The following is a 57,671-nucleotide window of genomic DNA, read 5'->3' as shown; positions in this document are numbered from 1 at the left end:
TACAGGGATGCCAAAAGAAATGAGAGAGGGCTTCGAAATTGGGGTAGTTTGTACCGTTCCCGCGAAGGAAGTTGAAAAAGCTTATAACGGTGAAACCTATGTTACAGAGGTCATACATGACTCTATACATGGTTCCTACTTATCAGTTGGCGCACCCATCAAAGATGACAATGGGAAAATTATTGGGTTTTTAGGTATTGATATTAGCGCAGATACTTTAAATGGTATTAAAGGTAAAGTCATTGAAGACAATCTATTTATTTTTATCTTTAATGGAGTCTTTATTTTAATTGTCATTGGTTCTTTTTTATTTTTACAGAGATGGTATCAAAAGGAAGTAGCGAAAGAAGTTGGTGCTACTGAAGACACATATCAAGCAGAAATCAAAGCATTGATTACGTCGGTGTCATCATTACGTCATGATTTTACGAATCATATTCAAGTATTACACGGTCTTCTTCAATTAGAAAAGACTGAGCAAGCCAAACAATATTTGTCTTCACTATCCAAAGAGGTTCAAGCAATTAAATCATTAAAGTTAAATATTGATCATCCAGGTTTATCCATATTATTGCAAACGAAAAAGTTAACGGCACAGAATCATAACATCGATATGGATTTTACTATCTCTCAAGATGACTTTAATAAGATTAAAACGACAGATTTAATCAAGATTCTATCGAACTTAATTGATAATGCCATAGATGCTGCAGTAGAGTTACCGGAGGGACAACGTAAAATAATGATTTGCTGTCGAGCAGATGAAGCACAATATGAATTTAAAATTACCAATACAGGTCCAAATATTGCTCATCCTGACCAAATATTTAAACAAGGTTTCTCAACGAAAAAACTTGAGAATGGTAGACTAAGAGGACAAGGATTATTTATAGTTAAAGAAATTGTTTCAAAATATAATGGTCATATTTCGATCGATTCATCAACACATTTAGAAACGACTGCCATTGTTAATATACCAATAAAATAACAGGAAAAAAGCTTTCTACAAAACAATTGTGGGGAGCTTTTTTTAATATGTAGGACATACATTACAAAGTATAAAGTGATATGATGGAGGAGATGAAGAAAATGGAGAAGAGCCTCCTGGCATTAATGAAAAAGGGCGGGCTTATTTTGTATGGAAGGCATGGGGCAGCAACGGTTGGTGTAGATCAACCCTATGGTACATTTCATAGTTGTCAAAATCAGAGAAACTTATCAGAACAAGGGCGTAGGGAAGCTGTTTATTTTGGTCAAATGCTACGTTATTGGCAAATCCCTATCCTTTCTCCTATTGCAACAAGTCCATTTTGTCGAACAATTGAAACCGCTCGGCTGGCATTTCCAAATTACGATGTACAAATTGTGCCCTTTTTGTATGACATCTATAAGTTAGGTGGCGATCTTCCTAGCAGTGAGCAAACTAGAATATTAACAGCCCTTTCATCTATGCTGGAAATAATTCCGCCACAGGGCATGAACAGTGTAATCATTGGCCATAGCTTTCCTAGAGATGTGGGACTTGGCATCCTCCCCGATATGGGAACGGTAGTAATACGGCCAAAAGGTCCAGGTCAAGGATATGATATTGTGAAGAAATTAACTTTAGAAGATTTAGCAAAAATAGATTCCATTTGAGAAGAGGGACAATATGAAGATCAAAACAGTTTCACAGTGCACGTTAGAAGAAGTATTGAAAGCATGGAATAAAGGCTTTGAAGGATATTTTGTTGAAATCAACATGACGGCAGAAATGTTTTTGCATCGATTAGTTGGGGAGGGGCTGTCTCCAACGCATTCTATTGTTATTTTTGACCAGGATGAACCAATTGCAATCGTTCTAAACGGTTTCCGTATCGTCAATGGCAAGAAAACTGCTTGGAATGGTGGCACAGGTATTTCACCAGACTATCGTGGTAAAGGAGTTTCCCGTTTATTAATGGAAGAAGCCCTAGCTATCTACGAGCGAGAACAGGTGGAGATCGCTACGTTGGAAGCGATCAAAGAAAATAAGGTTGCCATTGCGTTATATGAGAAATATGGCTATGCTATTTCCAACCAATTGCTATTTTTAAGTGGGGAATATGAAGGGGAATTTGAACATACAGCTCGCATTCATATAGAAACTATTCGCCCTGAGCAACTACCCCATTTCCCGTTCTATCAGGAAGATGTGCCGTGGCAATGTAGCTGGCAGAGTGTGAAACAGGGAGAAGCCAAGATTTTTTATAACGACGATAATAAAGCACTGGGCTATATGCTATACAAAACCGTTTGGAATGATAGTGGTGAAGTGGAGCGAATACTACTCTACCAATTAGAGATACTTGAAGATCGACATCAAAATTTACTACCCAACTTTCTCGAAAGCGTCATAACATGTCCAGTCCAAATGACGGCTGTTAACTTTTTAGCTAATAATCCCGCAACTAGCTTTTTAATAAAGAATGGCCTAAAGGTGACGACAGAGCAGGTACAGATGAAAAAGCAATTTTAAGCAAACTATTGTAATAAAGAACCCGGAATAAAAAATGAAGAACATGTCTTTTATTGAAATAGCGAGCCTCCGGAAGTAATGGATGGCTCGCTCTTCTATTATTCTACTGTTACTGCTAGTTCTTTAACAATGAAAGAGGGAGAACCATGGCCACTTGGTAAGAAGTACAGATCTGAGCTAATGGCTTGTATATCTTTTAATAATGTGAAGAAATTACCTGCAATGGTCATTTGTTTGACTGGTGAGGCAATTTGACCATCTTGAATATGGAATCCTCTAGCTGCCACTGAAAAATCACCAGAAATACTATTTGTTCCTGAATGAAGTCCTGATAGATCCGTAATAAGCACACCTTCAGTTAAAGAGTGGATTAATGAGTCCTGTGTCTCTTGGCCGGGTGCAATATAAAAGTTTTGTGGGGCGACAGACAAAGTGTCCTTATAAGATTCTCTTTGTGCATGACCTGTTGACTCACAGCCGTCTTTTTTGGCTGTTTTTCGATTGTGCAAGAGTGTTTGTAATGTGCCATCGGTAATTATGGCTTGTTGTTTAGTGGCAACACCTTCACCATCAAAATTGCCTCCTGATAACGCTTCAGGATGATACGGTGCAGTGATGAGTGACAATATGTCAGAAGCCACTTGCTGTCCTTCTTTGCCTTTTAGCAATGACTGATTTTTTTGTGCCTTCTCAGCGGAGAAAATCGGCATAAAGGTACTTAGTAATTCCGCTGCGGCATCATGACGGAGAATGATGGGATATTTGCTTGAAGGGATGGATTGCTCACCTAAATGGGCGAGAGCCTCCTCAGCAGCAGCCTTGGCAATAGCATCTACATCAAGGGAATGAAAATCTCTTGTCATTTTCAAATAACTACCAGCTTTTAATTCGTCACCTTGCTTGACAACTGTGGACAGGAAGAGGACTAAGCCGTTTTCCTTATGTGATAAAGATAAATTTTTACTATTCGCTAAAGCACGTTCAGTTGAATAGTATTGAAGTATACAATAATCGAGCGTTATAATGCGGGGATCATACGCTCTGATTTTTTGCTCTATAGCCTTTAAACATTCAATCTTTTCTGGAATACTCACTGCTTCTAGTTCTTCATTAAAAAAAGAATGTTGAGCGTATTTCTCGCTACCCTCAAAAATAGAGAGATCTTCAGGCTCATCGAGTACATCCGCATTGGCTTTCACCTGATCAATTAAAAAAGCGATAGAATCATCATCTATTTTTTCTGTATATGCATAGCCCATCTTTCCATTATAGAGTCCTCGAAGACTGAGACCGCCATCGTCTGATGTTTCATAGCTATCCAATTCACCTTCATAAAGTGTGCACTGAAATGAAGTTTTCTGTTCATAATAGACTTCTGCTTCTGTTAATCCAGCTTCTACTGCTTGTTGTAAAAGATTTTTTTGGTATTGTGTAATGCTCATAGTTTATTCCCCCTTTGTTCCACCAACAGTTATTTCACTCACGCGAATCATCGGCTGACCAACATTGACAGGAAGGCTACCACTTAGTGATCCACACATGCCGGCTCCGTGCGCAAGATTATTGCCAACTCGATCAACTAGCTGCAATGTTTTAGCTCCATTGCCAATAAGGGTTGCCCCTCGCACAGGTCGTTCAATTTTGCCATCTTTGACGATATAAGCTTCCATTACCGCAAAATTATAATCACCAGTGGAAGGGGAAACTTGTCCACCACCCATAAATTTTGCATAAATTCCGTATTCTGTAGAAGCGATAATATCGGCTGGCGTAGATGTGCCAGGTGCGATAAAGGTATTCGTCATGCGTGATGTTGGATTAAATCGGTAGGATTGTCGGCGTGAAGAGCCTGTTGGCTGCGCATTCATGCGTCGAGCATTAAATTTATCAATTAGGTAGCCCTTTAAAATACCATTTTCAATTAAAACATTTCTCCTTGTTTTTTCTCCCTCATCATCAATATTAAGCGAACCCCATTCATTCGGAAGTGTGCCGTCATCAATATATGTAACAATTTCAGGAGCCACTCTTTCCCCAATACGATTCGCAAAGACAGAATTATTTTTAGCAACAGCTGTTGCTTCTAAGCCATGGCCACAAGCCTCATGGAAAATAACGCCACCGAATTCATTATCAATGATGACAGGGAATTTTCCGCTTGGACATTCATCTGCATGAAGCATCGTTACAGCAATACGTGCAGCTTCTCCTGCGTAATGATTAAGATCCAGTCTTTCAATAAATTCAAAGCCTGCATGGGCACCAGGACCATAGAAACCTGTTTGCACTTCAGTACCTTCTTCAGCAGTTGCTCGCATGCTCAGCCTACTATAAATACGTGTGTCCTCTACAAATTTACCTTCAGAATTAGCGATTAGTACGTTCTGCTGTTCGTCTAAATAACGGACAAATACTTGACTAATACGGGGGTCATAATTTCTAGCGATTGAATCTGCTTGTCGCATGATAGCGGTTTTCCTGCTGTGCTCCACAGTATTAGGCATACGCAGGATTTGATGAATAGGTGTCACCATCTCCTTATGAAGAGGGTGAATAGTACCTGACGCACCACCTTTGATAGCTAGTGCTGCTCGTTTGGCTGCTGCCAATAAGCCTTCCTCTGAAAAATCATTAGTGTAGGTATAGATACTTTGAAGGCCTGAAAAAATTCGAATGCCAATACCAAAATCACGTCCAGCAATACTTTGATCGATTTGTCCGCTTTGTAAAACGAATTCATTAGCATACTTATCTTCAATGAAGATTTCAGAAAAATCACCACCTGTAGCGAGAGCTGCTTCAAGCACATTTTCTATAATGGATTGTTTAATCATATAAATTCCTCCTTTTCTTGATTATACCAAATTTTTAAAAAGTTCTGTATTATTCTATATTTCTAGATTGGTGATATACAAATTTATGTATATTGCCAATAAAATTTTTTATGACATAATTTTTATGCAATTTCACCAAACTAATTTGCCAGGAGACAATGATTTTCAAAAGTATCGCGTAGCTAAATCCACCTTAGTGGTTGGGATTGTACCTCTGATATTGTGTGGAGATCGCTACGTTGGAAGCGATCAAAGAAAATAAGGTAGCCATTGCGTTATATGAGAAATATAGCTATGCTATTTCCAATCAATTGCTATATTTAAGTGGGAAATATGAAGGGAAATTTGAACATACAGCTAGCATTCATATAGAAACTACTCGCTCTGAGCAACTACCTCATTTCCCGTTCTATCAGGAAGATGTGCCGTGGCAATGTAGCTGGCAGAGTGTGAAACAGGGAGGAGCCAAGATTTTTTATAACGACGATAATAAAGCACTGGGCTATATGCTATACAAAACCGTTTGGAATGATAGTGGTGAAGTGGAGCGATTACTATTCTACCAATTAGAGATACTTGCCGATCGACATCAAAATTTACTACCCAGCTTTCTCGAAAGCATCACAACATGTCCAGTCCAAATGACGGCTGTTAACTTTTTAGCTAATAATCCAGCAACTAGCTTTTTAATAAAGAATGGCCTAAAGGTGACGACAGAGCAGGTACAGATGAAAAAGTAACTCTAAGCAAGGTAGTAAAGTATAATAAATCAATTACACTCTGCCTTGTGTGGACACAATAAAAAAGACTTCCATTGCACATAAAGCACATAGGAAGTCTCTTAAGAAAAAATTATGTGTCCTATTCAATAAGTTGAGAATTTAACGTAGCATCAATATTAATACTATCAGTATTTGCCTTGAGCTTCACTGAATTGGACGAGTTCGATAGTGTATAAGATCCATTTACTACAGTCAGTATTTTAGCAACATATTCTGTAGATGAGTTCAGTGGCGTACCAAATGCATCCAAGGCTATACTAAGCTCTTGACTAACATTAGATAGACCATTTGAATTAATTATAGTACTATTATTGAAACTTTGAATACTAGTAGCATCCTCTAGTTTGAAACCATCTGCAATATCTTTAGGTAACATAAATACTCTGTACTGTGTTACATTCTGTGCATTCTTGACATTGAAGCTAATTTTAATATCGGAATAGTTAATTTGTTCTCCATGAACACTTAGTGACACATTCTCCACTGCTATAGGTGCTGTACGCTCCACTAAAGTAATGGAAGGAGACGGGAATGATAGAGTATACATCTCCTTGGAATTTCCTGTACCAATTGACAATATAAACACACGGTATTCATCACCATTAGTTATAAGTCTTCCATCTATATCTCTACTTCCAGTCCCCAATCTCATACTATATTGACCTTTGATTAAATCTGTATAATTAGTAATTTTAACTGCTGTGTTCACATCAAAGCCGTTTGCCTTTGATGCAGGTACAACAAGAATACGATAAGAGCTTATATTTGATTCATCGGAAGGTTTCGTGAACGATACTTGTAAATCTCGACCATCTCCATAATCACTAATATCACTTACTGAAACATTGCTTACCGCTTGAACGGCTTTGCTCTTACTAAGTGTGATTGCCGATGAGGCAGGAGAAAGAGCATAGGCATTTGAAGAATTTCCGTTCGCAACAGTTAATACATAGACACGATAGCTAATTCCTTCCGTGATATAGTTACCTCGTACATCTCTAATCCCCTCCAATGTCCTAGCTGTTACTATACTTCCACCTTTACTCTCTGTGAAGTAATAAGGACTGCTATTAGCTTGTGTAAGGTTATAGTTGCTGTAATAAGCTGTTGGCACGACTAGAATGCGATAATGATTGACATTCGATTCATCTGATGGTTTGGTAAACGTTACCTGCAAATCACGGCCATCCCCTTTATCATCTATATCTGCAACAGTTAGATTGGTAACAGCCTGCACATTGTAGTTCTTGCTAAGAGTAATTGTAGATGTAGACGCTGATAGCGAATTGTTTCCTGTAGAATTTCCATTTGCTACTGACAGTACATAAACACGATAGTTAGTACCTTCTTTAATATAATTACCTCGCACATCACGAGCATTTTCTGATAAAACCTGCTCATACGTAGTTTTTCCAGATTTGTTGACAGTTACATAATTGTTGCTTGAAACACTATTGGCATCTGCGAGACTGAAATTATTGTAAGTCGCTGTAGGTACAACAAGAATGCGATAGTGATTAATATTTGACTCATCCATAGGTTTATTGAAGGAAATGGAAAGGTCACGACCATTGTTATAATCGCTAACATCGTTGGCAGTGAGATTTGAAACTGCACCAACATTGTTACTAAATAGCGTTATTGTATTGGAAGCTGAAGATAACACATTGTTTGCTTGGCTATTACCTATGGCCATAACGAATACTCGATAATTAACTCCATTCTGTAGAAGGGAACCATCAGTATCTCTTGCCCCTGTGGAAAGAACCTGACTAATATTATAACCTGTCTTGTTCACTTGCGTATAATAAGCGTTAGACAAACTGTTCGCCTTCGTCAATGTGAAATTCGAATAGTTGTCAGCTCTTACAACAAAAATTCTGTAAGAGTTAATAATGGACTCATCAGATACTTTATTGAAACTAACTCTTAAATCACGTCCATCTCCAAAGTCGCTAACATCATCGACTTGCGTAATAACAGGAGTAGACACTTTATTTGGATTAAGAGTTACTGAGGATGAAGCAGAAGACAACTTATTACTATCTAAATTCGTATTGCTTACAGACAGGACAAATGCTGTATAAGGTACACCGTTTTTAATATAATCACCGGAGATATCACGTGTCGAGGAAGATAGAGTTCTTGTCAACGTACTATCATTGCTTCCCGTTTTATCCACCGTTGTATAGTAGTAGTTTGATAAATTATTCGCGTTAGTAAGACTAAAGTTGTTTGCATCCTTGGTTTTTACGATAAACACACGATAATTGGAAATATTGTTGTCACTCTGCGGACGAGTAAAGCTAACCGAAACGTCACGTCCATCTCCGAAATCGTTAATATCACTAATCTTCACATTAGTTACCGCTGTAACAGCAGACAAGTTTGTTAGTGTAATCTTCGATGAAGAAGTAGATAATACGTTTGAATAAGAACCTTTTCCTTTAGTAAGTACATAAACCACATAGGGTTGATCATTTCTAATGTAATCTCCGTCTACATCTCTAGAATTCTGTGATAATGTTACGGTACGATTTGAAGCTGATGTCGATACCACCGTATAATTAGAAGAAGAGACTTTTAAAGCAGAAGACAAATTGAAACTTTTTGAAGCTTTCACAACCATAACTCGATAATGATCCACATATGACTCAGTGGACGATTTGGAGAAACTAACTTCAAGGTCTCGCCCATCTCCATTATCATTAACATCTCGAACAGACAAATTGCTTACTGGAGAAATACTAATATTACTTGGAGTATCAGATTTTATGATTACAATCTGCTCTTTTGAGTTCCAGTCTACATCCTGACCAAGTGCCTCACTAACAAAGCGGACTGGTACCATTGTTCTTCCTCTCAATATTTGTGCCGGTACATCAAGTCTAACTGTCTGGTCATTTATTGTAGCTACCTTCGATTTAATCTTTAGTTCTACCGTTGTATCTCCTTTAATACCTGTAACAGTTTGATTCTTTTGATCCCAATGCACTCTAGCGTCTAATGCCTCAAAGATTGCTCTAAGTGGCAGCATAACCCGCCCTTGAATCATTGCTGGAGGCTGGTCAGTCTTTAATTGGACCCCATCTACATAAATTGTAATGGCTTTAGATGCTTGTGCGGTCGCCGGTTGCAACAATAACGGTACAACAAGTATCGTTGCAAAGAGTAAAGTCAAGATTTTCTTCATAAATTCCACCTTTCCTCATGCCTTTTGTTTAATTTAGCATGAACATTACATCTAATTTAACGTATCAAAAGTACAAAAGTTTCATCCTTTTACCTACTAATGAAAATTTAACCAGTATGCATACATTTTAGCTGAGTTTACAACTCTCTTGCCTAGAAAGATGTGAGTTATGGAATCGCTTCTAGGGGAATTTTGGTAGTTTTTTTACTAGAATGAAGTGCAAAATAATCTTTATTAAATAGACTTCGCATTATGCTAAGAAGTAATATCTTTAACAGTTGTAACATAATTCCCTTCTTTAAGAGGCAAACTAATGGAAAGACAGAGGAAGGTGAAGAGATGCAGCAACCATATAATGCTGGTGATATAGTTTATATTTTTTATCGCAATCCACATATTCAGGATGTAGCGAATATACAGGAAGCGGCGGTAGTCAATCATCCAGAGCAACCAGAGGAGCTAGCTCTATTTTTATTCGAAACCTATTATCCGATCACGAATGATATGTTAATTTTTTCGAGTGAGATGGCAGCTGAACAAGCCTATCATCAGTATTTTCACTAGGAGGTGGACATGATAAAGCCTTTTACACCTCAGCTTGTCTATTTTGAACCCGATGCACTTCAGTATCCATTAGGGCAGGAGCTCAAAGAGAAGTTTGAGAAAATGGGGATTGAAATTCGCTATACGACGTCGCACAATCAAGTAAGAAATCTGCCAGGAGACAATGATTTTCAAAAGTATCGCGTAGCTAAATCCACCTTAGTGGTTGGGATTAGAAAGACGTTAAAGTTTGATACATCGAAGCCTTCAGCAGAATATGCCATTCCATTTGCAACAGGCTGTATGGGCCATTGTCATTATTGTTATTTACAAACGACAATGGGCAACAAACCTTATATTCGTACGTATGTAAATGTCGATGAAATTCTAGAGCAAGCTGATCATTACATGGCCGAAAGAGCTCCTGAAATCACACGCTTCGAGGCATCTTGTACCTCTGATATTGTAGGGATTGATCATTTAACACATACATTGAAACGTGCTATTGAGCATTTTGGGCAAAGCGAGCTTGGCCAATTGCGGTTTGTTACGAAATTCCATCATGTAGACCACCTATTGGATGCCAATCATAATGGCAAGACAAGGTTTCGTTTTAGCGTTAATGCAGATTATGTCATCAAACATTTTGAGCCAGGTACATCCCCACTTGCAAAGCGCATAGAGGCGGCAGGTAAAGTGGCAAGAGCTGGATATCCACTTGGATTTATTGTGGCCCCTATTTATCTCCATGAAGGGTGGCAGGAGGGATATTACCATATGTTTGAACGATTAGATGCAGAGCTACCTAAGGATGTACGCGATGATATCACATTTGAGTTTATTCAGCATCGCTTTACAAAGCCAGCTAAACGAGTAATTGAAAAAAATTACCCGATGACGAAGCTAGAACTCGACGAAACTGTGAGAAGGTATAAATGGGGCAAATATGGAATTGGCAAATATATTTATCAAAAAGAAGAAGAGGAAGATATTAAAGAACATTTATATGGCTATATGCAAAAGTTCTTTCCACAAGCGAAGCTAGAATATTTTACGTAACTATGAGAGAGAACAATATGTTTTCTCTCTATAGTAATAATTGTGCTATATATGGTTCAATAAAACGACGATCTGTTAAATTTTGTGGTAAATGGCTCAGTGAGAAATAGCGCATCGTCTCTGATTCATTGTAATCAATCACTAAATCACCGTGAACATTTCTTGTATAATAGACAGCTGTAACAGAATATAATTCATCTCCATTTGACACTTTAAGATAGCAATCAGGTCCAGAAAAAACACCCAGTAACTGTAAGTCTGAGATGATCAGACCTGTTTCTTCTAACACTTCTCTTTCGGCGGTATTTTCTAAGCTCTCACCCAATTCCATTAAGCCACCTGGAAGCCCCCAGCCGCCATCATATCTTTTTTGTAGTAACACTTCGTTTGCACTATTTAACATGATGACAACAGATCCAGGTAAAATAATCGGTTGATGTCCTACGTATTGTCTTAAAAATTTATAGTATTCCATGATAACATCCTTTTCTTTAATTGATTTTCCCTCTGTATGAATTAACCATAAAATGAAAAAATCCTGCTTATGTTCATATTTGTATAATCCAAAAAGCAATGGTAACGCTAATGAAAAAGGGGAGAAAATAGAGTGGATTCATTCCAAGTAAATTGTTGGTCAGAGCATGAAGAGCTAAAGGTTGTCATGCTTTGTGCACCTTCAATTGCAGATGTCTCAGATTTAACGATAGCGGAGCAGGTAGGTTGGAGTGATACGGTTAATCATAGTAAGGCACTCGAAAGTTTCATGGCACTAAAGATGATATTAGAAAACGCGGGGGTTAAAGTTATAGATTACGCAAAAGAACTTCCTATTGATCAGCAGTTATTAAGTGAACAGTTGATTAACCGTTATTTTGTACGTGATCTTGCGTGTGTTATCGGCAATCGAATAGTACCTGGTAATGCAGGAAGCTCACTAAGGCAACCAGAATATCCTCTTGCTCATGCACTTTTAGAAAAATGGTTTCCCCAACAATTGATGCCAATGTTGCAACCACTACATTCATTCGAGTGTGGAGATGTGTTGATTTTAAATAAGGATGCTGTACTTATTAATCTCGGTATGCGAACGACAATAGAGGCTATCGAAGGTATAATGGAAACTATTTTACATGAGGGATTTTCTGAAATCGCAGTCATTGATTTACCAAAAAGCAATGATACGCTTCATTTAGATATGAATTGTAATGTTGTGAACAAGAATTTGGTCATCGCTAAAAGTTTTGTTCGTTATTTTCCAGTACAGGTGTTGACAGCGCAAAGCAGACGTTTTGATATGGTGGAATCATTTTTAAAGCATCATGGTTTTGAAGTTTTCTGGCTAGACTCCTATAAGACAATCCCTGATATTAATTTTATTAACCTAAATCCTGAAACATTAGTGATTAGCAAACAGGCATCGAAACAGCAATTATTGGCACATCCACTACTAAAGAAAAAGAACTTGCTTGAGGTTGATGTCACAGAGCTTGAAAAAGGCGGTGGTGGAATTCGATGCATGACAATGCCATTGGTAAGAACGTAATGAAAGGCTGATAATAATGACATCAAAAACAAGTAAAGGTAGAATGTCTTGGTGGCAGCTTTCACTTCTCGGTATCGGCTGTACATTAGGAACAGGCTTTTTTCTTGGAACAAGTATGGCCATTCATAAAAGCGGACCAGCCGTGCTCATTCCTTTTTTATTAGCAGCCATTTGCACGTATATAGTTTATGATGCTCTTGTCAAAATGTCTGTGGAAAACCCTGATAAAGGCTCCTTTCGTACTTATGCCAAGCAAGCCTTTGGACGATGGGCAGGGTTCAGTAATGGCTGGGTATACTTGATGTCAGAGTTATTAATCATGGGAAGTCAGCTGATGGCGCTCGGAATTTTTACGAGGTTCTGGTTTCCAGCACTGCCACTCTGGATTTCTGCAGCGATTTATGCCGTACTAGGATTAGTCGTGATTCTAACAGGTATGAAGGGCTTTGAAAATTTCCAAAATATCTTCGGAGCTTTAAAAGCTGCTGCCATTATCATGTTTATTATCGTTGCCGTTATTATCATCATGAAAGGCACGCAAGCAGCAACTCTGGATTCATTACAAGCTAATTATGAATCCTTTTTTTCACAAGGAATGAAAGGAATATGGCTTGGACTGCTCTATGCCTTTTATGCCTATGGAGGAATTGAGGTAATGGGGTTAATGGTTATCGATTTAAAAAATCCGCAAGAGGCGCCGAAAGCAGGAAGAATTATGCTTGTTGTCATAACAATCATCTTTATCCTAGCTATTGCACTTGCATTGGCACTTGTATCATGGAAAGACTTTGCGATAGATGAAAGCCCTTTTATCACAGCACTTCATGGTTATCATATACCTTTTGTAGCAGATATTTTTAATGGTGTATTAATCATTGCTGGTTTTTCAACAATGGTCGCTTCGCTTTACGCGGTTATCACCATTCTTATAACACTGGCAGAGGATCATGATGCTCCAGATATTTTGGCGAAAAAAGGGAAAATGAAAGTGCCATTTCCCGCCTTTATTTTTTTAACGAGTGGTTTAGTCATCACGATTGTTATTGGCTTTCTGATGCCAGAAAAAATTTTTGAATATTTAATTACCGCAGCGGGTTTAATGCTAATCTACAACTGGCTCTTTATTTTAGTGACCTATAGGAAGCTCATGGCATTATCAAAGTGGGCCTATGTGAAAAATAATATAGGGATATTACTCATTATAGTGACGGTGTCTGGGACTTTAGGCGAAAAAACAAGCAGACTCGGTTTTTATGTGAGCCTGCTCTTTATTGTTCTAATTGGATTGGCGACCTGGTTCGTCGTGAAAAGGCAAAGGAATATTACGCAATGAACCATTTTCCTGTGACATCCGTAAAAAAGGGCATTTGGATGGACTTTGATTATCGTCACTTAAAAAATACTGCTTCCATTCATAGCTATCCTCTTGTCCATACCATTTTAAATCAGGATGTCCTGGAATTTGGTCATAGTCTACAATGCGTTGGCGGATGAGCTTTTTCATTTTTTGTCCAAATGCAGTAGAGTCGTTTATATCATTAAATATCCAGCGAGGTTGAATGGCCATTAACAAAGTAGAAAAATGACGGCTCTTCCGCAATTTATGTGCTGGTGTAGCACAAGAAATAAAATAGGGTTCCCCGTTAAAGCAAAACTCCCATTCATTATGGACTGGATCTGTCGGTATTTCTTCAGGCCAAGCTACCTCATCTATGTTGGTTAAATGGTTTAAGACTGACCAAAATAACTGTTGATAATCCTCCACCCTAAAGCTTTCTAGCATATCAAGAGGGGTATGAAAAAACACTGTAAGGGTTGTATATTTTCCACAAGATCGCGAGACTTTCGCGTATTCCTTTAAGCACTGTGCTAGCAAGTTAATCGATTGCTCCTCCCGTGAATCGCCAACAAAACTATAACGTAAATGATTAGATAAAAAGCCCATTCTGGCTGGTATACACGGAAACGTATTTGCTTCATCAGCAATCGTGGCAGCAAAGTCATTATAGGCAGACTGTTGCCATAATGGAAGTGCTTCAAAATGATCCTCAATCCACTTCCTATCAAACACTACACCTTCCACTTGAGACTCCTCCTTCTACTCACTTTTATACTATTAAAGAAAAAGCAAATGGGTTACGAATCTGTCGCAAGTATACGAGGTATTCTTTTGAGAGACTGATCAATCAATGCAAACACAAATGGACTTTATTTTTCAAACCGGAGTATGAGGCGGAATGGAGCTAATAAGGATCACCACGAGCCAGGAGATGAGCGGTATTGAGCCAATAAAGATCACCTTGAGCAAGAGTATGAGCGGAATTGAGTCAAAGGTGATCACCTTGAGCAAGAGTATGAGCGGAATTGAGTCAAAGGTGATCACCTCGAGCTAGGGTATGAGCGGCTTTGAGCAATAAGGATCACCTAGAGCAAGGATATGAGCGGAATGGAGCCAAGAATGATCACCTCGAGCAAGGGTATGAGCGGAATGGAGCCAATTATGATCACCTTGAGCAAGGATATGAGCGGTTTTGAACCAATAAGGATCACCTCGATCAAGAGTATGAGCGGAATGGAGCCAATTATGATCACCTTGAGCCAGGATATGAGCGGAATGGAGCCAAGAATGATCACCACGAGCCAGGGTATGAGCGGAATTGAGTCAAAGGTGATCACCTCGAGCTAGGGTATGAGCGGAATGGAGCCAATAAAGATCACCTTGAGCCAGGATATGAGCGGAATGAAGCCAATTATGATCACCACGAGCCAGGATATGAGCGGCTTTGAGCCAATTATGCTCACCACGAGCAAGAGTATGAGCGGTATTGAGCCAAGAATGATCACCACGAGCAAGAGTATGAGTGGTTTTGAACCAATAAGGATCACCTCGAGCAAGAGTATGAGCGGAATGGAGCCAATTATGATCACTTCGAACAAGGATATGAGCGGTTTTGAGCCAAGAATGATCACCTCGATCAAGAGTATGAGCGGGATAGAGTCAAAGGTGATCACCTCGAGCAAGAGTATGAGCGAAATGGAGCCAATAAAGATCACTTTGAGCCAGGATATGAGCGGAATGGAGCCAATTATGATCACCACAAGCCAGGGTATGAGCGGTATTGAGCCAATAAGGATCACCTCGATCAAGAGTATGAGCGGAATGGAGCCAATAATGATCACCTCGAGCAAGAGTATGAGCATAATGGAGCTAAGAATACTCACCACGAGCAAGAGTATGAGCGGTATGGAATCAAGAATAATCACCACAAGCAAAGGTATGAGCAATAATGCAACATCAACTACCTAAAAAGAACCAGCCTGCTATTGTAGGAAGCAGCTAGCGGCGTGGTCTTAAACTTTCTGTTGAAAAACCTTTTGCTCTAGGATGGTTAGGGCATGTTGGATTTCCTTTAGATCCTGTGGAGAAGCATGTTGAATAAGCTGGGAAAAGCGTTCCTCTATACAGGCGAAGGCCTCTTCCATCATTTTTTCACCTTCATTGGACAAGCGAACATATTGCTTTCTTCGGTCTCCGGTGTCGTTAAATTTTTCAATTAGCTGTCGTTCTTGTAATTTTCGTAGTTCACGACTCGTATTTGGTAAGGACATGTGTTGGCAGTCACTAATTTCGGTTGGTGTGACAGGCTGGCTTACTTTAATATATTCAAGAATTTTATATTGTAGCGGTGTGATATTTGCATCCGTAACATTTTGTGTAAGATCGTGTGTTACTTGATGGATAGTGGCAGTAAACGATACAAATTGATGAAATAAAGAGCTTTTATTCATTGGGATCACCTCTACTGTCAAGATACCAAATAACTTATCTCAAAACAATTATCATTTGACAACTAAAAAGAGCTCGATTATTATTTTGTTATCAAATGATAAGTAATGAGGTGCACGAAATGAAAACACTAATTGTCTATACATACCCAAATCATAAAAGTTTAAATTATGCTTTTCTACAGGAAGTAATTAAGGGGTGTCGTGAGAATCCTGCCATCGAGGAGTTACAGATACTAGATTTATATGAAGAAGACTTCGATCCACGTTTAATGTTCCATGAGCACAAACGACGACGTGATATGTATCAGGATCCGAAGATGGAAAAATATCGCCAACAGCTTTCTTGGGCAGATCAACTAGTTTTTGTTTACCCGATTTGGTGGGGGAGGCCACCAGCTATGCTGTTAGGCTATATTGATCAATTATTTGCAGCGAACTTTGCTTATCGCGATACAAAGGGGTTATTTCCAGAAGGGCTCTTAAAAGGGAAGTCTGTTGTCTGTGTGTCTACAATGAAGGGGCCAACCAATTATCCATTTTTATGGTTGAATAACGCACATAAAATTTTGATGAAGCGTGCATTGTTTAAGTTTGTTGGGATGAAAAAAGTGAAGTTTTTTGAGTTTGGTAACATGGAAAGTAAGAAGGGGAAGCAACAGCAAAAATTGAATAAAGTATATCAATATTTTAGAAAAGTAGCTTACTAAAAAATAACTCGTGCAGAACGGTGTTAATCGTTTGCACGAGCTGAAATACTGACGATCGGTATTGTAATTAAAAATCTTGTCCATTCGGCTAGCTTGCTTTCCACAGTAATCGTTCCATTGTGCATATCAATAATTTTTTTAACAATCGCTAACCCTAATCCACTGCCACCATTTTTGGCTGTTCGGGATTGGTCAGCCTTATAAAATCTTTCAAAGATATGCATTTGTTGTTCCTCCGTTAGGCCAATGCCAGTGTCTTGAACAATTACGGTGATTCTATCTGAGTCCAACCTCATGGACAATGAGATGGTACCTTTATTGGGGGTAAATTTGATGCTATTAGTCAGCAAATTCATCCATACTTGGTTCATTAAATCCTCATCAGCTGTGATGCAAATGTTGTCAAGGTGGAGATCAAAGTCGAGCTCTTTTTCTAGCCAATTCGGTTCTAATGCGAGAACAACATTGCGCAATTGTTTATCTAATCGATATTGTTTAGGCTCAAAAGGATGATGCTGGGATTCTAATGATGTTAGTTTAAGTAAATTCTCACTAATTTTCGATAAACGATAACTTTCTAATTCGATAATGTCTAAATAATGTTGGCGTTTTTCCTCAGGCAGATTGATATTTTTTAGTGCCTTTGCAAAGCCATTAATAGACGTTAAAGGTGACTGTATCTCATGTGAAACGTTGGAAATGAACTCTTGACGCATTCTTTCGAGTTCGCCTAATTCAACGGCCATATGATTGATGCCATGAATTAATTGCCCAAATTGGTCTTCCTCATCTGCTTTCAAATCTAATTTGACATCAAAGTCACCTTTTGCCATGCGACTTAATGCATCTACAATCGTATCCCAATAGTTACGTTGTCGATTTAGCCCGATTAAAAAGATAATAGCGGCTGAACAGGCAAAGAGAACAAATACACCAATTACTGTTCCTAACTGTAGCCAAAATCCTTGGGGCTCTGCACCCAATCGACTATAAAGCCATGTGGTTGCATGATAGGCAAGCAAAGCAAATACAGTATTTGCAATGAGAAACAGGCAAAGGACCATGATCAACTTTAAAAAGAATCTTCGTTTTCTCATGTGGCTAGTTCCAAGCGGTAACCAAGGCCACGAATAGTGCGAATGACAAAGCCGCTAACTTCCTGTGGAAAACGCTCGCGTATTCTTTTAATATGGACATCGACTGTTCGTTCATCACCCTCATAATCAAAGCCCCAAATTTCTTCGATTAATTGTTCACGTGAAAAGGTTTTACCAACATAGCTTGCTAGTGTGAATAATAGCTCGAACTCCTTTAAACGAAGTAGAATAGTCTCCCCGTCCAATTCCACTTCATGCGTACTGCGATTCAATTTAACGTTACCAGCTTCTACAACCTGTGAGAGGGAAATGCGGTATCTTTTTAAAATGGACTTGACCCGCACGATGAGCTCGACTGGTTCAAATGGCTTCACTAGATAATCATCTGTTCCTAAATGAAAGCCCTTGACCTTTTGGGAGGTTTCTCCTTTAGCTGTTAGCATAAGGATAGGGAGATCCGTATCGAATGAACGTATTTCCTCACATAATGCCCAGCCATCCATGTTTGGCATCATAATATCCATCACAACCATATCCACTTTTTCAGCGGCTAATTTGGACAGTGCATCTACACCGTCCGTAGCCTCTATAACCTCAAGACCTTCATTTTGAAGAAATACTTTTACTAATTCTCGAATATGTGCATCATCATCCACCACTAATAGTTTTGTCATTTCAACAAACCCCTTTATTCATTCTCTTTAATACGTAATTGCTGCATGGCAAATTCACGATACATAGCATGTGTTTCAAAGAGCGTTTCGTGTGTACCACAGCCTGTAATATGTCCTTTTTCAATAAATAATATTTGATCGGCGTCTACCACGGTAGATAAACGGTGTGCAATTACTAATGTTGTGCGACCTTGCATTAAGTTGTCTAAAGCTTTTTGTACATAAATTTCTGACTTACTATCTAGACTTGATGTTGCTTCATCCAACATTAATATTTGGGGATTGCGTAGTAACGCCCTTGCAATCGAGATACGCTGACGTTGCCCTCCCGATAGCTTAATGCCTCGTTCTCCTACTTCTGTGTCAAACTTATCTGGCAGCTCATTAATAAATTGATCCGCATAGGCCATTTTAGCGACTCTTTCTAGCTCATCATCTGGGACGTCTCGCTCTATACCATAGCAAATATTTTCTCGAATCGTACCTGAGAGCAGAGCACTTTCCTGTGCCACATAGCCAATTTGACTGCGCCATGAATGGAGAGAGAAAGTTTCAATGGGGGTATCTCCTAGTGTGATGCTACCATTAGTTGGCTGATAATATCGCTCTAACAACGAGAAGGTTGTAGTTTTTCCGCCACCACTAGGCCCCACTATTGCTGTAACCTTGCCTGGTTCAATCGTGAAGTTAATATTGGATAAAATCGGTTCTTCAGCATAAGAGAAATCAACGTTTTTAACATAGATCGGTTGATTGATTTTTTCGACAGTTAAACCCTCATCAATATGTTCCTCTTCATGTTCCAGTAATGAACTAATTCGTTCTGTAGCCCCCATTGCTTTTTGTAGCTGAGTAAAGAACATTGTTAGTTGTGTCATTGGCATAATGATTTGGATTAAATATAAAATAAATGCCACCATATCACCAGCAGTCAGTTCCCCAGAGGAAACGCGAACACCACCATAGCCAATGATCGCTACTAGCACTGACATGAGAACGAATGAAATGAGCGGTGAAATCAGTGCATGAATTTTCGCTTCTTTTAAGCCGAATGTAAAAAGATTTGTAATGCCTTTTTTGCCACGCTCATATTCCACTTGCTCAGCATTCGAAGCCTTTACTAAACGAGTTTCAGGCAAAACTTGACTTAACACCGCTGTAAACTTCGCTGTTTCATCTTGCATACCTTTAGAAATCACAAACATCCGTTTACCTAGCAGCATTAAAATCAGCATTGCGAGTGGGACTGCAATTAGCATCACTAACGTCATTTTCCAATCTAAGATTAAGAGAATGATGATGGAACCAATAATCGAAATAACCCCAGATAAACAGTTTGCTAAATGTTCTGTAATGAGCTCTTTTACAACGGCTGTGTCATTCGTAACACGGCTTAATGTTTCACCTGTATCATGTTGATCATAGTAGGGTATGGGTAAATGTAAAAGCTTTCGCCATAACTGGTCTCGCAATCTAGCGACAACATGCTGACCAACACGATTTAAATAGTAGATGGATAATCCGCTAGCAATAGCTTGTGCGATAAAGGCAATACCGAGTACAATAATTTGCCAATAATCAAGTGATTCTAATGAAAAACCATCCACCAATTGTTTTGTAAAGAGTGGGACGATAAAGCCTACACCCGTCGTAGCTAAACTCATTACTAAAGCGATGACCAGTAACCAAATTGGGGGTTCGGCTCGTTTGATTAATTGGATAAAGCGTCGCCAATCTTTTTGATTTGTCTTGTCTTTTGATGTCTCTTGCAAAGAAATAAGCCTCCTTCAATGTATAAAACAACGTATTTCGTTTCTATGGCTTTACTATAGCATGCGTTTATGAACTGAATATGAAATGAAGCGTATCATATATCATATAAAAGAGAGGGTCTGCTATACGTGATGTTTAGGTTGATTCAAGTTAAAAAGGCGATGCACATATCGGGCATCACCTTGTACAATTAATCTGCGAATTCATCATGGTATAAAGACTTTCCAAGCAAACGATAAATTCTAAGGGCTAATTGGATTTGCAGCAGTTCCTCATAGCTTTTTAAATCTGTTTTTAGAATCTCTTTAATCTTTTCGATACGATAAATTAATGTGTTACGATGAACAAACATTTCCTTAGCTGTTTCACTAATATTCATATGATTAATAAAATAGTTTTCTAATGTAACGAGGTAGCTTGTCCCATGTAAAAGATCATGCTCAAAGACAGCTCCTAAGCTTTCTAAGAAAAAGTCCTTTAATTGCACCTCATTCATATTTGAATCTAAAAAATGATAAATTGAGTGATCGGCAAAATGGGCTACAGCTCCACGTTCCTCAAACCGTTGCATTAGTCGAAGTGCTTCATGAGCTTCTGCAAAGCTTTTATGAACAAAGCGAATATGTTTATATTCTTTGCCAATACCTACCAAAAAGGAAGTTTGGCTATTATGCTGTATTAATAATTGCAGAATAGTATCTGCGTATTGTTTTGTTTCATTAATCGTCCTGTCTTGCTTCGTATCCTGTTGTCCTATTAGTACGATGATTTGATTGTTTCGATAAAGACATGTAATTTCTCCATTGATGGTACTAGAGTGTTCGTAAATTAAAGTCACACATTTTTTTGCTATATTATCAGATTCGTATTTTCTTGAAATTAAATCAAGGTGTTCACTCAGGTTGTCATGACTGATCGAAATGACGATACAATAATATTTATAATTGATATTTAAGCCGTGTAGGTCACAGAGTGTTTGCAGCGTTTCACTGGATTTGATTTTACCCGTCAATAAATCATCAAAAAATTCCTGTTTAATTTTTAAACGCACACCCTCAATTTCCTTCTGTTTAATCCTTTCTAACGCAACAATCGTGGATGCTTGCTCCAAAACGATGAAATCAAACTCCGTCAAATCACGTACGGTTTGCCAAATTACAATATAGCCGTAAATGTAATTTGCAACTGCCACGGGTAGTATTCGGCATTTCACAGCCACATCTTCTAAATGATACATCCTTGTAATTGATTTTTGCATTTCGTTTAAATCTTTTGGAATTGTATCAATGAAATCCTTCGAAAACGTAGGCCGATTCTTCTTGAGGTTGATGCCATAGGCAAGTGGCACAGGATTCGAATCGAGATCTGTATAATGCAGTAAATTCCAGTCACTATCCAAAAAGATAATCGGGTTATTAATCGTTTCGGCTAACATGCAAGAGATGGATTCAATGCCTCCCCCTTCAAGTGCCACCTTAAACAACGTATTATGCATATCCAATGACTTCCTATTTAATAAATCATAGCCTCCTGAAGCCTTTTCATTGATGATCGAGATGACCTTGGACAAGGTGTAGTTATAAGGTAATTCTATTAAGGGCAAACCATATTGGTTGGCAATATCAATCATGTTTTGAGGCGTTTTTTGTAAATAGCGCCTCATTTTAATGACAAGGCCAGCACAATTTATTTTAGAAATTTCTTGGATAATTTTATTTTGTAATGCTTCATCGTCTTGAAATATATAACCAGTTGTTAATAATAATTCATTCGGTGTCAGCCAATCAAATGCATCGGGATTTTCAATAATGTTCACAAGTGCAATTTTATTATGAATCCCTTGTTCTCCGGCAACAATTTTAATTCCTTCGAGTGCCTTTGTTTCTAGAATATCTTTGATTGTTAGCAAATGATTTCACTCCTTTGCCATAATCTTATCACAAAACATTGTACACATTGCCTAAATCATCTACATTCTTTTTGGTTTTGCTAAACAATGATATATACGTTTTAAGAGAATAAAATAAAGCGTGTAAGACGGTAATGTGAAAAAAATAACATTGCTGCGGTTCATTTCCCTTTAGTTGAAATGAACAATAGGTCGGATTAATGGAGGTAAGAATGGTGGAAGATACAAATGTGGTGTCGGAATTTTTAGCTGCGGCTGAAACAGGGGATATTAACGCTTTGAAAGGTTATTTACAACAAGGTGTAGATATTAACTCTCGCAATAAGCGTAAACGTACGGCAATTTTAGTTGCTGCTATGAATGATCAATTAGAAACAGTAAAATTTCTAATTCAGGAAGGGGCAGATGTCGACCTTCAAGATCAAATTTGCTTAAATCCATTCTTATATGGATGTATTAACGGAAAGTTAGAGCTTGTGAAAATAATGCTTGAAGCAGACACAGATTTAGAACGTTTAACCCGCTTTGGTGGTGTAGGTGTTCACCCTGCAAGTGAGAAGGGATTTGTAGATGTGGTACGTGAACTTGTTACGACTACAGATATTAATGTCAACCATACGAATATTTGTGGTTGGACACCATTAATTGAAGCAATTCTTTTAAATGATGGTGGAGAGAAGCAACAGGAAATTGTTCGTTTATTAGTTGAACATGGTGCAGATACACAATTAGTAGATCAATATGGGGTGACACCGTTAGCGATGGCGAGAGAAAAAGGATTCACTGAAATTGAAAAGATTCTAATAGGAGCAGGGGCAAAATAGTAGTATTTCTAGGACATAAAGAGGTGTACATATGATACACGCAATATCTGGTGATGGCTATTTTCTTCAGCAAATAGGTGCATCGGGGTTTACGGGAACGGTTCATAGTGTTTTTACGCATGCATTGAATATTCAAAGCGAGGCTAATGGAGAAATTTTCACACTTGCTACGAAAGCAATGGATAATGCACCCAATACACTGATTATCGATCTCGATACTTTAGGCAACCTGCACATTCACCAACATGACAGAGTATCGGTTCAACATGACCAACTATTAATAGAAGATAAAGTACAAATAGCAATGCAGACCGCCACTCGTTGGCAATGTCAACTACCTATTTTCCCAACTGATCAAACCTGTTTAAAAACGAATGTAGTCACTGTAAAACAATTTATTAATTTACATGGCAAAAGTGGAGGAATGAAACGTAGTAATTCATCAATTAGTGAGTTTGAGGCTGAAACATCGAGGTTGCTTCAGCAACGTACAAGTTTACTCCGAGAGGAATTAATGAATCAGCGTTTTGATCATTTTCAGAGTTATGCAATTGATTTAGTAGGCTTGGGACCTGGGCTAACACCATCAGGTGATGATTTTTTAGTAGGCTTATTTGCCATCATTCACTTAGAAAATAGTCCTTGTAATATTTACAAGCGACTGTGTGAAAGCGCCATCAACATGATGAAGCCTTTGACCAATGCTATTAGCTATACAACATTGAAAAAGGCAGCAAATGGACAAGTAAGGGAATCCATCTGTTTACTCATTTATTCCATTTTATATGGAACGGAAGCGGATTCAATTCAGGCTCTTAGAAAGGTGCTTGCAATTGGCTCCTCATCGGGGACAGATATCGCCTTAGGGCTTATAAGTGGCTTAGAAGCCAATATAAAATTAGGAGGATAAAGATGAGTATTAAAGTCGTAATTAAGCGAAACACATATTTTGATTCAGTATCATTGATGTCACTATCAACAAAAGCGAATCAAATTGAAGGCGTTGAGCAAGCAATTATTGGTATGGGGACTGAAATGAACAAAGGAGTCATTCGCAACGTTGGTTTGATGACGTCAGAAGTAGAGGAAGCAACAGCTGGTGACTTAATGATTATTGTAAAAACTGCTAATGCGGAGCAAACGGAAAGCGCTTACTTAGCAGTAGAAGAATTGTTAACAAATAAAAACTCAGCACAAGCAAAAAGCGATATTAAATATGCAACGATTGATTCTGCCGTACAAGGTATCCCAGATGCAAACTTTGCCGTTATTTCGGTAAATGGTGCATTTGCTGTTCGTGAAGCTCGCAAAGCTCTTGAAAATAATCTGCATGTTATGTTATTCAGCGATAATGTGAGCGTAGAGGACGAAGTAGAATTAAAAACTTTAGCACATGAAAAAGGTTTATTAATGATGGGGCCAGACTGTGGAACAGCAATCATTGGGAATACAGGTCTTTGCTTTGCAAATGCTGTAAGAAAAGGCAGCATCGGTATTGTTGCAGCTTCAGGTACTGGTAGCCAAGAGGTAAGTGTGCGTATTCATGATTTCGGTGGTGGGATTACCCAACTTATCGGGACAGGTGGACGCGATTTAAGTAAAGAAGTAGGCGGTATTATGATGCTTGATGGTATCAAAGCTCTTGATGCTGATGAAGCAACAAAAGTAATTGTTCTTGTATCGAAGCCACCTGAAGCAAGTGTTGAGAAAAAGGTACTTGCGCAAATTAAAGAGTGCAGTAAACCTGTTGTTGTTTACTTTATTGGTGGTAATGAAGAGGCAGTTGTGGCTGCTGGTGGACAATTTGCAAAAACGTCTAAAGAAGCAGCATTAAAAGCTGTATTACTAGCAGGTATTGATGAAGCAAGCATTAACAAGCGTGCACTTAATCTTCCGTTAATTGAAGAGGTTCGCGCAAAATTATCACCAGAACAAAAATACATTCGTGGTTTATTCTGTGGCGGTACGTTATGTGATGAATCGATGTATCTGGCTATGGAGAAATTCTACAATGTTTATAGTAATATCCAAAAAAATCCGGACTTCTTATTAAAGGATATCAGTGTAAGTCAAGAGCATACATTCATTGACTTCGGTGATGATGACTTTACAAATGGTAAGCCACATCCAATGATCGATCCATCTTCTCGTATTGAGCGTTTCCTACAAGAAGCGAAAGATCCATCTGTTGGCGTTATCGTGATGGACTTCGTATTAGGCTTCGGCTCTCATGAAGATCCAGTGGGCGTTATGCTTCCTGCCATCATGGAAGCTAAGCAATTAGCTGAAAAAGAAGGTAGGCATCTAGAGATCATTGGGTATGTCCTTGGAACTGACTTAGATACACCAAACATAGATGAGCAAGTGAAAAAATTAGTCGATGCAGGTGTTACACATGCAAGCAGTAGTACAAATGCAGGATTACTTGCAAGAGAAATGGTTTTGAAAGGAGAAAATCATGAGTAAGATTAATGAACTTTTCACAAGTAAAATTAACGTTATTAACGTAGGTATTGAACTTTTTAAAGATGATATTTTAGCACAAAATGCAAGCGCAACACACCTAGAGTGGTCACCACCGGGTGGAGGTAAGCCAGAAATCATTGCAGCTCTTAACAAAATTGATAAAGCAGAACTAGCAGAGAAAATCGAAGCTGCAAACCGTCTTGCTGTTGAAAAAATTGTGAACTCCCAACCAGTGCTAATTGGTTTTGACCAAGCCATTAATGTAGTACCAGGGATGACGAAGAAAACAATTTTACACGCAGGCCCTCCTATTACTTGGGAAAAAATGAACGGACCAATGAAAGGTGCCGTAATGGGTGCTCTAATATTTGAAGGATTAGCAAAAGATCTAGAGGAAGCTGCAGCGGTTGCTGCATCGGGTGAAATCACGTTCTCACCATGTCACGAACATAACGCAGTTGGATCAATGGCTGGTGTAACTTCAGCTTCTATGTTTATGCACATCGTAGAAAATAAAGCTTATGGCAATATAGCCTATACAAACTTAAGTGAGCAAATGGCAAAAATCTTACGTATGGGTGCCAACGATGACAGCGTTGTCGAGCGATTAATTTGGATGCGCGATGTGTTAGGTCCAATTTTACGTGATGCGATGAAGCTGAATAAAGAAGGTATTGATCTTCGTTTAATGCTTGCACAAGCGCTTCATATGGGTGACGAGTGTCATAACCGTAACAATGCAGGCACGGCTTTATTAATTCAAGCATTAACACCTTTTATTTTAGAAACAGATTACCCTGTAGAACAAAAACGTGAAGTATTTGACTTTGTAGCAAGTAGTGATTACTTCTCAGGTCCTACATGGATGGCTTGCTGTAAATGTGCATTAGATGCTGCACACGGTATTGAATACAGTACTGTTGTCACTACGATGGCACGTAACGGTGTAGAATTTGGTGTTCGTATTAGTGGTATGGCAGGTAATACATGGTTTACAGGTCCTGCACAACAAGTAATCGGACCGATGTTTGCTGGGTATAAACCAGAAGATTCAGGTCTTGATATTGGAGATAGTGCTATAACGGAAACATACGGCATCGGTGGCTTTGCAATGGCTACTGCACCAGCAATTGTTGCTTTAGTAGGTGGAACAGTAGATGAAGCAATTGGATATTCACGTCAAATGAAAGAAATTACAACAACAGAGAACCAAAATATTACCATTCCATTATTAAACTTCATGGGAATTCCTACGGGTATTGATATTCGTAAAGTAATTCAAACTGGTATTCTTCCAATCATCAATACAGCAATCGCACATAAAGAGGCTGGTATTGGCATGATTGGTGCTGGTATTACTCATCCTCCAATGGAAGCTTTCGAAAAAGCATTAATCACAATTAGTGAGAAGTGGGCTTAAGCCCACTTCCTTATAAGTAGGAGGAGCTTATTATGGAACATACAAAAATTGAACAGTCCAATCAAGACTATAGAGCACTTGGCTATTCGGAAGATCTATTACCAAAAGGGCCTCAGGAAAGGGATTGGGGGATCTTTAACTACATCACAGTTTGGATGGGCGCAGTTCACAATATTATGTCTTATATGACGGTGGCAGGATTTTTCATCTTAGGATTATCTGTCAATCAAGTTTTCTTAGCCATCATGCTTTCGGCAGTGATTGTTTCTGCAGGTTACGCATTAAATGGATATTCTGCTTCTAAATATGGTATACCATTCGCTATATTACTAAGAGATTCATTTGGAGTGAAAGGTTCTATTATACCAGCATTATGTCGAGGATTGGTTGCTGGGGTTGTATTCTTTGGGACGACAACAGTTGTAGGTGCTCAATCCCTTAATGTGTTATTTTCAAGATTCATTCCGAATTATATGTCTATCGGTGGAGACTTCAATATTTTTGGCTTAGATGTTCCAACAATGATCTCCTATGGCATTTTGTGGTTAGTTACAGTGTTGCTATTTTTAGGTGGCATGGATATGTTAACTGTCTTTGGTAAATATTCATCACCGATTGTTTATATCTTCATCATTGGAGCAGCTATTTGGGCAATTAATATTGCTGGTGGAATTGGACCAATTTTAGAATATAAACCTTCTGCAACAATGGAAAGTCCATTAGTCTTTATTGCATGTGTCAGTGCGTTGGTTTCGAACTGGGCTGGTCCCGTGGTTAATATTGCAGACTATACGCATAGAGCAAAATCACCAAAAGCGATGATTTACGGTTTATCTATTGGTATGATCGGTTCTTATCTATTATTTGCTATCACTTGTATTAGCTTAATTGCAGGAACAGAGATTGCTTTCGGACAACCAATTTTTAATATCGTCGATGCAATTGATAAAATTCAAAATCCATTCTCTGTAGTGGTGTTAATTTTAGCATTAAATGTAGGGGCAACAGCTTTTGTAGTTTTTGGTAACTTACTACCATCTGGATTACAAATGACAACATTATTCCCTAAAGTATTTACAGTGAAATCTGCAGGTGTTTTAACAGCTGTTATTGGAACAATCATTTTACCTTGGAAACTAGTATCGAGTACAGAAACTTTATTCTTCTTTTATAGTTTCATAGGTTCTATGTTTGGTCCAATAGTGGGTATTATGTTGTCTAGCTTCTTTATCGAGCGTAAAAGACGTTTAAATTTATCAATGCTTTACGTAGAAGAGGGAAAAAACGGAGCCTATAAATCTGGCTATAATATCATCGCGTGTATCGTCCTTTTGATTAGCTTCCTGTTACCAATGTCTGGTGCCTTTCTTAAGGGTGTACCGTTCTTAGTGAAGCTAAATGACTTTGCATTCTTCAGCGGTCTAATCATGTCATTTATTTTATATACGGTGCTATATAAATTCAATCAGCAAAGTGTTCAAAATAGTGTAGAAAATAAAGTAGGGGTGTAGTTGTGAGTAAATTAGTAATTGTAGCAATCGGCGGTAATTCGTTAGTTAAAGATAGCGGAAGTGAATCTATTCAAAGTCAGCAAGAGGCAGTTGCACAAACGGTCGAACATATCGCGGATATGATTCAAGAGGGCTATAAAGTAGTTGTCACACACGGTAATGGACCACAAGTTGGTTTCACATTACAAAGAAGTGAAATTGCTAACGAGGTAGCTGGTATGCCACCAGTACCACTAGTAAACTGTGTGGCTGATACACAAGGTGGAATTGGCTATTTAATTCAACAAGCATTAATTAACGAACTATCTAAGCGTCAAATTGATAAAAAAGTAGTAAGTGTCATTACACAAGTTGAAATTAATGAACATGATCCAAACTTTATCAACCCTACAAAGCCGGTGGGCTCGTTCTTTACAAAAGAGCAAGCGGATGCAATGTTAATTGAACATCCTGATTGGAAAATGGTAGAGGATTCTGGTCGCGGCTATCGTCGTGTTGTGCCTTCACCAAAACCAATTGATATTGTAGAAAAGGATGCTATTAAATCATTAATTGATAATGATTATGTCGTGATTGCTGTAGGTGGCGGTGGCATTCCAGTCATTAAAAAAGAAAATAATGTCTATGAAGGCGTTGATGCAGTCATTGATAAAGACTTTGCGACAAGCTTATTAGCAGCACAAGTAAATGCAGATTCCTTAATTATTACAACTGGTGTTCCTCGTGTGTTTATTAATTTTGGTAAGCCAGAACAACAAGCACTTGAAGAAATTACAGTAGAAGAAACAAAGCAACATGTTCTAGATAATCAGTTCCCACCAGGAAGTATGCTTCCAAAAATTGAAGCGAGCCTAAGCTTCATAGAAAATGGTGGTCACCGAGTGATTATTACAAACCCTGAAAGTCTAAAAGAGGCAATTAATAATCAAGCTGGTACTCATATTATTAACTAGGAGGATTCACGGTATGGATTATATTCAATTAGCAGTTGAAAAAACAAAAGAAGGTATCGATCAAAATATTGGCGGACCTTTTGGTGCAACAATTGTACGAGGTGACGAAATCATTGCCGTTGTAGGGAATACAATGAATCGTGATACAGACCTTTCTGCACATGCAGAAATTGTGGCTATTCGTGAAGCTTCTAAAAAGTTAGGAACAATGGACTTATCTGATTGTGTTATTTATGCTACTTGTGAGCCATGTCCAATGTGTGTTTCAGCAATTATTTGGGCAGGTATTAAGGAAGTACATTATTGCAATACAGCAGAAGATGCTCACAAAAATGGCTTCTCTGATATGCATATACGCGACTATTTTTCAGGTAAAGATACAAGCGTGCTAAACATGCACAAAATCGAGACTAGAGAAGACTGTGACAACCTGTTCGTGCATTTTAATAAAAAATGGCAGAAGAAGTAAAATAATAACCCGTTAGCTAGCTTTGAGCATTCAAGCCTAACAAAATTAGGACTGCTCAAAGCTTTCCGTAGACATACATTAGAGGAGGGATCTCGTCAAGGAGAATCCCTTTTCTAATTTTAAACAAAAAGTTGTAAGATTCTTGGTACAATGAAATAAATAATCATGCTGTTAACTTGATTCAGCAATATTTTTTGTATGAAAAGCAAAGCATTGAGCAGCCATTGCGTTAAGGCGTAATTAGTAGGGCAACGAGCATTATTGGGTCAAATTTTCATCTTCGTAATTCATAAGAAGGAGCTGTTTACATGGTCTATAAAGAACGATATCAACAATTACTAGATAATATGAATCAATATAATTCAGGAGAGAAAGGGATTACGAGAGTTGCTTATACGAATGAAGAACAGGCTTGTTTACACGCTTTTATTCGTTTATGTAAAGATGAAAATCTTCAAATTCATATTGACCATTGTGGAAATCTTATTGCTCGAAGAGAAGGTAGTGTACCAGGACTACAGCCTGTTGTTATAGGGTCCCATTTAGACACTGTTTATCAAGGTGGTAAATATGATGGTGTTGTTGGCGTAACGGCTGGACTTGAGATTATAAAGCGATTAAATGAGCGTTCTATTGTGACAAAGCATCCGATTGAAATTATCGCCTTTGCTTGTGAGGAATCCTCCCGATTCGGTGTTTCAACAGTTGGAAGTAAAGCGATGGCGGGTCTGATAGAGAAAGAAAAGTACCGTCATTTAGTAGATCGAGATGGTATTTCCATGGAACAGGCATTTGCACATTGTGGACTTGATTTTAGTAGTATTGATCAAGCAACAAGAGTAGAAGAAGGATTCCATGCATTTTTTGAATTACATATTGAACAAGGACCATTGCTAATTAACTATGAAAAGAAAATTGGTATTGTAACAGGGGTTGCCGCACCAGTTCGTTTATTGATGAAATTAAATGGGAAAGCGTCCCATTCAGGCACGACACCGATGAATATGAGAAAAGATGCCCTTTTAGGTGCATCAGAATTGGCATTAGAATTGGAAAAAGCAGCGATAGCAGAGCAAGAGTTTGGAACAGTGGCAACGGTAGGAGTATTAGACGTTGTAGCAGGTTCCATGAACGTTGTCCCAGGGGAAGTAGAGCTGACAGTAGATATTCGATCATCTTCTGTAGAATCAAGAGAGCGAGTGCTTCAACATTTGTATACAACTATTACAAACGTGCAAGAAAGGAGACAGCTTTCCATTGAATACAATGTCATTAGTTCAGAGGAGCCTGTCCTACTTTCTCCAACTCTAATGAAAGAGCTCGAAACTATTTGTGTCGAAAAGGAACTCTCCTATCATTATATGCAAAGTGGAGCAGGACACGATTCCATGAATATGACGAGACTCGGACCAGTTGGCCTTATTTTTATTCCATCTCTAGATGGATTAAGTCACCATCCAGATGAGCATACAGATTTGGAGGATATATTATTAGGGATAGATGTCCTAGAAGAAGCTGTTTTAAGATCGGCTTCTGTCATCTAAAGTTGGGCTTTGTTTAGCAATTTTTGGAGGATTAAAGTAGTTTATAATCTAGTCAATAAAAAGACGACCTTTCCATACTAGAAAGTCGTCTTTTTTATGTGAACAGAATGGTTAATCGGTTTCTTCTGATTGCCAATTTTGATTTGAATGAGCATCATCGCAATGACCATAATAATCATACCAATAATGGCAGTTGTAAAATTGCCTGTGAAATCACGTATGAGACCGACAAAGAAAGGTCCAAGTGCAGCAAATACAAAGCCAACCGATTGTGTCATAGCGGCTAAGAAGCTAGCCTCCTGAATATCTTTGGCTTCATCAATTGGTAATGTTAGACCTAATGAAAATAGCCCACCTGCACCAAGACCAATTAAAATACTGCTTAGCCAAGGATTATAACTAAACAATAGCATCAATAGACCAATTAATTCTAAAGCTGAACAGCCGAGGAGCCATACAGCTCTATGCTGAAAGCGGTTATTTAAAATAGGTACTAAAAACGTTGCCGGCATTTGCGCGACTGTTAATAGTGTCAGCATCATACCAGCATCTCGTTTATTGTAGCCCATATTTTCGGCAATTGGTGGTAACCAAGCCATTATGGTATAAAACATGAAGGCCATTATGCCAAAGAAGCCTGTTAAAAGCCAAGCCTTTTGATTGGTTAACATGTGCTTCCTATAAATGTCTCGATCCAAAGTATTTTGGTTGGGAGTAGCAATCTCCTTATGCTCGATTGGCTTCCACCAAAAACATATAGCGATGAGAGCGAGAATAGCCCAAGAGGCAGTAGCAACTTGCCAGGAATGAAACATATTATTTAATGGAAGCGTAAGCCCAGAGCCTAATGCAGCTCCTACCACTAATGCTAACGAGTAGATACCAACTATACGAGAAGGATTTGAAAATTGCTCTTTAATATAGCCAGATAATAAAGGGCTAACAATTGCAATACCGATGCCGGATAAAAAGGCAGTTAGAAGCATCACCCAGCTAGAATAAGCAAAAAATCTGGCAGCTGTTGCTAGTCCAATAAGAATTAGGGAGTAGGCAATGGTCCGCTCTATGCTCCAACGATTGGCAAGTTTAATAGCAAAAGGGGCAAATAAGCCCATACACAGCACTGCCAAGGATGTTAGCAAACTAGCGGTAGCCGCACTCATGTCTAATGATTCGCGGATCGTTCCTAACAAAGGGGAGACAGAGGTGATGACCGGTCTTAAATTAAAAGAAGCTAAAATTATAGCGATAATCGGCACAATCGTACGTTTTATATTCATTCTCTTTCAACTCCGTTATATCAAATAAATAAATAGATTTCCCAATTGAAGTCTAAACTAATTTGAATGATTGAACAATACTATTATTACTATTACAATAATAGTTATAAACTATGATAGGATGTGGTCGTTGTGGAAATACGTCATCTTCATTATTTTATGGCGGTCTGTGAGGAGCTACATTTTACAAAAGCTGCTGAGAAACTTGGTATATCACAGCCAACATTAAGCCAGCAAATACGCATATTAGAAAATGAACTGGGTATGCCTTTGTTTGATCGGATAGGTAAAAAAATTGTTGTGACAGAGGCTGGTTCTCTTTTGTTTAGCTATGCTACAGAAATGCTTAATACATTACAAAATGTCAAAGATGCTATTAAAGATTTACAGGAGCTGCAAGGTGGGCAAATAAGTGTTGGAATTATGCCTTCAGATTTAGACTATCGGATTACACAGCTTGTTATTGATTTTCATGAAAAATTTCCAAAGGTAAAACTGAAGATACTAGCATCCATTGATATTATGCGGCAAGTTCTTGAAAATGAAGTGGACATTGGAATTGGAACGAATGTAGAGGCGGATGATCGTTTGGTCATGATTCCTTTATGTCGGGAGGAATATGTGTTAGTCGTTTCAAAAGAGCACGCATTGGCGAAGCAAACTGCAATCACAATTGCCGAATTAAAGGAGCTTCCGATGGTTATGTATCCAGAAGGTTTTCTTGGGAGAGAAGTGGTAGAAGATGCTGTAAAAACACATGGTTTTCAGCTGCATACTATTCTTGAAACAAGTTCTGTTACTTCCATTATGAATCTTGTTCGAGAAAATATTGGCGTGACAGTGCAACCTTATCCCTTGATACAACAAATGAATGATCCTAATCTATGTAGTATACGTATCTTGAATGGTGCCCCAAGCCGTAGCCTATCAATTATTTATCGAATAGATCGCTATGTCAGTCAAGCAACGACAGCTTTTATTGAACAACTCAAAGAATATTTTACGGGCTAAAGCACAAACGACTGTTAAAAAAAATTGTAGAAAAAAGTTCCTTTTTTTGAAGAGTTCACATATACTATTATAAACCGACAGTCAGTCTATATATGTAGGACAGGTGAAAGAAGTTTTTCATTTCTTCATCTTGTACCTACATTTTTTTACAGTCGTAAATGACCGACTGTCGGTCTAAAATGGTGAGAGGTGATTTTAATTGAACAGATCCGTTAAAGTAATAGGCTTTTCCCAAGATTTTTTAATGATGGTTGTTGGTCAGATTATTTCTATTTTAGGCTCAGCCCTCCTAAGATTTGCCCTATCACTTTTTGTCTTGGATTTAACGGGAAGGGCAGATCTTTTCGCTGTGCTCTTTGCTATTTCAAGCCTTCCTATTTTATTTACACCATTTGGTGGTGCTATAGCAGACCGTTTTAACCGACGCAATTTAATGGTTGTATATGATTTTATTAGTAGTTTTATTGTTCTAATTTTCTATTGTATGTTACTGACAGATAATTATTCTGTGTTAGGGATCGGCCTTGTCCTTGTGTTACTTTCCTTTATTAGTGCGATGTACGCACCTGCTGTCATGGCTAGTATTCCATTATTGGTTGAAGAACAGAAGCTTGAACAAGCCAATGGAATCATTAACGGGGTTCAAGCATTAGCTGGTGTGACTGCACCAGTACTAGGGGGCATCTTATATGGGGTGCTTGGTCTGAAAATTCTTGTCATCATGAGTGGATTATTTTTTTTCTTAACAGCTATTTTAGAAATGTTTATAACGATACCATTTGAGCAGCGTGATTATCATGGACAATTAGTACGTACATTGATCAGTGATATGAAAGGAGGGTTTAGCTATGTCATAAGGCAAAGATTTATTTTAAAATGCATATTACTAGCCGCTTTATTGAATTTATTTTTTACACCTCTATTCATTGTGGGTGTGCCAATAATCCTTCGTGTCACAATGGAAACTGGTCATACATTGTATGGAATTGGAATGGGCAGCATAGATTTGGCAACCATTTTAGGCGCATTAGCAATGGGCTATTTTGCCACAAAGCTTCGCATACACAGCCTATACATTTGGATGTTTGTGACAGCTTTATTCGTAATCCCTATGGCTATTGCTGTCTTGCCTCCGTCGCTACAAATGGGTCTTTATCCTTCATACATTCTATTTATAGGGTGTGCTGTTGTGATCGCGATGATCATGACGGTGATTTCCATCTACGTCATGACACTTGTCCAAAAGGAAACGCCAAATGAAAAAATGGGGAAGGTTATGGCCATTATGATGGCAGTATCACAATGTATGGCTCCTCTTGGGCAAATAGGATATGGCTTCCTATTTGAGGACTTTCGTAGCCATATTTATATACCAATCCTCATGATATGTGTGGTTGTCCTATTGTTAGCGTTCCTGACCAATAGATTATGGCGATTAGAGGCTAAACGATGAAAAAAACCACCATTAGTTTTATCAAGACCTAAATTGTAAAAGTCGTAAAATATAAATGGTGATACATATTAGTCATATATAATATGTATCACCATTTTCTTCTTGCTCAACAATCGCGCCTGATTATGGAACATCATAAGCACCTGTTTTGTAATACTAACGCAGTTTAATTTAAGTACAAACATTCACAATCTTTAAGATGTTATCATGTGTGATTGACTAATAGATACCAATACTATTTTCACTGTAAAAATTTCCGATAGTTAGATAAAAATCCATCTATTGTAACTGTTTATATAAATTCAGAATTGTTAAACTATTATTAAATACCAAGGATACACTTGAAACTTAATTCTTTCAGGAGGGATACAAATGGAGCAAAAGTTACATTTAATTCCGTATCAAGTGAATGAAGTGGTCGAAGTGGTCGAAATGGTGCCAAAAGGTATTGAACTTATTGCAGCACCAAAAATTTGGGAGCATTCTAAAGGGAAGGGAATCACTGTTGCGATATTGGACACAGGCTGCGACGTGACCCATCCTGATTTGGGTGGGCGTATTATCGGCGGACGGAATTTCACTCGTGATGATGATGGACAACCTGATGTATACACCGATTATAATGGCCATGGAACCCATGTGGCTGGCACAATTGCTGCAATCAGTAACGGCACAGGAGTAGTTGGTGTTGCACCTGAAGCAAGTTTATTGATTTTAAAAGTGCTTGATAAAAGTGGATCAGGGCAATACGACTGGATCATAAATGGTATTAACTATGCAGTTGAACAAAGGGTGGATATCATCTCCATGAGCCTCGGAGGTTCTGTCGATGTACCTGAGTTACACCAAGCTATTCAAAATGCAATCACTAATCAAATTCTAGTAGTTTGTGCTGCTGGTAATGAGGGAGATGGACAGAGTTCTTCAAATGAATTGGCCTATCCTGCCTGCTACAATGAAGTCATCAGCGTCGGATCCATTAACCTGCAACGCAGTTCTTCTGAATTTTCAAATTCGAATAATGAAATCGACATAGTAGCCCCTGGTGAAGAAATCCTTTCAACGTATTTAAACGGAACTTATGCAAAACTAAGCGGAACTTCGATGGCAACACCGCATATATCCGGTGCACTTGCACTCATAAAAGAGAGTGCCAACAGAAACTTTGAGCGAAATCTGACCGAGGCTGAGCTGTATGCACAATTAATAAAGAGAACGATTCCTTTAGGAAACTCGCCAAAACTCGAAGGCAACGGATTGCTGTACTTAACAACAGAGGAATACTTATCGGATGTGTTCAACCAAAAATTATCTGCACAGGCGTTGAAAATATAATGGAAAAACTAGATTTGTTATACAGTGAATGGGAAACGGCCAAGTCAGACTTTTTAAACTATAAGGAAAATCGACCCTATTATGATGAAAAGAAAGATAAGGAAGTCAGAAATCAATACTATCAGAGCATTTCATTCACGGATGCTAATCTTTTAGACAGCCTTCATACATTGCTTGAAAAAACACATACAGATCAGTTAAACTACAGCCCGCACCGTTATGTGTACCCTTGGGTTGATTTGCAGGAAAACGGTTCATTAAAAAGCCTTTATTCTGGAAATAGAATGGATCCACTTTCTGTCATAGATGAGGACGTTCGGCTCCATGAAATGCAGGCAAAAGGGTTAATCAGCATCTTTTCGGATGATTTATTAAACTGTGAACATGTAGTGCCTCAATCATGGTTCGATAAAAAAGAACCGATGAGAGGAGACTTGCATCATCTATTCGCCTGCGAAACGACCTGCAATAGCAGTCGCAGCAACTACCCTTACTACGATTTCCACGATTACGTCCCTGAAGGATTAATTTTAGGAATCAAAGATGGCTGCGGCAAAGCTGAAGGAAGTAAATTCGAACCAGAATACGGGAAAGGAATCGTTGCTAGAGCAACACTCTATTTCCTAATTCGGTATCCAAACACTATAAAAAAAGAACTAGAGAATGTCTCTTTATTGTTAAAATGGCATCAATCTTTCCCAGTATCTATCTATGAAAAGCATCGCAACTTAGCCATCCATGAACTTCAAGGCAATCGGAACCCATTTATTGATTTTCCAGAGATTGCAGAAAATTTCGTAACAAATTAAAAAACACTAATTCCCTTATAAAAGTACAAGGGAATTAGTGTTCGCTTTTTTATATTAAACGCAACTAATGGTATAATTGCTACATGTTAAATCCACTCTTCGTTCACAAGCATATTTTTTTGCCCTGACTTATAAATTGATAACAAGCCCCAAACCGTTGTTTGGGGACTTTTCTTTGTTTACCGTCTTTTTTATAAACATCTTGAGCCAAAATACCTCGAAAACCCTAATAAGAAGAATCCCTTTTGAAAAAAGATTGATGAAAACGGATGCTTCCTCTGTGAAGTATTGTTTAATTTTTATAAAAAAGTTTGAGCATTTTCTGTGATCTAATCTTCAACAATACCAATTCCTTTTCCTCTCTTAAAATGCAGGTATCGATTTAGTAGCCTTCTAAAATTTTGACAAAGATGATTTATGAAATTGATTCAGTTAATTTTAAACATAATAAAAAAGCACTCTCTCAAGAATGCTTTATAAGTCGGGGTATATTGTTGTATTGTTAAACTTTATATCTATCTCAAAATATTGCTGATACCTGTTGAAATAAACTTTCTTTAATCAGCTTGATTTTTAGGATGATTTTTACGATGAAGCTCAGTAAGATCTTTTATATAATATAATGAATAGTCATCTCTAATATCCACTTCAAAAAAGTAATCATTTTTAGTTTCTATATCTTTAACTTCTATTTCAAACAACCCCATTCCTCTTAGGTAATTGATTTCTTCAGATTTTAAATTTTCTCTACCAATGCCATAGTTAATTTCAATATAGTTTTCCACATAGTTGTATACGATAGCGTTTCGAGATTTAGAATTAAAATAACTGTAATTAACAAAAATAACTACTATACAAAATAATAGATTAAAGATAATTATTTTTTTTTTCATTTTCCTCTCCTTCCGCCATGATTAAGTATCAAGATTATATTTATTAATAATTACAATTTGTCAAACTCTAAGTATTAGGGCTTTTTCATGTTTTGTCTAAATACTTTAAATATTTCATAGCTGGCATTACTGGAAATCCCTTTTGATTAAGCAATATGTACCTCTTATTGTTGTTCTCAAAGATAACCTCTTGGACCTTAATAGCACTTAACCTCCAAAGTTATTAAATATTACTTGGTCTAAAGCCTTCACTAACTGTAGGCTACATACATTGCCGCCAAAAAAGTTTCATTATATACATATTAAACTATATTTTCAATATCTAAATAACAAATCTAATATGGATAAAAAGAGAATATACGCTCTTATATTGAACATAATATCCTCTTATTAGTTTAGTCTATTTAATTACTTGGTGGTTTTCCTTGGAAGGAACCTGTTAATTAAAATCTTCTTGTTCTACGACGCTGTAGCCTATTGCTATTAGACTGAGTTGAAAATGATGGCATGAGCAATGGAGGTCGCTGCTGTGCATTTTTTCCTACATGAACAGTAATAGATTCCTCTTCAATTATAGGATCTTCGCTCTTTTCCTCATGTAAGCGAGCTTCTGTAGTATTTAATAATGGTGCGGGAGACTCGTTATGATGGGTAGTACTTGTCGTGGTGTTAGTAGCATTTGTCGTACTAGTTGTATTTGCTGTAGCAGTCTTTTCTTGATGTTGGGTAGCGTGTTCAACTGCTGCATGTGGTTGTTGGACTGCGTGGACATCCTTCATGACAAGAATAGGACGCATCATATCGTGGTCCTCATGCTCAAGGAAGTGACAATGCCACATATAATGACCGATATGATCTTTCCAGTGCATAATAATTTTAGTGACCTTACCAGCATCTGCTTTCACGGTATCCTTCCAACCTTGCTCATAGTCTCGTGGTTCTTCAGGAGGCCCTGTGAATTCTACGATGCCTTCATTTTGATAGCGTTCAAGGTCAAAAGGTCTTCGTTCCAAAATTTTAAATTGGATAAGGTGTAAGTGAATAGGATGTATGAAAGGTGTAGCATTAATAAAGTTCCATATTTCCACACTATCCAAAGATGGTTTTTCTGTTGCTGGATCATGGTACATACGATCATTTAATAATAACATTGGTCGGCCATATTCATCGGTTGTAGCTGTCAGTGGCAATTGTCTTTCAATATGTGCATGGTGTGGATGAAGATCCATGGAAACAGCAAGTCTTTCTGGAATTTCACTTGTATCCTCACATTTTAAAGGAAGTGTAACTCTAAATAGCATAATGACATTTGTGTGTTCATCACTGAAATCAGTATCAGCATTCATTAAGGTGATTTCCTGTCCCTCACAGCTTGAAAAATCGATAATGATATCTGTACGCTCAGCGGGTAGAAGCTCAACATATTGAATGGTCTTGGGTGCGTTTAAAAATCCGCCGTCTGTACCAATTTGAACCATTGGCTGATCATTTGAAAGTCCGATGACATAGCCCCTACGATTGGAGCCATTGAGAAAGCGAAATCTATATTTACGGGGCTCCACTTCTAAATAGGGCCATAGTTTTCCGTTGACAACGATTGTATTGCCAACAAAGCCAGGGGTGATGGAGGGATGGACAGGAACAGGGAATGGTGGTTCATCTGGATAAAACAAGGAGCCATCCTCATTAAATGATTTATCTTGAATTAAAATCGGATATTCATAGTCTCCGCAAGGTAAATTAGAACGTTCCTCAAGTGCATCTCTTAATAAATAAAAGCCTGCTAAGCCTGCATATACATTTAGACGTGTTAAAGCCATTGCATGGTCATGGTACCACATAGTAGTACCTGGCTGGTGATTAGTATATTCATGTATTTCTTTAGTAAATTTTGGTCCAGTATGGCGGTAGTCTCTTGTGTACCACGCCTCTGGATGACCATCACTTTCCCAATCCACATTGGCTCCATGTAGGTGAGTGACGGTTCTTACCTCTTGTGAATCGTTGGCAGCGTGGAGCGTAAAGTCTACTGGCAGAAAGTGCTGTAAGGGTAGCTGGTTTTTATATTTCACATAGATGGTTTTATCTTTTGTAGCTTCAATGGTCGGCCCCGGATAAAGCCCATTGTAACCCCAAATTAAAGATTTTGGAAAATGCTTATGGAAACGGTGCTCGCCTTCCATCATGACCAATTCATAATAATCATTTTTTTGTTGCCCTCGACAATATTTAGGTTTAGCTACGACAGGTTTTGGAAGTTCATCTACAAATTTTGGAATAGTTGCTGGATCAGAGGGGTTTGTTTGCATACTCACAACATCACGTCCCTTTTCAATACTTTAAATTTGCTCATTATCTCATCATATGGGTGAAAACAATAGGTAACGAGGACAATAATGGAGAAAAATGTGTAAAAACATAAAAATTTTAGCTGCGGTGCATTTTCTTATTATTTAGGTGGAAGGTGAACCGATATAAGATTATATATTGTTATGCCTAGAGATTTTTGAAACGCAGGTAATAGTTGGTATGTTGCTGAAAAACATACCAAGCAAATAAATATGCCTTATAATTGAGAAAGTAGAAGTGAAATTGGATGATATAGGGGTTTGGAGAAGTGGTGAGACGGTGGAATTAACATTAGAAGAATTAAATAAAACGATCATGGAAATGCGCGCAAAGGGGTACTTAACAGAGGCATTAAAACTAGCAGATCAAGGTCTTTTAATAGCTTTAGAGAACAATAATTATACGTATATATTGGATTTATACTTTCAAAAAATATTAGTTCATCATTCATTAGGCGATACCTTAAGTATGGTTAGCCTTATACATGATTATGAGGCCATTTGTCAAAAATATGGTTCTAGTAAAGATTTAATGCATTACCATTTAGTGATGTCATTAATCTATGACTTGGTTGACATACGTGAAAAAACAGTGGAGATGACGAAAAAAGCCATTGTCTACGCACAGGAGTTACAGGACCCCATTATGCTTGTTCGTTGTCATAATAATTTATGCTATTTAGAGGTAGAGAAGGGCTGTACGACAGAGGCACTTCAAGCAGGGCTATTGGCGAGGGAGTATAATAGGTCGTTAACGGAATCAATGCCTGATTTAGCAAAATTGCACGATATACGGATTAATAATAATTTAGCAGATGTTTATATTTTAGAAGGGGATTTTAAAACGGGGAAGGCATTGCTTGACGATTCATTAACGTCTGACATTATTGATCACCATAAGCGTGAAAAAGTAGCGGCTTTGTTTGGCTATGGTTTTTTATATGAAAAGCAACAAAAGCTTGATGAAGCAGTATCCTATTACAAACAGGCTATAGAACTTGCCAAATCCTATGGAGATAAGCCGAATACAAAAAAAGTAATGCGATTATTATTAAACGTATTGTATCAATTGGATTGGCGAGATGAAATCTTTGAATTACAGCGTGAATACATTGATCTCACAGAGAAAATGAGTGTTGCTAATTTACTACAACAAGTAATGAATTTGGAATTTAAGCGGCAGAAGGAAAAGCTGGAGAAAAAAGCCCACTATGATCCTTTAACAGGCGTATTAAATCGTCATTTTTTAGATTTTGAGCTACAGGAGTGGTTAAATACAGCCAAACTTACGCAATGCTATGTGTGCATTACTGTGCTAGATATTGATTATTTTAAACTATTCAATGACATGCATGGTCATTTGTTTGGCGATATGATTTTACAGCTATTAGCAAATGGTTTAGAGGAGTTTTTACAGGACGAAGATGTGAAAATAATTCGTTACGGTGGAGATGAATTTATCATTTGTATGAGACATCAACAAAAGGATTATATTAAATCACTTGTCAAAAATACACATGCTTTTTTACTTACATTGAAGCTGGAGCAAGAACAAGAAAGCTACCCTGTAAAGGTAAGTATGGGTGCTTGTATCAACGATCAGAAAAATTATCATTACAAGGAGCTTTTTGAACAGGCAGATAGCTGTTTATACCAGGCGAAAGCTAATGGCCGTGCCAGCTGTGTTTTTTACGAGCTATCATAGGCATACTCATTCCTATTCATTGTTGAATAGGAATTTTTATGTTGTTGTAGTAGTTGCTTTTGCACCAAAAGTGAAACAGAAGAGAAAAAAGATGCTCTCTAATAAAGGAGATGTTCGGAACTTTGCAAATGGCACAAATTTTTAAAGAGGAGCTCTTTAAACAAGCCTGAAAAAATGTAGAATGAAATTTACTGCGCCAATCATTTGAAAACGTTGTTCTAGCAACGTACAATATATGAAATTAAGAAACACGACAGCACAAATTTGTTGTATAATGTTGTGGTATGCGGAAAGAAAGCAGGTTGACAAAATGGAAAGCAAAATGATTAGTTACGCAATTATAGACACACGCAAACATCGGCTATGTGTTATGCGAAATATGCTTGATGTGAAACATAGGGTGAATAGATGAAAAACTGGTTGATTTTCATTTCTGTTTTTATTGTTTCGTTGTCACTTGTCATTAGCATTTTAGTACTCTGGAAAGCCGAGGCTCCATTCCGTTCAATTGAAGAGCAGGCTGAACAGCTGGCACTTGATGCCAAAGCCCTCGCAATTGTATCGGAGTCCTACACATATAATGGCAAACATTCGTATGTTACTGTGTTCGGGGTAGACGAATACGGTGATAAAAAAGCTGTCTTTGTTCCGACGAATCTGGACGAGGATTCCATTCAGGAAGTGTTATTAGAAGATGGTATTACGGAAAAGCAAGCATTATCGGTTTTTAAAAATGAAGGAAATGTCCAAAAAGTCCTCCATATGAAATTAGGCTATGAGGAGCCTGGCGCTGTTTGGGAAATTACATATCTAAACGACCATGATCAGCTCAACTATGTCTATATTTTGTTTAAGGATGGCGACTGGTGGAAGCGCATTACGAATTTATAAGAGGAGTAGATCCCGGATGAAAAATTTATTAGCAACACGTGTAAAAACTTTAACACCATCTTCAACATTAGCTATTACTGCAAAAGCAAAAGCATTGAAAGAGCAAGGTATTGATGTTATTGGTCTTGGGGCTGGTGAACCAGACTTTAATACACCTCAAAACATTTTAAATGCAGCCATTGATTCAATGGAAAAAGGGTATACAAAATATACACCTGCTGGCGGACTACCAGTTCTGAAAAAAGCGATTATTGATAAGCTTCAACGCGACAATAACCTTGCCTATCAACCAAACGAAGTAATTGTTGGTGTAGGGGCAAAGCATATTTTATATACGCTATTCCAAGTGATTTTAAACGAGGGCGATGAGGTTATTATTCCAATACCTTATTGGGTGTCTTATCCAGAACAAGTGAAATTAGCTGGCGGTGTACCTGTATATGTTGAAGGTACACGTGAACAAAGCTATAAAATTACAGCGGATCAACTAAGAGCGGCTGTGACTGATAAAACGAAAGCAGTTATTATCAATTCACCTAGCAATCCATCAGGCATGATTTATTCTCGTGAAGAGCTAGCAGAACTTGCTGCTGTTGCAGAAGAAAAAGATATTTTAATCGTGTCAGATGAAATTTATGAGAAGCTTGTATACAATGGTATTGAGCATTTTTCAATTGCACAACTTTCTGATGCAGTGAAAGCACGTACAATCGTTGTAAACGGTGTGGCAAAATCTCACTCTATGACAGGCTGGCGTATTGGGTATGCTGCAGGTGACGCAGACATTATTAAAGCAATGACTGACCTTGCATCACACTCAACATCTAATGCGACAACAACTGCACAATATGCAACTGTGGAGGCGTATAATGGACCACAGGACGCAGTAGAAGAAATGCGACAAGCATTTGAATCTCGTCTTGAGAAAATTTATCCACAGTTAAGTGCAATTCCTGGCTTCCATGTATTAAAACCACAGGGTGCATTCTACTTATTACCAGATGTAGCAGAAGCTATGGCTCATACTGGCTATGATTCAGTAGATGCATTTGCTGCGGATATTTTAACAGAAGCAAACGTAGCAGTGATTCCAGGCTCTGGCTTCGGCGCGCCAACTACAATGCGATTATCTTATGCTACATCTTTAGACTTATTAGAAGAGGCAGTCCGCCGTATTGATTCATTTGTTAAATCAAAATGGCAAGACTAATCCTTCTAGTCGACTTTGGAGGATTTCTATGAAAAAAATTATGATTAAAGATATGCCTCAGCATATCGGTGAAACAGTCAAAATTGGCGCTTGGTTAGCTAACAAACGTTCAAGCGGAAAAATCGCTTTCTTACAACTACGTGATGGCTCTGGCTTCGTGCAGGGCGTTGTAGTGAAAGAAGAAGTAGGCGAAGAAATTTTTGCAACGGCAAAAGGGATAACGCAAGAAACTTCTATGTATGTTATTGGTGAGGTTAAAGCAGACGAACGTTCAAGCTTTGGCTGTGAACTTGCTGTAACAGGAATTGAAGTACTACATGCAGCAACAGATTTCCCAATTACACCAAAAGAACATGGCCCAGAATTTTTAATGGATAACCGTCATTTATGGCTACGTTCTCGTAAACAGCATGCCATAATGAAAATTCGTAACGAAATTATTCGTGCAACATACGAATTTTTCAACAACAATGGTTTTACAAAAATGGATCCACCAATTTTAACAGGATCTTCGCCTGAAGGTACTTCAGAGCTATTCCATACTAAATATTTTGATGAAGATGCGTATCTATCTCAATCTGGTCAACTTTACATGGAAGCGGCTGCAATGGCATTAGGGAAAGTATTCTCATTCGGTCCAACATTCCGTGCTGAAAAATCTAAAACACGTCGTCATTTAATCGAGTTCTGGATGATCGAGCCGGAGATGGCATTCGTGGAATTTGAAGAGAATTTAGAAGTACAAGAGCAATATGTAGCGCATATCGTACAGTCTGTTCTGGCAAACTGCAAATTAGATTTAGAGCGATTAGGCCGTGATACATCGAAGCTTGAAAACATCCAAGCGCCATTCCCTCGTATTTCTTATGATGATGCTATTAAGCTTCTACACGAACAAGGCTTTGACGATATTGAGTGGGGCGATGATTTTGGTGCGCCACACGAAACAGCAATTGCCAATTCGTTTGACAAACCAGTATTTATTACGTGTTACCCTGTAGGTATTAAACCATTCTATATGCAACCACACCCAGACCGTGATGATGTTGTATTATGTGCTGATTTAATTGCACCAGAGGGTTACGGTGAAATTATTGGTGGTTCTGAGCGTATCCATGACTATGATTTATTAAAATCTCGCCTAGAGGAACATAACCTATCATTAGATGCCTATGCATGGTATTTAGAACTTCGTAAACAAGGTTCTGTTCCGCATTCAGGCTTCGGACTTGGATTAGAGCGAACTGTAGCATGGATTTCTGGCACAGAGCATATTCGTGAAACAATTCCATTCCCACGTTTACTGAACCGCTTATATCCATAAGCTAATCAATTTAAAAGTCGCGTAGTGAACTATCTACGCGGCTTTTCTACTTACTTAAAGAAGGAGTCTGGAGAAACATGAACGTAAATAATCATCGACTCCGTACATGGACTGAGCAGAGAATGATTCCAATTCCTCAGCTTTTTTTTCAGTTTTATAAGGAGTTAAATATGGAGGATGAGGAGGCGCTCCTTGTCATGCACTTACTAGCCTTTCATATGGAAGGGAATGATTTCCCAACACCTAATGATCTAAAGAATCGTCTCACGATGCCTGACAATGATATTACGAAGCATTTACAACGATTAATGCAAAAAGGCTTCCTCGAAATTACGAGAGATGTGGATACGAGTGGTCGTTTATATGAAAAATATTCTGTATATCCACTTTGGGAGCGAATTGTGCAGATAATCGATATGAAAGAGCAGCAAACGTCTGCAGCGACACTTCGTCAGGAAGAAGGAGAGATTTTTCGTCTATTTGAAGAGGAAATGGGACGCCTTTTATCTCCTTTAGAGCTTGAAAAAATAGGATGTTGGCTTGATGAGGACAAGCATAGTCCAGCACTCATTAAAGAGGCCCTAAAGGAGGCTGTTTTTGCTGGGAAGCTGAGTATTCGTTATATTGATCGCATTTTATTAGAGTGGAAAAAGAAAAATATAACGACACCTCAAGCTGCTCAAAAGCAAAGTGAGCAGTTCCGTGAGAAGCAGACATTTAACAGAGCACCAGCTCGAACAGTACAACAAGAATCAACACAATCGACCAATAAAGTACCATTTTACAATTGGTTAGAAGAAAGAGAATAGGGGGCATCCGGTTTGTTAACGAAAAAACAGTGGGAGCATTGTCTAGATGAAATGGATCGAATGTTTCCCGATGCACATTGTGAGCTTGTACATGACAATGCCTTTGAGCTGACTATTGCGACATTATTATCTGCCCAATGTACAGATGTACTAGTCAATAAGGTGACAAAAACATTATTTCAAAAATATAAAACGCCAGAAGATTACTTAGCTGTATCGTTAGAGGAATTGCAGCAGGATATTCGCTCTATTGGTCTCTATCGCAATAAAGCGAAGAATATTCAGGCTTTATGCCAACGTTTGTTGGATGAGTATGGTGGTGAAATACCTGCAACACGAGAAGCACTGGTAACATTGCCTGGTGTAGGACGAAAAACCGCCAATGTGGTGCTTTCAGTGGCCTTTGATATTCCAGCACTTGCAGTGGATACCCATGTCGAGCGTGTGTCCAAACGTCTTGGCCTATGTCGATGGAAAGATTCAGTACTAGAAGTAGAAGAAACGATTATGAAAAAAACGCCAATGGATAAATGGTCCAAAACACATCACCAGTTAATTTTCTTTGGGCGTTACCATTGTAAGGCTCAAAATCCAGGATGCCATACCTGTCCTTTACTCAGTGATTGTCGGGAAGGGCAAAAACGTTTGAAGAAGGGCTTGGTGAAGGAAGCATGAATAGTGAGGCCATCGCAAAAGATAAAGTAGATGCATGGTTTACCAAGTGGACAACTCTGCAATCGACAATCCATACAGCTCATGATACAAGAAGCGGCATGGCTAAGCAGTTAATGGAGGAAGCAATTGAGTTGTTTGAACAACTTGTACATGCTGCAGGGGATGAAGTGTTACCGATTAATGGCGTAGAACGACTAGCCTTTATCAAAGCGAAGCCTGGTCAATATGCATGTTATCGTCAGCTAGATGAGTTATTTAAGGAGACAAAAAAGCGGACAGCACGCTTGCGAATTCAAGCTAGTAAAAGCTAGGGTTATTGATAAGTGCAGGAAGTGGATAAAAGACATGAAGTGAAGGATAGAGCGAAAAAAGTGAAGGATAGCGCGTTAAATCTGACAGATAGCCTCTATATCCGCTCATATAAAAAACCGAGAAGCAGCATCATGTGCTTCTCGGTTTTTTCGTTTATTCTGTGCTTTGATCTTCTTCAGTTGGGTTGGTAGGTTCGGTTGGAGTCGTCGGCTGTAGATTGCCATCATTATTATTGCCAGGGTCTCCTCCGTTGCCATTATTACCTTGCCCATTACCATTATTATTATGGTTATTGCCATTACCATTATTGCCATTTTCACCATTGCCATTGTTATTACCATTGTCTTCTTGCCCAGGATCTATTGGTAAATCAATTTCTGGCTCATCTGGTTCTTTCGTTTCTAAATCTTCTTCAGACGTGCTTGTGATTTGGAAAGTAGTTGTACCAGGTTCACTACGTGTGCCGTCCATAATGGCTACGACAGAGATTGTGTAATTTCCATCCTCTAGCGTATTGCCAACGGTTAACCCTTTGCTCTCAGTTGTGCCTAGAGCAAACGTTTGACCGTCATCACGTGTAGCAGTGACTTCAAATGAAGTTGGTAATGGTTCGTCCGTTTCTGGATCTACGATAGCATCATGTTCCCAAGAAATATTAATGGACTGTGCTTCTAAATCTAAGCTTGCCGAAACATTATAAGGTGTTGATAATTCTGGTGCTTCATAGACAGTCGACACCTCTTTTGGTTCAGTTCCACGTACAAATAGCTCTGTTTGACGCAATTCACTAGGAGTGTAATCACTTGCTAATTTTAGTGGTTTAGAGCCTACTTCAATCGTTGCTTCTACAACCGAATTAGGTTTTTTAAAGCTTGCTGTTTCAACATTAGCTGAAATTTCTTGCATTATCGACTTAAATAAATTTTGTGGTAATCGACGTTCTTCCCATGTTGTAATTGGATCAAAATGTTTTTCATACCCACTCCATATCGCAATGGAATAGTTTGTTGTATAACCAGCAAACCATGAATCAGGCACACTTGTATTCGGTAAGTTATATTTATTGAAATCTTCTGCAGAGTAGTTTGTTGTACCTGTTTTACCTGCAATATCTAAGCCAGGTACATTGGCAGCAGTACCAGATGCATCTGGTTTATTGCCCACTACATCACGCAGCATATCCGTTACCATATAAGCAGTATAATCGCTCATAGCAACTTTAGATTCAGGTGTGTAGTTTTTAGATGTTTTGCCATCACGATAGACAATTTTTGAAATCGCATGTGGATCCGTGTAGACCCCGTTATTACCGAAAGCTGCATAAGAAGCTGCCATTTGGATAGGGGAGATTGTAATAGCTCCTCCACCAATTGCATCCGATTCATAAAGATCATCTGTTTTAATGCCTAAATTTCCTACAAATTCCTTGGCCTTTTCAGTGCCAACCTCTTGTAATGCTTTGACAGCAGGAACGTTTCGTGAAGCATATAAAGCTTTACGAGCAGTCATGGCACCCATATATCGGCCATCCCAGTTTGTGATAGTTTGTTTTGTACCTGTGTAATTCATTGGCTCATCGACAAGTGTTTGACCTGTAGACCAATTTAAATATTCGATAGCTGGACCATAGTCAACTAATGGTTTCATTGTAGAACCTGGTTGATTTTTTTTCAGGTCGTCTGCGTAGTTCCAGCCACGTTCAGCACCGTAATGGCGACCACCACCAACGGCTTGAATCGCACCCGTTTTTGTATCGATAACCGCAACACCAGACTGAATTTCTTCAGTAGGGAAATTACTGTCATCGTTCATGACATTTTCTACAACCTTTTGGGCATCTGGATCAAGTGTTGTGTAAACTTTAATCCCTTCTGCCATCGCCGTTCCATCGCCGTTTTCTTCCAATTCATTAATCACGACATCTAGGAAGGCATCATATTTGGAACCAGCAAATGATTGACGTGTTGCATCATCAGCAAGACCTGCTTGAACTTCCACTTTCTTTGCTTCTTCCATTTCAGCTTTAGTTATTTTTCCATGTTGATACATTAATCCTAAAACTGTGTTACGACGTTTTTTTGCAAGCTCAGGATTTTTTAATGGATTATAAGCATTAGGTCGTTGTACTAACCCTGCTAATAAGGCTTCTTCATCTAATGTTAAATCTTTTAATTCTTTCCCATAGAAATATTGTGCTGCTGTTCCGAAGCCATAAATACGACCTGACATGAGCATTTTATTGAAGTACATTTCAAAAATTTCTTCTTTTGAATATTTACGCTCTAACTGAAAGGCTAGCCATGCTTCCTGTGCTTTACGCTTTAATTTTTTCTCATTTTGTAAAAAAGAGTTTTTCACAACTTGCTGTGTTAGGGTAGATGCACCTTGAGCACCGAAGCCATCACGGAAGTTGGCAAGAATAGCACCACCTAAACGATAAAAATCCATCCCGTGATGCTCGAAAAAGCGTACATCTTCCGTTGCTAGAATAGCGTTAACCATATCTTCTGGTATATCTTCATATTTTATATATTTACGGTTTTCTGCACCGATTGTTGCGAATAGTTCACCGTTTTTATCGTAGAACTCTGAAGAAACAGGGTCCTTTAATAATTCCTCATCAAGCTCTGGTGCTGTGCTAGCATAGTAGGCAAATAACCCAGCTCCTCCTATGAAGCCTGCCACACCGATAGCTAAGATCGCTAAGAAAATACGTTTAAACCATGTCTTAGCGGATGAAGTTGGTTTATTCTTTTTCTTTTTATTTTTTTCAGCGAGAGCTTTTTGATGCTCTCCACGTGTTCGACGACGTTCAGTCATTCTTATTTCTCCTCACTTTCAAACCCGCAGCATTTCGCATCGATCAATCGTTGGATGATGGGCAAATAATCGATACGTGGATAATAAGTCGTGGGAATTTCATATGCCTCTTCTTCAATCATTGAAAAGGGTATCGATTTCCGACTGCCATTCTCCATTGCTTGCCAGGCCTTTTGTAAAACTTCATATGGCACAATAAAATAACGTTCAAAAGCAGAAAAGCGAACGATTATAAAAGCCACACCATTTTGTTCCGTCACTTGCTGCATATGGGTCATTTGATGCTCATGAATATTTTTTAAGGGGAAACTCGTTTTGGAAGCAGTTTCCTTTGCATCAAAATCAATATAATGCCCATTCCAAACACCATTGTAGTCGGTTGTGGAAGGTGTTCGAAAGTATGCTTCTCGAATAACAGCAGCACTTCTCGAAGGATACTCTACTTTGACGATTTGCACAGGAACAGGTTTCTTATGAATGATAGCAAGTCGCCTTTTTATATAATAGTCGTTTGCTTCATTAATTTCATCTTCTAGCGTCTTTCCACGATTACTAAAAGACAAATCTTTGTTTCTACTTTTTTTTTCTGTTTTCTGTACAGAAGCATTGGGGGTATACAATTTCCCGTTTGGATAACGAATTGTCATTAAGCTCACCCTTTACCATACTGCATTTCTAATCATTAGTTTACCATGTTTTTATAGCTATTCTCTACTTCCATTTATTATGTTGCCGCTACTAGAATAGTAGATAACGAAAGATAATGAAGAACAAATTGCGTCGAAAATTCGCCAGCTCCTTTATTACTCGAATCGTCAAAATAACTGATAAAATGAAACACGAAATCGGGTTGAAATCTTTTCACATTCAGACCCTTCATTCATGACGCTTTTTTAGGTTGAAGGTTCACTATTAAAAATTTATCGAAAATCTTCTTCTTTCAGCTAACTTACGCTTATTTTGTCACCCTTGAAGGTAATTCTATACATTCGAGGAATACTAAAGTTAAAGCAAAGGAGGCGTTATTTTGAACAAGTTAAAACAATTAGTTGCGCAGTTAGATCTGGTCAATCAATTACTTTTCACAAGAGTGTCCCTGGAAAACAATGCACAGAGTTTGCACTTTTTTATGCAGCTTAAAGCGGTTAGCCAGAAAGTAAGCTTAGCAGAAAAGAACTGGCAAGTAAAGAATGCTTGTTCGCCTACTAGTAGTGAAAAATGATAGACTTTGGTACACTTATCTCATAAGCAATTGAACTATCGCTATAGCATTAAAATTGATACAATTTTTACCACAAAAGTACGGTGAATGGTGTCAATGCAGTGATATTTCCGTAGTTGATTTGATGGACAAGACATACTCACCATATATATGCAATGACTACGAAATATATTTGCTTACGTGATTGATGAGAGATGAGGTGCAAAATTGTTAGTGATTCAGCAAACAGCCCAATTAATAGATGAATGTGAACATTGTGTATCAAGGTTCTGGCAAATGCGTGAAGAAGACCGGACGCCAGATTTTTTTCAAGAGGTGAAACCACACGCTGATAAAATTCACCAGCTGTTGAAGGAATGGCAGCAAGAAGCAAATAAATGGATTGAACAAAATCGACCGAAATATATGCATACTCAACAAATTGCTTCAGCGGTAGAATCGATGGAGCAATTTGTTGTGCAGTCTTTTTATAAAGAAACAAGTAAAAAACGTTTTTTAGATGCGATTCATTCTACCTCCTATACATTAAAAATCTTTGAACGATTGGTAAGGGAGGGAGAAACGGATGCTAACGAAGAAACGAACGATTAGTGAGCTTTTACAAGAGTGGAGATATGATGAAGAATTAAAAGAGCGTATTCTTCATTGGCAAACATTGGAGGGTCGACCTGCCAAATATGCACCTTTCCCGGAAAATTTACACCCTTCATTAGTGAAGGCATTGCAGGCAAGAGGCATTGAGCAACTTTACACCCATCAAAGAGAGGCTTTTGATTTGGCGCAGTGTGGTACATCGTTTACTGCGGTTACACCAACTGCATCTGGTAAATCGTATTGCTATCATCTACCAGTGTTGCAAAAAATATTGGAAGATCCAAACGCGCGTGCCATTTATTTATTTCCGACAAAGGCATTAGCGCAAGATCAAAAAAATGACCTAAATGACCTTATCGAGCTAAGTGGTGAGGAGATATTGAGTTATACGTATGATGGAGATACGGCTCCAGGCATTCGTCAAAAGGTTCGCAAGGCAGGGCACATTGTTATGACAAACCCTGATATGCTTCATTCAGGTATATTGCCACACCATACGAAATGGGTATCCCTCTTTGAAAATTTACAATATATCGTAATTGATGAGCTGCATACCTACAAAGGGGTATTTGGTTCACATGTGGCACATGTTATTCGTAGATTAAAGCGTATTTGTGAATTTTATGGCAGTAACCCTGTGTTCATTTGTACGTCTGCTACTATAAAAAATCCTAAGGAGCTTGCAGAGCTGCTGACGAATGAACCACATACGCTCATTGCTGATTCGGGTGCACCAGTTGGCAAAAAAACCTTCCTTTTTTACAACCCACCTATTATTCATAAAACGTTTGGGGTGCGTAGGAGTGCCGTTTTAGAGGTCAGTGATTTAGCTAAAAGACTTTATGTTGCTGGCATTCAATCGATCATTTTTGCTAAAAGTCGGGTGCGTGTTGAGATGATTGTGACCTATTTAAAGGAACTTACACGAAACAAGCTGCTTGATGAATCTGTGCGTGGTTATCGAGGGGGATACTTGCCATCTGAGCGCCGCGTCATTGAAAAAGGCCTGCGTGATGGCACAATCCAAACGGTAGTTAGCACTAATGCATTAGAATTAGGCGTGGATATCGGCCAATTACAAGCGTGTATTATGACCGGTTACCCGGGAAATATTGCGAGTGCTTGGCAACAAGCAGGACGTGCAGGAAGACGTCAGGATGAGGCATTGATTATTTATGTTGCCCAATCTTCCGCATTAGACCAGTATGTGGTGAATCATCCGTTGTTTTTACTAGGGAGTACGCCAGAGGAAGCGCGTATCTATCCAGAAAATATGTTGATTTTAATGGATCATTTAAAATGTGCGGCCTTCGAGCTACCTTTTTCAACAGGCGATATGTATGGAGAATATGACATCCAGGATTTATTGGATTATTTAGCGGAAGAAGGGGTTGTCTTTAAGACGAGTGATAAGTGGCATTGGATGAGTGACCGTTTCCCCGCGCACGATATAAGCTTGCGCTCAGCGTCCCAGGAAAATGTGGTCATAATTGATCTGTCCATTCCTGCCCAAACAAAGGTGATTGGTGAAATGGATCGTCATAGTGCGATGACCCTGTTACACGAAGAAGCTATATACCTGCATCAAGGTATTCAATTTCAAGTAGAGAAACTTGATTGGGAAGAAAAGAAAGCCTATGTCCGTGAAGTAGATGTAGATTATTATACAGATGCTAATTTAGCAGTTGAGATGAAGGTGCTAGAGGAGGATCGTAGTCGTCATTATGGAGGTGGTACGATTGGTTTTGGCGATGTTGGCTTAGTGGCACAGGCAACGATTTTCAAGAAAATCCGCTTCGGCACACATGACAATATCGGGTCTGGACCTATTCATCTACCGCCAGATGAAATGCATACAAGCTCGTCTTGGTTATCGTTCAACAAAGTAGATCAATGGTCCGAAGCAGAATTAACGGACGCGATGACTGGAGCAGCTTATGCGATGAATGCCTTTATTCCAATATTTATTCAGTGCGACAGTAGCGATGTAGCTGTCGTACCACAAGTAAAAGCTTCACATAATGAATTGCCAACATTTTTCATTTATGATAAGTATCCTGGTGGTATTGGTTTAAGTGAAAAGGTTTATGACTTATGGGAAGATCTTATAATCAAAACATTAGAGCATGTTTCAAGTTGTCCTTGTGAGTCTGGCTGTCCATCATGCATTGGTGCACAAGACAGTTTGCAAGAAGGGAAGAAGAGGGTAGTAGTACTACTTCGGCTATTAACTCAAAAGTAAAATATAGAAGGCTTAAGGGATGACAGTTCCCTAAGCCTTCTTCCATTTTTGTGCCGCCATGCTACGGGTTTTACTGGAGGAAAGAGTAAGAGAGGATGAGCAGAGCATATGAAAAAGAATCAGTTACATTATTTCTTTTACCCCATCATTTATTTTCTACTTAGAACAGGTTTTCAATATATTTCAAATGACGAAGTGAAATGGAAGGAAAGCTTATCCATTATGATTATTAGTATGATCGTGCTGCTCTTTGCCCTATTACTTTTTAATTGGTCTAAAACTTCCTATGATTGGAAAAAGGATAAGGATGTTTAGAATCACGAGCTAACTCCTACATATGTGTTTAGAGCAAAGAATATTTTGAATGAGCTAATGAATCGTGTTACTCTTGCTAGAGATGTCTTAACTATAAGCAGAAAATGAGTGAAATACATGTCTTACGAAAATAAAATACTCCAAATGAAAAAAATGCTTGGTAAAAAACCAGCGGCTCAACAAAAGGTGGAAGAACCCGCTTTTCAAAAGCCTGCAAAGCCAAGCTATACAGAGCAATGGCAAAAAGCAGGACTAACGGTTGTTGAAAATGACTTTGGCATTGTGTTTAAGCGTCAAGTACACTATCCATTTTCTTATCAGCATGGCCATTATCAGCTACGGTCATTTTTTGATGCCTTGAAAAAATGGCAAGGTGCCGATTTTCATCACCCTTATGCGCTTGATATAAATGAACCTGTATTATTTTTTGATACAGAAACAACCGGCTTAAAGGGTGTGGGAACGCATATTTTTCTGCTCGGTTTTTTAGAAATGGCAGAGGAAGGTTTTGAGTTGACCCAATATATTCTTGCTGACCCTGCACACGAGGCAGCTTTTTTGTTTGAATCTAAGCTATGGCAAAAAACAGCGACCGTTATTACCTATAATGGAAAAAGCTTTGATTGGCCACAGCTTGAAACACGTTGGACGCTTCACCAGAAAACGTTACCGAAATTACGATCACAACGACAAATAGATTTGTTGCATAGTTCGAAGCGTTTATGGAAAAATGATATGGAGCGCTTAAAATTAAAATCTGTGGAGGAAGAGAAACTTGGTTTTTCTCGAAAAGGAGATATTCCAGGTCATCTCGCACCTATTATTTATTTAGATGCTGTGAAAAGCGGCATACCAGATGCCCTTATGAAGGTTTTGCTTCATAACGAGTGGGATTTACTGTCCCTTATCACACTTTATAGTCATTCTACACATTTATTGTTTGAGGAAGACCATGAAGAATCCGCAAAAACCTTCACTAATATTGGGAAATGGTATGGTGATTTAAAAGAAAGCACCCAAAGTGTTAGGGTATTAGAAAAGGTGACAACTCAATTTGATGCACTAGAAGCAGGCCATGCTCAATATTATTTAGCCTTACAGCATAAAAAGAGTAAACGCTATAGTGAAGCCATTGACTCATTTGTGGCCTCTCTCCATTTTGTAGAAGCAAGAACAAAGTTACATGTCCTTGAGCAGCTAGCCATACTTTATGAGCATCAAATAAAAGATTATGAGCAGGCCCTTTACTATACGCATGAGGGCATACGTCTAATTCGAAATAATGAGCAATGGAGAGCAGAACAAAAACAAAAATGGGAAATTTCATGGGAAAAGCGATTGCACAGACTAGGAAATAAGAAATAATTTCCTGGGTAAGCGCAAGAATCGACAACTTTATCCTTACAATTGGTGTTTTCAGACGATATAATGTGATGAAGTGTGCTATAATGTATTCGTGTATGTAGTGTGAGGAAGGGCGATGTGAATGGACATTAAATTAACGTCAAAAATGATCCTTGAAAAGGAATTTAAAAAGAATTTTAAAGGCTATAATGTAGAAGATGTAGATTCTTTTCTTGATGAAATTATTCAAGACTATGAAACGTTTGAAAAAGTGGTGGCCCAACTACGTGAAGAAAATAGACAATTAAAAGAGGAAATTGATAGTACACCAAAGAGACAACCAGTTGCTTCAGCAACAGCTGGTACAACTAACTTTGATATTTTAAAACGTCTATCTAATTTAGAAAAACATGTATTTGGTAGCAAGCTATACGAATAAATTTAGTCATTTATATTGTATTTAACATAAAACTCTAGTATAATCTTTCGTATCATCATGAAATTCTGGTAATCGCTGCGGCGCTAGACGTCGTAGAGGAAAGTCCATGCTCACACGGTTCTGAGATGGCCGTAGTGTTCGTGCTTACTGAAAAAATAAGGTAAGGCAGCTGTTCAGGCTGACGGCGGAAGGAAAACCTACGTCTTTGGATATGGTTGACACTTCCTGAAAGTGCCACAGTGACGAAGCTTGCTTGGAAACTTGCAAGGTGGAACGAGGTAAACCCCACGAGTGAGAAACCCAAATTATGGTAGGGGCACTCTCTAGAAGGAATTGAACGGATAGAGGGACAGAGTTTGCTCTGTAGATAGATGATTACCACCTGATCGTACGAGGCGCAAGCTGTTTGAGTACTCGGGAACAAAACATGGCTTATGGAATTTTTTGATGCTTATCTATGAATAACAAGCGCTCTCCAACTCGGTGGAGAGCTTTTATTTTGAGTTCATGAGGAAAAAGTAACCTTGTTAATCAAGTCTTGGTATGCGCGATACGTTTGAGAATAGCTAAATCAGTGCTCTCTCTATCGCTACCGCTTCTAAGTCACAATATCTAAACGGTTATCGTAACAATATAATGTATGTAGATCTTGAGTAGATAAATAAGTCGAGCCTCAGGTATCAATCCTAAAGGTGATAAGAATACGTACATCTTCTTTCCATTTCAGCCGGTGTCCTAAAATTTTGGAGTGGCGCTTTTCAAGGAAGCTTGAAAATCTAGATGCATTTTTATCTACGCGAAAGCGAAGCGTCAGCGAAAATTTACGCTGAGGCGTAATGGATTACATACCGATTGACGAAATGCCCTTCTTAGGGAGTATAGAGAGATAGGATGGAGCGGAAACATGAACGGAGTGAATAATTGGGAAAGTATGGATAAGTTGAATTTGATTTCAAAATATCCTACGACCTTAGTACTTAAAATCTTCGAAAATGTATCTGAAGGTATCATGATTACGGATGAATACAAAAAAATAGTAATGGTGAATCCCGC

At 38.3% G+C, this 57,671-nt stretch carries 52 protein-coding genes, 1 other RNA gene and 2 pseudogenes (2 of these 55 running past the window's edge); 39 read left to right on the top strand and 16 right to left on the bottom strand.

Annotation, left to right across the window (positions count from 1 at the left end; translation table 11 throughout):
• From ABC382_RS07855 to ABC382_RS07845, 3 genes are all read left to right on the top strand, one after another.
• Window positions 1–988, top strand: the 3' portion of a protein-coding gene (locus ABC382_RS07855) for an ATP-binding protein (RefSeq protein ID WP_274796423.1). 320 nt of this gene lie to the left of the window's left edge; 988 of the gene's 1,308 nt are visible here — the last part of the coding sequence; its start codon lies beyond the left edge, outside the window; its stop codon occupies window positions 986–988.
• Window positions 989–1,089: 101 nt separating this feature from the next.
• Window positions 1,090–1,638, top strand: coding sequence for a histidine phosphatase family protein (locus ABC382_RS07850; RefSeq protein ID WP_313470597.1), 549 nt, complete (start codon window positions 1,090–1,092; stop codon window positions 1,636–1,638).
• A 13-nt stretch (window positions 1,639–1,651) separates the two neighbouring features.
• The gene (locus ABC382_RS07845; RefSeq protein ID WP_313470596.1) at window positions 1,652–2,497 is read left to right on the top strand and encodes a GNAT family N-acetyltransferase; all 846 of its coding nucleotides are present in this window, start codon (window positions 1,652–1,654) and stop codon (window positions 2,495–2,497) included.
• 98 nt (window positions 2,498–2,595) lie between these two features.
• Here the strand turns inward: ABC382_RS07845 and ABC382_RS07840 are convergent, their stop codons facing one another.
• Entirely contained in the window at window positions 2,596–3,939 is a 1,344-nt protein-coding gene (locus ABC382_RS07840) for a TldD/PmbA family protein (protein WP_313470595.1), read from the bottom strand.
• Window positions 3,940–3,942: 3 nt separating this feature from the next.
• A complete protein-coding gene (locus ABC382_RS07835) occupies window positions 3,943–5,331 on the bottom strand; it encodes a TldD/PmbA family protein (protein ID WP_322610437.1) in 1,389 nt (462 codons plus the stop codon).
• A 142-nt stretch (window positions 5,332–5,473) separates the two neighbouring features.
• Between ABC382_RS07835 and ABC382_RS07830 the strand changes: the two are divergent.
• Window positions 5,474–5,539 (top strand): annotated as a pseudogene (locus tag ABC382_RS07830) (spore photoproduct lyase family protein); the annotation flags it as partial.
• Between the two features lie 31 nt (window positions 5,540–5,570).
• Complete coding sequence (locus ABC382_RS07825; protein WP_412926698.1) at window positions 5,571–6,071, top strand: hypothetical protein; 501 nt, start codon at window positions 5,571–5,573, stop codon at window positions 6,069–6,071.
• A 121-nt stretch (window positions 6,072–6,192) separates the two neighbouring features.
• Here the strand turns inward: ABC382_RS07825 and ABC382_RS07820 are convergent, their stop codons facing one another.
• Complete coding sequence (locus ABC382_RS07820) at window positions 6,193–9,255, bottom strand: stalk domain-containing protein (protein ID WP_412926697.1); 3,063 nt, start codon at window positions 9,253–9,255, stop codon at window positions 6,193–6,195.
• A 390-nt stretch (window positions 9,256–9,645) separates the two neighbouring features.
• Here ABC382_RS07820 and ABC382_RS07815 point away from each other — a divergent pair, with 390 nt between their 5' ends.
• Both ABC382_RS07815 and splB read left to right on the top strand, forming a co-directional pair.
• Complete coding sequence (locus ABC382_RS07815; protein ID WP_274796428.1) at window positions 9,646–9,870, top strand: transcriptional regulator SplA domain-containing protein; 225 nt, start codon at window positions 9,646–9,648, stop codon at window positions 9,868–9,870.
• 9 nt (window positions 9,871–9,879) lie between these two features.
• The gene (gene splB / locus ABC382_RS07810; protein ID WP_274796429.1) at window positions 9,880–10,908 is read left to right on the top strand and encodes a spore photoproduct lyase; all 1,029 of its coding nucleotides are present in this window, start codon (window positions 9,880–9,882) and stop codon (window positions 10,906–10,908) included.
• A 28-nt stretch (window positions 10,909–10,936) separates the two neighbouring features.
• Here splB and ABC382_RS07805 read toward each other — a convergent pair whose 3' ends face one another.
• A complete protein-coding gene (locus tag ABC382_RS07805; RefSeq protein WP_412926696.1) occupies window positions 10,937–11,383 on the bottom strand; it encodes an NUDIX hydrolase in 447 nt (148 codons plus the stop codon).
• A 132-nt stretch (window positions 11,384–11,515) separates the two neighbouring features.
• Here ABC382_RS07805 and ABC382_RS07800 point away from each other — a divergent pair, with 132 nt between their 5' ends.
• Both ABC382_RS07800 and ABC382_RS07795 read left to right on the top strand, forming a co-directional pair.
• Complete coding sequence (locus ABC382_RS07800; protein WP_412926695.1) at window positions 11,516–12,451, top strand: arginine deiminase family protein; 936 nt, start codon at window positions 11,516–11,518, stop codon at window positions 12,449–12,451.
• Between the two features lie 16 nt (window positions 12,452–12,467).
• On the top strand, window positions 12,468–13,784 hold the full coding sequence (locus tag ABC382_RS07795) for an amino acid permease (RefSeq protein ID WP_312505563.1): 1,317 nt from the start codon (window positions 12,468–12,470) through the stop codon (window positions 13,782–13,784).
• Here ABC382_RS07795 and ABC382_RS07790 read toward each other — a convergent pair.
• Window positions 13,728–14,534 (bottom strand): YqcI/YcgG family protein, encoded by an 807-nt coding sequence (locus tag ABC382_RS07790; protein ID WP_412926694.1) that lies wholly within the window; start codon window positions 14,532–14,534, stop codon window positions 13,728–13,730. The genes ABC382_RS07795 and ABC382_RS07790 overlap by 57 nt on opposite strands.
• A gap of 363 nt (window positions 14,535–14,897) precedes the next feature.
• Here ABC382_RS07790 and ABC382_RS07785 point away from each other — a divergent pair, with 363 nt between their 5' ends.
• Both ABC382_RS07785 and ABC382_RS07780 read left to right on the top strand, forming a co-directional pair.
• Window positions 14,898–15,137 (top strand): hypothetical protein, encoded by a 240-nt coding sequence (locus ABC382_RS07785; RefSeq protein ID WP_412926693.1) that lies wholly within the window; start codon window positions 14,898–14,900, stop codon window positions 15,135–15,137.
• Between the two features lie 12 nt (window positions 15,138–15,149).
• The gene (locus ABC382_RS07780; protein ID WP_412926692.1) at window positions 15,150–15,758 is read left to right on the top strand and encodes a hypothetical protein; all 609 of its coding nucleotides are present in this window, start codon (window positions 15,150–15,152) and stop codon (window positions 15,756–15,758) included.
• Between the two features lie 44 nt (window positions 15,759–15,802).
• Here ABC382_RS07780 and ABC382_RS07775 read toward each other — a convergent pair whose 3' ends face one another.
• The gene (locus ABC382_RS07775) at window positions 15,803–16,240 is read right to left on the bottom strand and encodes a MarR family winged helix-turn-helix transcriptional regulator (RefSeq protein ID WP_341385867.1); all 438 of its coding nucleotides are present in this window, start codon (window positions 16,238–16,240) and stop codon (window positions 15,803–15,805) included.
• Window positions 16,241–16,359: 119 nt separating this feature from the next.
• Here ABC382_RS07775 and ABC382_RS07770 point away from each other — a divergent pair, with 119 nt between their 5' ends.
• On the top strand, window positions 16,360–16,947 hold the full coding sequence (locus ABC382_RS07770) for an NAD(P)H-dependent oxidoreductase (RefSeq protein WP_274796436.1): 588 nt from the start codon (window positions 16,360–16,362) through the stop codon (window positions 16,945–16,947).
• Window positions 16,948–16,970: 23 nt separating this feature from the next.
• Here the strand turns inward: ABC382_RS07770 and ABC382_RS07765 are convergent, their stop codons facing one another.
• The 4 genes from ABC382_RS07765 to ABC382_RS07750 all read right to left on the bottom strand — a co-directional run bounded on the left by ABC382_RS07765 (window position 16,971) and on the right by ABC382_RS07750 (window position 22,400).
• Window positions 16,971–18,044, bottom strand: coding sequence for a sensor histidine kinase (locus ABC382_RS07765; RefSeq protein ID WP_341385869.1), 1,074 nt, complete (start codon window positions 18,042–18,044; stop codon window positions 16,971–16,973).
• Window positions 18,041–18,718 (bottom strand): response regulator transcription factor, encoded by a 678-nt coding sequence (locus ABC382_RS07760; RefSeq protein ID WP_341385870.1) that lies wholly within the window; start codon window positions 18,716–18,718, stop codon window positions 18,041–18,043. The genes ABC382_RS07765 and ABC382_RS07760 overlap by 4 nt, the downstream gene beginning before the upstream one ends.
• 14 nt (window positions 18,719–18,732) lie before the next feature.
• Window positions 18,733–20,490, bottom strand: coding sequence for an ABC transporter ATP-binding protein (locus ABC382_RS07755; RefSeq protein WP_312505551.1), 1,758 nt, complete (start codon window positions 20,488–20,490; stop codon window positions 18,733–18,735).
• Window positions 20,491–20,681: 191 nt separating this feature from the next.
• Window positions 20,682–22,400, bottom strand: a complete 1,719-nt coding sequence (locus tag ABC382_RS07750; RefSeq protein ID WP_274796440.1) for a PucR family transcriptional regulator — start codon at window positions 22,398–22,400, stop codon at window positions 20,682–20,684.
• A 215-nt stretch (window positions 22,401–22,615) separates the two neighbouring features.
• Between ABC382_RS07750 and ABC382_RS07745 the strand changes: the two genes are divergently transcribed.
• The 8 genes from ABC382_RS07745 (at window position 22,616) to ABC382_RS07710 (ending at window position 31,587) form a co-directional block, all read left to right on the top strand.
• A complete protein-coding gene (locus tag ABC382_RS07745) occupies window positions 22,616–23,224 on the top strand; it encodes an ankyrin repeat domain-containing protein (protein WP_412927255.1) in 609 nt (202 codons plus the stop codon).
• Between the two features lie 31 nt (window positions 23,225–23,255).
• Complete coding sequence (locus tag ABC382_RS07740; RefSeq protein WP_412926691.1) at window positions 23,256–24,134, top strand: oxamate carbamoyltransferase subunit AllH family protein; 879 nt, start codon at window positions 23,256–23,258, stop codon at window positions 24,132–24,134.
• A 2-nt stretch (window positions 24,135–24,136) separates the two neighbouring features.
• Window positions 24,137–25,690 carry an acyl-CoA synthetase FdrA gene (fdrA, locus tag ABC382_RS07735; RefSeq protein ID WP_274796443.1) on the top strand — a complete coding sequence of 518 codons (1,554 nt, stop codon included), beginning with the start codon at window positions 24,137–24,139 and terminating at the stop codon, window positions 25,688–25,690.
• Window positions 25,683–27,110: a YlbE family protein gene (locus tag ABC382_RS07730; RefSeq protein ID WP_312505545.1), complete on the top strand. Its 1,428-nt coding sequence runs from the start codon at window positions 25,683–25,685 to the stop codon at window positions 27,108–27,110. Before fdrA ends, ABC382_RS07730 begins: the two co-directional genes overlap by 8 nt.
• A gap of 32 nt (window positions 27,111–27,142) precedes the next feature.
• Window positions 27,143–28,621, top strand: coding sequence for a cytosine permease (locus ABC382_RS07725; RefSeq protein ID WP_341385872.1), 1,479 nt, complete (start codon window positions 27,143–27,145; stop codon window positions 28,619–28,621).
• A 2-nt stretch (window positions 28,622–28,623) separates the two neighbouring features.
• A complete protein-coding gene (arcC, locus tag ABC382_RS07720) occupies window positions 28,624–29,574 on the top strand; it encodes a carbamate kinase (RefSeq protein ID WP_341385873.1) in 951 nt (316 codons plus the stop codon).
• Between the two features lie 13 nt (window positions 29,575–29,587).
• Window positions 29,588–30,043 (top strand): nucleoside deaminase, encoded by a 456-nt coding sequence (locus ABC382_RS07715; RefSeq protein ID WP_341385874.1) that lies wholly within the window; start codon window positions 29,588–29,590, stop codon window positions 30,041–30,043.
• A 308-nt stretch (window positions 30,044–30,351) separates the two neighbouring features.
• Window positions 30,352–31,587: a Zn-dependent hydrolase gene (locus tag ABC382_RS07710; RefSeq protein ID WP_274796448.1), complete on the top strand. Its 1,236-nt coding sequence runs from the start codon at window positions 30,352–30,354 to the stop codon at window positions 31,585–31,587.
• A 77-nt stretch (window positions 31,588–31,664) separates the two neighbouring features.
• Here ABC382_RS07710 and ABC382_RS07705 read toward each other — a convergent pair whose 3' ends face one another.
• Window positions 31,665–32,867 (bottom strand): MFS transporter, encoded by a 1,203-nt coding sequence (locus ABC382_RS07705; RefSeq protein ID WP_341385875.1) that lies wholly within the window; start codon window positions 32,865–32,867, stop codon window positions 31,665–31,667.
• Between the two features lie 132 nt (window positions 32,868–32,999).
• On the opposite strand from ABC382_RS07705, the gene ABC382_RS07700 reads away from it, so the two are divergent.
• The 4 genes from ABC382_RS07700 (at window position 33,000) to ABC382_RS07685 (ending at window position 37,475) form a co-directional block, all read left to right on the top strand.
• Window positions 33,000–33,878: a LysR family transcriptional regulator gene (locus ABC382_RS07700; protein ID WP_274796450.1), complete on the top strand. Its 879-nt coding sequence runs from the start codon at window positions 33,000–33,002 to the stop codon at window positions 33,876–33,878.
• A gap of 244 nt (window positions 33,879–34,122) precedes the next feature.
• The gene (locus tag ABC382_RS07695; protein ID WP_341386915.1) at window positions 34,123–35,331 is read left to right on the top strand and encodes an MFS transporter; all 1,209 of its coding nucleotides are present in this window, start codon (window positions 34,123–34,125) and stop codon (window positions 35,329–35,331) included.
• Between the two features lie 372 nt (window positions 35,332–35,703).
• Complete coding sequence (locus tag ABC382_RS07690) at window positions 35,704–36,666, top strand: S8 family peptidase (RefSeq protein ID WP_274796451.1); 963 nt, start codon at window positions 35,704–35,706, stop codon at window positions 36,664–36,666.
• Entirely contained in the window at window positions 36,666–37,475 is an 810-nt protein-coding gene (locus ABC382_RS07685; RefSeq protein WP_274796452.1) for an endonuclease I family protein, read from the top strand. Before ABC382_RS07690 ends, ABC382_RS07685 begins: the two co-directional genes overlap by 1 nt.
• A gap of 557 nt (window positions 37,476–38,032) precedes the next feature.
• On the opposite strand, the gene ABC382_RS07680 is transcribed toward ABC382_RS07685, so the two are convergent.
• The 3 genes and pseudogenes from ABC382_RS07680 to ABC382_RS07670 all read right to left on the bottom strand — a co-directional run bounded on the left by ABC382_RS07680 (window position 38,033) and on the right by ABC382_RS07670 (window position 40,677).
• The gene (locus ABC382_RS07680; protein ID WP_312505534.1) at window positions 38,033–38,368 is read right to left on the bottom strand and encodes a histidine kinase; all 336 of its coding nucleotides are present in this window, start codon (window positions 38,366–38,368) and stop codon (window positions 38,033–38,035) included.
• Window positions 38,369–38,456: 88 nt separating this feature from the next.
• Window positions 38,457–38,570, bottom strand: a pseudogene (locus ABC382_RS07675) (tyrosine-type recombinase/integrase); the annotation flags it as partial.
• A 241-nt stretch (window positions 38,571–38,811) separates the two neighbouring features.
• A complete protein-coding gene (locus tag ABC382_RS07670) occupies window positions 38,812–40,677 on the bottom strand; it encodes a multicopper oxidase family protein (RefSeq protein ID WP_412927254.1) in 1,866 nt (621 codons plus the stop codon).
• Between the two features lie 319 nt (window positions 40,678–40,996).
• Between ABC382_RS07670 and ABC382_RS07665 the strand changes: the two genes are divergently transcribed.
• The 7 genes from ABC382_RS07665 to ABC382_RS07635 all read left to right on the top strand — a co-directional run bounded on the left by ABC382_RS07665 (window position 40,997) and on the right by ABC382_RS07635 (window position 47,641).
• Complete coding sequence (locus ABC382_RS07665; RefSeq protein ID WP_341385877.1) at window positions 40,997–42,421, top strand: tetratricopeptide repeat-containing diguanylate cyclase; 1,425 nt, start codon at window positions 40,997–40,999, stop codon at window positions 42,419–42,421.
• 408 nt (window positions 42,422–42,829) lie between these two features.
• Complete coding sequence (locus tag ABC382_RS07660) at window positions 42,830–43,312, top strand: cell wall elongation regulator TseB-like domain-containing protein (RefSeq protein ID WP_016994292.1); 483 nt, start codon at window positions 42,830–42,832, stop codon at window positions 43,310–43,312.
• 16 nt (window positions 43,313–43,328) lie between these two features.
• Window positions 43,329–44,522 carry a pyridoxal phosphate-dependent aminotransferase gene (locus ABC382_RS07655; RefSeq protein WP_274796455.1) on the top strand — a complete coding sequence of 398 codons (1,194 nt, stop codon included), beginning with the start codon at window positions 43,329–43,331 and terminating at the stop codon, window positions 44,520–44,522.
• Window positions 44,523–44,550: 28 nt separating this feature from the next.
• Entirely contained in the window at window positions 44,551–45,846 is a 1,296-nt protein-coding gene (gene asnS / locus ABC382_RS07650; protein WP_274796456.1) for an asparagine--tRNA ligase, read from the top strand.
• 77 nt (window positions 45,847–45,923) lie between these two features.
• Window positions 45,924–46,655, top strand: coding sequence for a DnaD domain-containing protein (locus tag ABC382_RS07645; RefSeq protein ID WP_312505528.1), 732 nt, complete (start codon window positions 45,924–45,926; stop codon window positions 46,653–46,655).
• 12 nt (window positions 46,656–46,667) lie between these two features.
• Window positions 46,668–47,330, top strand: a complete 663-nt coding sequence (gene nth / locus ABC382_RS07640) for an endonuclease III (RefSeq protein WP_274796458.1) — start codon at window positions 46,668–46,670, stop codon at window positions 47,328–47,330.
• On the top strand, window positions 47,327–47,641 hold the full coding sequence (locus tag ABC382_RS07635) for a YpoC family protein (RefSeq protein WP_274796459.1): 315 nt from the start codon (window positions 47,327–47,329) through the stop codon (window positions 47,639–47,641). The genes nth and ABC382_RS07635 overlap by 4 nt, the downstream gene beginning before the upstream one ends.
• 154 nt (window positions 47,642–47,795) lie before the next feature.
• On the opposite strand, the gene ABC382_RS07630 is transcribed toward ABC382_RS07635, so the two are convergent.
• Both ABC382_RS07630 and recU read right to left on the bottom strand, forming a co-directional pair.
• Window positions 47,796–50,462: a PBP1A family penicillin-binding protein gene (locus ABC382_RS07630; protein WP_341385878.1), complete on the bottom strand. Its 2,667-nt coding sequence runs from the start codon at window positions 50,460–50,462 to the stop codon at window positions 47,796–47,798.
• 2 nt (window positions 50,463–50,464) lie between these two features.
• Window positions 50,465–51,109, bottom strand: coding sequence for a Holliday junction resolvase RecU (recU, locus tag ABC382_RS07625; protein WP_274796462.1), 645 nt, complete (start codon window positions 51,107–51,109; stop codon window positions 50,465–50,467).
• 380 nt (window positions 51,110–51,489) lie between these two features.
• Here recU and ABC382_RS07620 point away from each other — a divergent pair, with 380 nt between their 5' ends.
• The 8 genes from ABC382_RS07620 to ABC382_RS07585 all read left to right on the top strand — a co-directional run.
• Complete coding sequence (locus tag ABC382_RS07620; protein WP_274796463.1) at window positions 51,490–51,684, top strand: endonuclease; 195 nt, start codon at window positions 51,490–51,492, stop codon at window positions 51,682–51,684.
• Between the two features lie 213 nt (window positions 51,685–51,897).
• Entirely contained in the window at window positions 51,898–52,275 is a 378-nt protein-coding gene (locus tag ABC382_RS07615) for a YppE family protein (RefSeq protein ID WP_396631736.1), read from the top strand.
• A complete protein-coding gene (locus tag ABC382_RS07610) occupies window positions 52,250–54,520 on the top strand; it encodes a DEAD/DEAH box helicase (protein WP_341385879.1) in 2,271 nt (756 codons plus the stop codon). The genes ABC382_RS07615 and ABC382_RS07610 overlap by 26 nt, the downstream gene beginning before the upstream one ends.
• Window positions 54,521–54,628: 108 nt before the next feature.
• On the top strand, window positions 54,629–54,835 hold the full coding sequence (locus ABC382_RS07605; RefSeq protein ID WP_341385880.1) for a hypothetical protein: 207 nt from the start codon (window positions 54,629–54,631) through the stop codon (window positions 54,833–54,835).
• Window positions 54,836–54,952: 117 nt separating this feature from the next.
• A complete protein-coding gene (locus ABC382_RS07600; protein WP_341385881.1) occupies window positions 54,953–56,200 on the top strand; it encodes a ribonuclease H-like domain-containing protein in 1,248 nt (415 codons plus the stop codon).
• A gap of 121 nt (window positions 56,201–56,321) precedes the next feature.
• Window positions 56,322–56,618, top strand: coding sequence for a cell division regulator GpsB (gpsB, locus tag ABC382_RS07595; RefSeq protein ID WP_274796467.1), 297 nt, complete (start codon window positions 56,322–56,324; stop codon window positions 56,616–56,618).
• Between the two features lie 60 nt (window positions 56,619–56,678).
• An RNA gene (gene rnpB, locus ABC382_RS07590) (RNase P RNA component class B) lies at window positions 56,679–57,058 on the top strand.
• Window positions 57,059–57,522: 464 nt separating this feature from the next.
• Window positions 57,523–57,671, top strand: the beginning of a protein-coding gene (locus ABC382_RS07585) for a putative bifunctional diguanylate cyclase/phosphodiesterase (protein ID WP_312505521.1). Its footprint extends 1,597 nt past the window's final position; 149 of the gene's 1,746 nt are visible here — the first part of the coding sequence; the start codon lies at window positions 57,523–57,525; the stop codon falls past the right edge of the window.

Origin of the sequence: Lysinibacillus phoenicis (assembly GCF_047238325.1) — a bacterium.
Taxonomy (GTDB): Bacteria; Bacillota; Bacilli; order Bacillales_A; family Planococcaceae; genus Lysinibacillus; species Lysinibacillus irui.
Note: the sequence above shows the minus strand (reverse complement) of the source record. Positions and strands in the feature narration are given on the sequence as shown.

Excerpts from the sequence above, each read along its gene's own strand:
- ABC382_RS07850 (WP_313470597.1), top strand. The coding sequence starts at position 1,090 with ATGGAGAAGAGCCTCCTGGCATTAATGAAAAAGGGCGGGCTTATTTTG.
- ABC382_RS07845 (WP_313470596.1), top strand. The coding sequence starts at position 1,652 with ATGAAGATCAAAACAGTTTCACAGTGCACGTTAGAAGAAGTATTGAAA.
- ABC382_RS07840 (WP_313470595.1), bottom strand. The coding sequence starts at position 3,939 with ATGAGCATTACACAATACCAAAAAAATCTTTTACAACAAGCAGTAGAA.
- ABC382_RS07835 (WP_322610437.1), bottom strand. The coding sequence starts at position 5,331 with ATGATTAAACAATCCATTATAGAAAATGTGCTTGAAGCAGCTCTCGCT.
- ABC382_RS07815 (WP_274796428.1), top strand. The coding sequence starts at position 9,646 with ATGCAGCAACCATATAATGCTGGTGATATAGTTTATATTTTTTATCGC.
- splB (WP_274796429.1), top strand. The coding sequence starts at position 9,880 with ATGATAAAGCCTTTTACACCTCAGCTTGTCTATTTTGAACCCGATGCA.
- ABC382_RS07805 (WP_412926696.1), bottom strand. The coding sequence starts at position 11,383 with ATGGAATACTATAAATTTTTAAGACAATACGTAGGACATCAACCGATT.
- ABC382_RS07795 (WP_312505563.1), top strand. The coding sequence starts at position 12,468 with ATGACATCAAAAACAAGTAAAGGTAGAATGTCTTGGTGGCAGCTTTCA.
- ABC382_RS07785 (WP_412926693.1), top strand. The coding sequence starts at position 14,898 with ATGGAGCCAAGAATGATCACCTCGAGCAAGGGTATGAGCGGAATGGAG.
- ABC382_RS07780 (WP_412926692.1), top strand. The coding sequence starts at position 15,150 with ATGGAGCCAATAAAGATCACCTTGAGCCAGGATATGAGCGGAATGAAG.
- ABC382_RS07775 (WP_341385867.1), bottom strand. The coding sequence starts at position 16,240 with ATGAATAAAAGCTCTTTATTTCATCAATTTGTATCGTTTACTGCCACT.
- ABC382_RS07770 (WP_274796436.1), top strand. The coding sequence starts at position 16,360 with ATGAAAACACTAATTGTCTATACATACCCAAATCATAAAAGTTTAAAT.
- ABC382_RS07765 (WP_341385869.1), bottom strand. The coding sequence starts at position 18,044 with ATGAGAAAACGAAGATTCTTTTTAAAGTTGATCATGGTCCTTTGCCTG.
- ABC382_RS07760 (WP_341385870.1), bottom strand. The coding sequence starts at position 18,718 with ATGACAAAACTATTAGTGGTGGATGATGATGCACATATTCGAGAATTA.
- ABC382_RS07740 (WP_412926691.1), top strand. The coding sequence starts at position 23,256 with ATGATACACGCAATATCTGGTGATGGCTATTTTCTTCAGCAAATAGGT.
- fdrA (WP_274796443.1), top strand. The coding sequence starts at position 24,137 with ATGAGTATTAAAGTCGTAATTAAGCGAAACACATATTTTGATTCAGTA.
- ABC382_RS07730 (WP_312505545.1), top strand. The coding sequence starts at position 25,683 with ATGAGTAAGATTAATGAACTTTTCACAAGTAAAATTAACGTTATTAAC.
- ABC382_RS07725 (WP_341385872.1), top strand. The coding sequence starts at position 27,143 with ATGGAACATACAAAAATTGAACAGTCCAATCAAGACTATAGAGCACTT.
- ABC382_RS07715 (WP_341385874.1), top strand. The coding sequence starts at position 29,588 with ATGGATTATATTCAATTAGCAGTTGAAAAAACAAAAGAAGGTATCGAT.
- ABC382_RS07710 (WP_274796448.1), top strand. The coding sequence starts at position 30,352 with ATGGTCTATAAAGAACGATATCAACAATTACTAGATAATATGAATCAA.
- ABC382_RS07705 (WP_341385875.1), bottom strand. The coding sequence starts at position 32,867 with ATGAATATAAAACGTACGATTGTGCCGATTATCGCTATAATTTTAGCT.
- ABC382_RS07695 (WP_341386915.1), top strand. The coding sequence starts at position 34,123 with ATGATGGTTGTTGGTCAGATTATTTCTATTTTAGGCTCAGCCCTCCTA.
- ABC382_RS07690 (WP_274796451.1), top strand. The coding sequence starts at position 35,704 with ATGGAGCAAAAGTTACATTTAATTCCGTATCAAGTGAATGAAGTGGTC.
- ABC382_RS07685 (WP_274796452.1), top strand. The coding sequence starts at position 36,666 with ATGGAAAAACTAGATTTGTTATACAGTGAATGGGAAACGGCCAAGTCA.
- ABC382_RS07680 (WP_312505534.1), bottom strand. The coding sequence starts at position 38,368 with ATGAAAAAAAAAATAATTATCTTTAATCTATTATTTTGTATAGTAGTT.
- ABC382_RS07670 (WP_412927254.1), bottom strand. The coding sequence starts at position 40,677 with ATGCAAACAAACCCCTCTGATCCAGCAACTATTCCAAAATTTGTAGAT.
- ABC382_RS07660 (WP_016994292.1), top strand. The coding sequence starts at position 42,830 with ATGAAAAACTGGTTGATTTTCATTTCTGTTTTTATTGTTTCGTTGTCA.
- ABC382_RS07655 (WP_274796455.1), top strand. The coding sequence starts at position 43,329 with ATGAAAAATTTATTAGCAACACGTGTAAAAACTTTAACACCATCTTCA.
- asnS (WP_274796456.1), top strand. The coding sequence starts at position 44,551 with ATGAAAAAAATTATGATTAAAGATATGCCTCAGCATATCGGTGAAACA.
- ABC382_RS07645 (WP_312505528.1), top strand. The coding sequence starts at position 45,924 with ATGAACGTAAATAATCATCGACTCCGTACATGGACTGAGCAGAGAATG.
- ABC382_RS07635 (WP_274796459.1), top strand. The coding sequence starts at position 47,327 with ATGAATAGTGAGGCCATCGCAAAAGATAAAGTAGATGCATGGTTTACC.
- ABC382_RS07630 (WP_341385878.1), bottom strand. The coding sequence starts at position 50,462 with ATGACTGAACGTCGTCGAACACGTGGAGAGCATCAAAAAGCTCTCGCT.
- recU (WP_274796462.1), bottom strand. The coding sequence starts at position 51,109 with ATGACAATTCGTTATCCAAACGGGAAATTGTATACCCCCAATGCTTCT.
- ABC382_RS07610 (WP_341385879.1), top strand. The coding sequence starts at position 52,250 with ATGCTAACGAAGAAACGAACGATTAGTGAGCTTTTACAAGAGTGGAGA.
- ABC382_RS07605 (WP_341385880.1), top strand. The coding sequence starts at position 54,629 with ATGAAAAAGAATCAGTTACATTATTTCTTTTACCCCATCATTTATTTT.
- ABC382_RS07600 (WP_341385881.1), top strand. The coding sequence starts at position 54,953 with ATGTCTTACGAAAATAAAATACTCCAAATGAAAAAAATGCTTGGTAAA.
- gpsB (WP_274796467.1), top strand. The coding sequence starts at position 56,322 with ATGGACATTAAATTAACGTCAAAAATGATCCTTGAAAAGGAATTTAAA.